46 protein-coding genes and 2 tRNA genes (2 of these 48 running past the window's edge) are annotated in these 56803 nt (G+C 67.7%); 31 read left to right on the plus strand and 17 right to left on the minus strand.

The genetic code is table 11. The annotated features are described in order from the left end of the window. The 3 genes from AB3X08_RS09125 to AB3X08_RS09135 all read left to right on the plus strand — a co-directional run. A protein-coding gene (locus tag AB3X08_RS09125; RefSeq protein WP_369937765.1) for a DUF4189 domain-containing protein crosses the window boundary here: on the plus strand, positions 1 to 269 show its end. Its footprint begins 283 nt before the window's first position; only the last 269 of its 552 coding nucleotides appear in the window; its start codon lies beyond the left edge, outside the window; its stop codon occupies positions 267 to 269. 446 nt (positions 270 to 715) lie between these two features. Further along, positions 716 to 1024 (plus strand): hypothetical protein, encoded by a 309-nt coding sequence (locus AB3X08_RS09130; RefSeq protein ID WP_369937766.1) that lies wholly within the window; start codon positions 716 to 718, stop codon positions 1022 to 1024. A gap of 293 nt (positions 1025 to 1317) precedes the next feature. Further along, complete coding sequence (locus tag AB3X08_RS09135) at positions 1318 to 2928, plus strand: alpha-glucosidase family protein (protein ID WP_369937767.1); 1611 nt, start codon at positions 1318 to 1320, stop codon at positions 2926 to 2928. 562 nt (positions 2929 to 3490) lie between these two features. Here AB3X08_RS09135 and AB3X08_RS09140 read toward each other — a convergent pair. Together AB3X08_RS09140 and AB3X08_RS09145 are read right to left on the minus strand one after the other, a co-directional pair. Then, complete coding sequence (locus tag AB3X08_RS09140) at positions 3491 to 6250, minus strand: TonB-dependent receptor (protein WP_369937768.1); 2760 nt, start codon at positions 6248 to 6250, stop codon at positions 3491 to 3493. Between the two features lie 588 nt (positions 6251 to 6838). Continuing rightward, a complete protein-coding gene (locus AB3X08_RS09145; RefSeq protein WP_369938495.1) occupies positions 6839 to 8896 on the minus strand; it encodes a glycoside hydrolase family 97 protein in 2058 nt (685 codons plus the stop codon). A gap of 289 nt (positions 8897 to 9185) precedes the next feature. On the opposite strand from AB3X08_RS09145, the gene AB3X08_RS09150 reads away from it, so the two are divergent. The 3 genes from AB3X08_RS09150 to AB3X08_RS09160 are packed head-to-tail and all read left to right on the plus strand — an operon-like array spanning position 9186 to position 14553. Further along, a complete protein-coding gene (locus AB3X08_RS09150) occupies positions 9186 to 11387 on the plus strand; it encodes a Six-hairpin glycosidase-like protein (RefSeq protein ID WP_369937770.1) in 2202 nt (733 codons plus the stop codon). After that, entirely contained in the window at positions 11384 to 12877 is a 1494-nt protein-coding gene (locus tag AB3X08_RS09155) for an MFS transporter (RefSeq protein WP_369937771.1), read from the plus strand. The genes AB3X08_RS09150 and AB3X08_RS09155 overlap by 4 nt, the downstream gene beginning before the upstream one ends. Further along, a complete protein-coding gene (locus AB3X08_RS09160; protein ID WP_369937772.1) occupies positions 12874 to 14553 on the plus strand; it encodes an alpha-amylase family glycosyl hydrolase in 1680 nt (559 codons plus the stop codon). The genes AB3X08_RS09155 and AB3X08_RS09160 overlap by 4 nt, the downstream gene beginning before the upstream one ends. A gap of 220 nt (positions 14554 to 14773) precedes the next feature. Here the strand turns inward: AB3X08_RS09160 and AB3X08_RS09165 are convergent, their stop codons facing one another. The 4 genes from AB3X08_RS09165 to AB3X08_RS09180 all read right to left on the minus strand — a co-directional run bounded on the left by AB3X08_RS09165 (position 14774) and on the right by AB3X08_RS09180 (position 18200). Then, complete coding sequence (locus AB3X08_RS09165) at positions 14774 to 16345, minus strand: PepSY-associated TM helix domain-containing protein (protein WP_369937773.1); 1572 nt, start codon at positions 16343 to 16345, stop codon at positions 14774 to 14776. A gap of 10 nt (positions 16346 to 16355) precedes the next feature. Then, complete coding sequence (locus AB3X08_RS09170; protein WP_369937774.1) at positions 16356 to 16622, minus strand: hypothetical protein; 267 nt, start codon at positions 16620 to 16622, stop codon at positions 16356 to 16358. Beyond that, on the minus strand, positions 16619 to 16918 hold the full coding sequence (locus AB3X08_RS09175; RefSeq protein ID WP_369937775.1) for a hypothetical protein: 300 nt from the start codon (positions 16916 to 16918) through the stop codon (positions 16619 to 16621). Before AB3X08_RS09175 ends, AB3X08_RS09170 begins: the two co-directional genes overlap by 4 nt. Before the next feature lie 256 nt (positions 16919 to 17174). Beyond that, positions 17175 to 18200: a LacI family DNA-binding transcriptional regulator gene (locus tag AB3X08_RS09180; protein ID WP_369938496.1), complete on the minus strand. Its 1026-nt coding sequence runs from the start codon at positions 18198 to 18200 to the stop codon at positions 17175 to 17177. 403 nt (positions 18201 to 18603) lie between these two features. Between AB3X08_RS09180 and thrS the strand changes: the two genes are divergently transcribed. From thrS to AB3X08_RS09290, 22 genes are all read left to right on the plus strand, one after another. After that, positions 18604 to 20508 carry a threonine--tRNA ligase gene (thrS, locus tag AB3X08_RS09185; protein ID WP_369937776.1) on the plus strand — a complete coding sequence of 635 codons (1905 nt, stop codon included), beginning with the start codon at positions 18604 to 18606 and terminating at the stop codon, positions 20506 to 20508. Between the two features lie 48 nt (positions 20509 to 20556). Further along, positions 20557 to 21096 carry a translation initiation factor IF-3 gene (gene infC / locus AB3X08_RS09190; RefSeq protein ID WP_080601535.1) on the plus strand — a complete coding sequence of 180 codons (540 nt, stop codon included), beginning with the start codon at positions 20557 to 20559 and terminating at the stop codon, positions 21094 to 21096. A gap of 505 nt (positions 21097 to 21601) precedes the next feature. Beyond that, positions 21602 to 21799 (plus strand): 50S ribosomal protein L35, encoded by a 198-nt coding sequence (rpmI, locus tag AB3X08_RS09195; protein ID WP_010342861.1) that lies wholly within the window; start codon positions 21602 to 21604, stop codon positions 21797 to 21799. A 10-nt stretch (positions 21800 to 21809) separates the two neighbouring features. Further along, a complete protein-coding gene (rplT, locus tag AB3X08_RS09200) occupies positions 21810 to 22169 on the plus strand; it encodes a 50S ribosomal protein L20 (protein WP_010342859.1) in 360 nt (119 codons plus the stop codon). Between the two features lie 199 nt (positions 22170 to 22368). Next, entirely contained in the window at positions 22369 to 23364 is a 996-nt protein-coding gene (pheS, locus tag AB3X08_RS09205) for a phenylalanine--tRNA ligase subunit alpha (RefSeq protein ID WP_369937777.1), read from the plus strand. 120 nt (positions 23365 to 23484) lie between these two features. Beyond that, on the plus strand, positions 23485 to 25863 hold the full coding sequence (pheT, locus tag AB3X08_RS09210; RefSeq protein WP_369937778.1) for a phenylalanine--tRNA ligase subunit beta: 2379 nt from the start codon (positions 23485 to 23487) through the stop codon (positions 25861 to 25863). Between the two features lie 21 nt (positions 25864 to 25884). Continuing rightward, the gene (locus AB3X08_RS09215; RefSeq protein WP_003466661.1) at positions 25885 to 26184 is read left to right on the plus strand and encodes an integration host factor subunit alpha; all 300 of its coding nucleotides are present in this window, start codon (positions 25885 to 25887) and stop codon (positions 26182 to 26184) included. Then, positions 26165 to 26521 carry a MerR family transcriptional regulator gene (locus tag AB3X08_RS09220; protein WP_009597860.1) on the plus strand — a complete coding sequence of 119 codons (357 nt, stop codon included), beginning with the start codon at positions 26165 to 26167 and terminating at the stop codon, positions 26519 to 26521. Before AB3X08_RS09215 ends, AB3X08_RS09220 begins: the two co-directional genes overlap by 20 nt. A 97-nt stretch (positions 26522 to 26618) precedes the next feature. Then, a tRNA-Pro gene (locus AB3X08_RS09225) sits at positions 26619 to 26695 on the plus strand. A 601-nt stretch (positions 26696 to 27296) separates the two neighbouring features. Next, complete coding sequence (locus tag AB3X08_RS09230; protein WP_369937779.1) at positions 27297 to 27995, plus strand: polysaccharide biosynthesis/export family protein; 699 nt, start codon at positions 27297 to 27299, stop codon at positions 27993 to 27995. After that, complete coding sequence (locus AB3X08_RS09235) at positions 27977 to 29404, plus strand: GumC family protein (protein WP_369938498.1); 1428 nt, start codon at positions 27977 to 27979, stop codon at positions 29402 to 29404. The genes AB3X08_RS09230 and AB3X08_RS09235 overlap by 19 nt, the downstream gene beginning before the upstream one ends. Positions 29405 to 29721: 317 nt before the next feature. After that, positions 29722 to 31182 (plus strand): undecaprenyl-phosphate glucose phosphotransferase, encoded by a 1461-nt coding sequence (locus AB3X08_RS09240; protein WP_369937780.1) that lies wholly within the window; start codon positions 29722 to 29724, stop codon positions 31180 to 31182. A gap of 193 nt (positions 31183 to 31375) precedes the next feature. Continuing rightward, positions 31376 to 32662, plus strand: coding sequence for a polysaccharide biosynthesis protein GumE (locus AB3X08_RS09245; protein ID WP_369937781.1), 1287 nt, complete (start codon positions 31376 to 31378; stop codon positions 32660 to 32662). After that, complete coding sequence (locus AB3X08_RS09250) at positions 32659 to 33756, plus strand: acyltransferase family protein (protein WP_369937782.1); 1098 nt, start codon at positions 32659 to 32661, stop codon at positions 33754 to 33756. Before AB3X08_RS09245 ends, AB3X08_RS09250 begins: the two co-directional genes overlap by 4 nt. A gap of 43 nt (positions 33757 to 33799) precedes the next feature. Further along, a complete protein-coding gene (locus AB3X08_RS09255; protein WP_369937784.1) occupies positions 33800 to 34933 on the plus strand; it encodes a glycosyltransferase family 4 protein in 1134 nt (377 codons plus the stop codon). Then, positions 34930 to 35979, plus strand: coding sequence for a GDP-mannose--glycolipid 4-beta-D-mannosyltransferase (locus AB3X08_RS09260; RefSeq protein ID WP_369937786.1), 1050 nt, complete (start codon positions 34930 to 34932; stop codon positions 35977 to 35979). Before AB3X08_RS09255 ends, AB3X08_RS09260 begins: the two co-directional genes overlap by 4 nt. Then, positions 35976 to 37481: a lipopolysaccharide biosynthesis protein gene (locus AB3X08_RS09265; protein WP_369937787.1), complete on the plus strand. Its 1506-nt coding sequence runs from the start codon at positions 35976 to 35978 to the stop codon at positions 37479 to 37481. The genes AB3X08_RS09260 and AB3X08_RS09265 overlap by 4 nt, the downstream gene beginning before the upstream one ends. A 53-nt stretch (positions 37482 to 37534) precedes the next feature. Continuing rightward, complete coding sequence (locus AB3X08_RS09270; RefSeq protein WP_369937788.1) at positions 37535 to 38722, plus strand: glycosyltransferase family 1 protein; 1188 nt, start codon at positions 37535 to 37537, stop codon at positions 38720 to 38722. A 53-nt stretch (positions 38723 to 38775) separates the two neighbouring features. Further along, complete coding sequence (locus AB3X08_RS09275; RefSeq protein WP_369937789.1) at positions 38776 to 39585, plus strand: polysaccharide pyruvyl transferase family protein; 810 nt, start codon at positions 38776 to 38778, stop codon at positions 39583 to 39585. Then, the gene (locus AB3X08_RS09280; RefSeq protein ID WP_369937791.1) at positions 39572 to 40333 is read left to right on the plus strand and encodes a WecB/TagA/CpsF family glycosyltransferase; all 762 of its coding nucleotides are present in this window, start codon (positions 39572 to 39574) and stop codon (positions 40331 to 40333) included. Before AB3X08_RS09275 ends, AB3X08_RS09280 begins: the two co-directional genes overlap by 14 nt. 194 nt (positions 40334 to 40527) lie before the next feature. Next, positions 40528 to 40998, plus strand: coding sequence for a cupin domain-containing protein (locus AB3X08_RS09285; RefSeq protein WP_369937793.1), 471 nt, complete (start codon positions 40528 to 40530; stop codon positions 40996 to 40998). Positions 40999 to 41055: 57 nt separating this feature from the next. Continuing rightward, complete coding sequence (locus AB3X08_RS09290) at positions 41056 to 42078, plus strand: TraB/GumN family protein (RefSeq protein WP_369937795.1); 1023 nt, start codon at positions 41056 to 41058, stop codon at positions 42076 to 42078. A 398-nt stretch (positions 42079 to 42476) separates the two neighbouring features. On the opposite strand, the gene dxs is transcribed toward AB3X08_RS09290, so the two are convergent. The 8 genes from dxs to AB3X08_RS09330 form a co-directional block, all read right to left on the minus strand. After that, on the minus strand, positions 42477 to 44390 hold the full coding sequence (dxs, locus tag AB3X08_RS09295) for a 1-deoxy-D-xylulose-5-phosphate synthase (protein ID WP_369937797.1): 1914 nt from the start codon (positions 44388 to 44390) through the stop codon (positions 42477 to 42479). Positions 44391 to 44540: 150 nt separating this feature from the next. Continuing rightward, positions 44541 to 45206 carry an HNH endonuclease gene (locus AB3X08_RS09300; protein ID WP_369937798.1) on the minus strand — a complete coding sequence of 222 codons (666 nt, stop codon included), beginning with the start codon at positions 45204 to 45206 and terminating at the stop codon, positions 44541 to 44543. A 119-nt stretch (positions 45207 to 45325) separates the two neighbouring features. Next, positions 45326 to 47110 carry an acyl-CoA dehydrogenase C-terminal domain-containing protein gene (locus AB3X08_RS09305; protein WP_369937800.1) on the minus strand — a complete coding sequence of 595 codons (1785 nt, stop codon included), beginning with the start codon at positions 47108 to 47110 and terminating at the stop codon, positions 45326 to 45328. Between the two features lie 174 nt (positions 47111 to 47284). Then, positions 47285 to 48280, minus strand: a complete 996-nt coding sequence (locus AB3X08_RS09310; RefSeq protein ID WP_369937803.1) for a biotin/lipoyl-binding protein — start codon at positions 48278 to 48280, stop codon at positions 47285 to 47287. An 8-nt stretch (positions 48281 to 48288) separates the two neighbouring features. Then, a complete protein-coding gene (locus AB3X08_RS09315; protein WP_184410272.1) occupies positions 48289 to 48495 on the minus strand; it encodes a DUF1656 domain-containing protein in 207 nt (68 codons plus the stop codon). Beyond that, a complete protein-coding gene (locus AB3X08_RS09320; protein ID WP_369937805.1) occupies positions 48479 to 50659 on the minus strand; it encodes an FUSC family protein in 2181 nt (726 codons plus the stop codon). Before AB3X08_RS09320 ends, AB3X08_RS09315 begins: the two co-directional genes overlap by 17 nt. Next, positions 50656 to 51153 (minus strand): MarR family winged helix-turn-helix transcriptional regulator, encoded by a 498-nt coding sequence (locus AB3X08_RS09325; protein WP_369937806.1) that lies wholly within the window; start codon positions 51151 to 51153, stop codon positions 50656 to 50658. The genes AB3X08_RS09320 and AB3X08_RS09325 overlap by 4 nt, the downstream gene beginning before the upstream one ends. Positions 51154 to 51428: 275 nt before the next feature. Beyond that, positions 51429 to 51905, minus strand: coding sequence for an LEA type 2 family protein (locus AB3X08_RS09330; RefSeq protein ID WP_369937807.1), 477 nt, complete (start codon positions 51903 to 51905; stop codon positions 51429 to 51431). A gap of 824 nt (positions 51906 to 52729) precedes the next feature. Here AB3X08_RS09330 and AB3X08_RS09335 point away from each other — a divergent pair. From AB3X08_RS09335 to AB3X08_RS09345, 3 genes are all read left to right on the plus strand, one after another. Further along, a tRNA-Phe gene (locus AB3X08_RS09335) sits at positions 52730 to 52805 on the plus strand. Between the two features lie 327 nt (positions 52806 to 53132). After that, the gene (locus AB3X08_RS09340) at positions 53133 to 53435 is read left to right on the plus strand and encodes a hypothetical protein (protein ID WP_369937808.1); all 303 of its coding nucleotides are present in this window, start codon (positions 53133 to 53135) and stop codon (positions 53433 to 53435) included. Positions 53436 to 53731: 296 nt separating this feature from the next. Next, positions 53732 to 54274 carry a lipocalin family protein gene (locus AB3X08_RS09345; RefSeq protein ID WP_369937809.1) on the plus strand — a complete coding sequence of 181 codons (543 nt, stop codon included), beginning with the start codon at positions 53732 to 53734 and terminating at the stop codon, positions 54272 to 54274. Between the two features lie 34 nt (positions 54275 to 54308). On the opposite strand, the gene AB3X08_RS09350 is transcribed toward AB3X08_RS09345, so the two are convergent. The 3 genes in view from AB3X08_RS09350 to queG are tightly spaced (at most 46 nt apart) and all read right to left on the minus strand, a layout consistent with a single transcriptional unit that may run on beyond the window. After that, positions 54309 to 54704 carry a hypothetical protein gene (locus tag AB3X08_RS09350; RefSeq protein WP_369937811.1) on the minus strand — a complete coding sequence of 132 codons (396 nt, stop codon included), beginning with the start codon at positions 54702 to 54704 and terminating at the stop codon, positions 54309 to 54311. A 46-nt stretch (positions 54705 to 54750) separates the two neighbouring features. Further along, the gene (gene xseA, locus AB3X08_RS09355; RefSeq protein WP_369937812.1) at positions 54751 to 56082 is read right to left on the minus strand and encodes an exodeoxyribonuclease VII large subunit; all 1332 of its coding nucleotides are present in this window, start codon (positions 56080 to 56082) and stop codon (positions 54751 to 54753) included. 26 nt (positions 56083 to 56108) lie between these two features. Further along, positions 56109 to 56803 carry the 3' portion of a tRNA epoxyqueuosine(34) reductase QueG gene (gene queG / locus AB3X08_RS09360; RefSeq protein WP_369937813.1) on the minus strand. 433 nt of this gene lie beyond the right edge of the window, so the window shows 695 of its 1128 coding nt (coding positions 434-1128); its start codon lies beyond the right edge, outside the window; it ends in the stop codon at positions 56109 to 56111.

Below are 56803 nucleotides of genomic sequence, written 5' to 3' on the forward strand. Positions count from 1 at the left end.
GAAAATTATCAAAAAAGGACGCCGAAATTGATGCGCTAAATAAGTGTGGTAGCTGGGGCGCGCGCGACTGTAACATTAAATTTACATACAAGAACCAATGTGTCGTATCGGTCGATCCAGTCACAGGTGGGCCTGGCGGTTCAATTGTTAGCGCTGGTTCTGTGCCTGCTGCAGCGGAGCTGGCAAAGAGAAATTGCGAAAAATGGTCTGGAAAAGCGTGTGAGCAGAGCTTTAGTCAATGCTCAGATCCATTTTTTAAACAATACTAATTTAATAAATGTTGGAGCGTTCTTTCCAGCGTCCCATCCAGAGGCCACTGGACGACTGCAAGCCAAGTCTCTTTGCGTAGTGTGTTGCTCTTGCTTGGCCAATACAGATGGTGGAAATATATTGTGAGTGGTGGCCCCAACAAGGATGCCGCTGCTCCAGACGCTTCCTCAGTATGGGGGAAGATCGTCTCTGCTGGTTGTAGAGTTTTTGATTCTGAATGCTCCGGGCCTATTTTCATAAAATACTAGCTGCGATCTTTCTAATGTCGGTATTGGCAGTCGTAACTTGTTGTGCTGGATTGGTGTCAAAGTTGCGGTTGCACTTGGGGCAGTGCCAAGCCAGGTGATGGCCTAAGCGCGGCCATAGGGTAGTATTGCCGGGTCGGCTGGGCAGCTGGCCGGCAACGCACTGTTTTTTACTATCTGTCCCTTCTAGGAGTTGCATCATGAAGATGCTCGCAGTGACGTGTTTGGTGGTTTCGTCCTTGGTCGCGGCGCCTGCTTACGCTGGCGATCCCTGCGCCACATTGATGTGCATGTCGGGCAAGTTGGTCGGCGCTGGCCTCGACCAGAGTTGCGCTGGGCCGATGACCGATTACTTCAAAATCGTTCGCTTCGATCGGCATGGCTACAATCCCAACAAGACGAGCGACGCCCGGCAGAGCTATCTGAATTCCTGCACTTCTGCTGGCGATAGCGGTGGATATGCGCAGAAGGTCAACGAGAAGTTCGGCAAGATGCGTCTCGGGTTTTGATGCCTTAGCGGCGTAGTGCCAGCGGCGGTCGTGTGACTGTCGCTGGCAAGGCGTGCTGTCCATGTGGCGGTAGCGAACCTGCTAACCACGCAATGTGGTGTGAGGTTTGCGGCGATGCGGGCCACTGCGTCTTTCTCAACATAGCTCAGTCGCGTTCGGTGTGGCGCCATCCTCATGCGCCACCGCGTGAATACGTATGCAGGCGCCTCTGCAACTCGTGCATCAACGTTACCCTAACGCAGCTTTCCGCGTGCCCATTGCGCACGCGATCTCTGCCCGAAGGGGGGCGTTGCATGACTCAGGCTCCATGGTGGCGCGGTGCCGTCATCTATCAGATCTATCCGCGTAGCTTTCTCGATGCGAACGGCGATGGCGTTGGCGATCTGCCCGGCATCGTGCAGAAGCTGGATTACATCGCGTCGCTCGGCGTGGACGCGATCTGGATCTCGCCGTTCTTCAAGTCGCCGATGGCCGACTTCGGCTACGACATCGCCGACTATCGCGAGGTCGATCCGCTGTTTGGCACGATGGACGATTTCGATCGCTTACTGGCCAAGGCGCATGCGCTGGGCCTGAAGGTGATGATCGACCAGGTGCTCAGCCACACGTCGGTGGAGCATGCATGGTTCAAGGAGAGTCGCCAGAGCCGCGACAATCCCAAGGCCGATTGGTACGTCTGGGCGGACGCGCGCGAGGACGGCACGCCGCCGAACAACTGGATGTCGATCTTCGGCGGGGTCGCCTGGCAGTGGGAGCCGCGGCGCGGCCAGTACTACCTGCACAACTTCCTGGCGTCGCAGCCTGACCTCAACTTCCACAATCCCGAGGTGCAACAGGCCACGTTGGACAATGTCGAGTTCTGGCTTGCGCGCGGGGTGGATGGGTTCCGGCTGGATGCGATCAATTTCTGCTTCCACGATCCGTCGCTGCGGGACAATCCGCCAAAGCCGCTGGAAAAGCGGGTAGGGCGGGGCTTCAGTCCCGACAATCCGTATGCGTTCCAATACCACTACTACAACAACACGCAGGCGGAGAACCTGCCGTTCCTGCAGAAGCTGCGCGGCCTGCTCGATCGCTATCCGGGAACGGTGAGCCTGGGCGAGATCTCGTCCGAGGACTCGCTCGCCACCACCGCCGAGTACACGCGGGCCGGGCATCTGCACATGGGTTACAGCTTCGAGCTGTTGACCGACGATTTCAGCGCACGCTACATCCGCGAGACCGTGTCGAGCCTCGAAACGGCGATGACCGAGGGGTGGCCGTGCTGGGCGATTTCCAATCACGATGTGCAGCGTGCGGTGACGCGCTGGGGGCGCGGTGCGCAGACGCCTGCATTCGCGCGGTTGCTGATCGCGCTGCTGTGCTCGTTGCGCGGTTCGGTCTGCGTCTACCAGGGCGAGGAGCTGGGTCTGAGCGAGGCCGAAGTGCCGTTCGAGGCGTTGCAGGATCCGTATGGCATCGCGTTCTGGCCGAGTTTCAAGGGTCGCGATGGATGCCGTACGCCGATGCCGTGGGACGACAGTGCGCAAGCCGGCTTCACTACCGGGAAGCCGTGGCTGCCGGTGGCGCCGGCGCATCGTGCGCAATCGGTGGCGGCGCAGCTGGCCGATCCGCATTCGGTATTGACCGCGTTCCAGCAGTTCCAGGCGTGGCGCAAGCAGCATGTGGCATTGCGCCAGGGCGATATCTCGTTCGTCGAGACCGCGGAGCCGGTGCTGATGTTCCAGCGCCGGCATGCGCAGCAGACGCTGCTGCTGGCGTTCAATCTGTCGGCGCAGGCCAGCGAGGTGACGCTGCCCGAGGGGCAATGGCGACAGCTGGCAGTACCTGGCGTCGACCCAGGCGAGGCCGAAGGCGGCTTGCAGCTGCCCGGTTACGCGATGGCGTGTCTGGAACGCGTGTAGCCGCCGCGTAATCCTTTAGTTCGGCTGCCTGCCTGACAGGCAGCCTAGAGCGGCATGGACGCCGCGTCGGGCGCTGGAGCGCGGCTTTCCTCCTAGCCACAGGACGTTCGCCTGTTTCCTGCATGTCCGTGCCGCATTTACGCGAACTGCTCGCTACTCCGGATCCCGTATCCAACACCCGCATGTTGCCGCCATGGCAGCAGCTAGGACGCGACCAGGTTGCGAACCATCGGCTTGCGCTGCCTACAGTGCATAGAAGCCGTTGCTCCGATTGAACTCGTGCTTCTCTAGCACCCCGAGCGAAAGCGCTCTCACGATGCTGCCGCCATTTCGTCGCGGGTGACATCGACGTTGGCGCCGGCGCGGCCTCGGCCTTGCATGTGGCAGACACAACGAACGGGCGGCACTTAACTACGTCATTCATCGATCCTGCGCCGGCGTTATCGTCTGAGCGGCTGGACTAATGCGTCGATGCTTTTGGCTCATCGTGCAAAGCGCACTTCAAAAAAAAAAGCCCGCCGGCATCACGCCGACGGGCTTGCTACAGGCACGGAGGGTTGGCCTAGAACTTGTAGTTCACGCCGAGCACGTAGGTGCGGCCCCACTCGATGTATTCCAGCGGGCGGTCCTTGCTCTCGGCATAGGTGCGGTACGGCGAGTTGCTCAGGTTGCTCCCCTGCAGCAGCAGGCTCAGGCCTTTCAGGCTGCTGAGGTCGCTGAAGGTGTAGCTGATCTGCGCATCGGTGATGTTCTCGCCAACCACGTAGCGCAGGGTGCGGTTGCCGTTGAAGTTGCCGATCTCGCCGATGAAGTCCGAGCGCCGGCGCTGACTGACGCGCGCTTCGAAGCCGTTGCGCTCGTAGTAGGCGGTGAGGTTGTAGACGCGCTTGGACAGGCCGGGCAGGCTGATCTCGCCGTCGCCCACGCTGGATGCGCTTTCCGGGTCGCGAATCTTGACGTCGCTGTCGTTGAAGGTCGCGCTGGCCTGGATGCCGAAGCCTTCGAGCGGGGCGAACAGCATGTCCAGCGGCAGCGAGGCGGTCAGTTCCAGGCCGCGCAGGGTGCCGCCCTTGCCGTTGAACGGGGCGCTGAAGGTGCCGGTGGTCTGCACCGGCGCCGCGCCCGGCGGCGGCACGTAGCCGGCGACCAGGGCGGAGAAGTCGTAGTTGTCGCGGGTCTGGGTGTAGATGTAGCTCTTCAGGTCCTTGTAGAAGAACGCGGCCGCGACATAGGCCTTGGCGCCGAAGTACTTCTCGTACGAGATGTCCAGGGCGTTGGCGCGCCACGGATCGAGCGTCGGGTTGCCGCCGCTGGCGCCGGGCTTGCCGGTGGCGTTGTCCACGCCGAATTCCAGCGAGGCGCGCAGTTGGTCCACGCGCGGACGCGCGACCTGCTTAGCCAGCGCGAAGCGCAAGGTCTGCTCGTACGGGAACTGGAACGCCAGATTCAGGCTCGGCAGCCAGTCGTTGTAGGTCTTGCCTTCGTCGATCGGCCGCACTTCGCTGCCGGCCGGTTGCGAGGCATCCCAGTAGTTCGCCTGCGACGACTGGTCGGCGTGCTGCAGTTGCACGCCGATGTTGCCGCGCACGCCCACCGCGCCCCATTCGGTGTCGATGTTGGCGCGCATCCAGGCGGTGGTGATCTTCTCCTGCACGGTCCAGGCCTTGGAGACCAGGTAGGAGGCGTCCTCGCTGGGGTCGAACACCATGTAGCGCGACACCGCGCCGGGCACGTTCCAGGCGGGGATGTAGCCGATGCCGGCGAAGCCCAGGTTCACCGGCGCGTACTGCAGGTCGGAGGCGATGGTGGTGTCGCCTTGCGCGCCCAGGGTGATGTTGCCTTCGGGCTGGTGCTTTTCCTTTTCGCGGTCGGCGTAGTTCACGCCCACGTCCAGATCGGAGAACCAGCGCAGCGCTTCGGGCATCGGGAAGCTGGCCTGCAGGCGCGCGCCCTTCAGCACGTCTTCCACGCGCGGCGCCTTGCCGTAGCCGGAGCCGTAGATAGTGTTGGTGATGTACAGCGCATCGGGGTTGGAATAGTCCAGGCCGGGCGAGATCTGCGAGAAGCCGTTGTTGCGGTAAGCCAGGCCGACCGTATCTAGCTGCGGCATCGGCGTCAGCTGCAGGTTGTTCTCGAGATTGAGCTCCTTGCGCGTGGCCTTGGAATAGTTCACGTCGGTGATGATGCGCACCGCGCCGGCGTTGATCTCGTTGTTCCAGCCGAACGCGTCGATCTTGTCTTCGCGCTTGTTGTACATGCCGCGCACCAGCGGGTAGACGCCGCTCGCGGTGCCGCCGGTAAAGGTGCCGTTGCCGTTGACCTGGGGGTTGCTGATGGCCAGACCGGGGGTGTAGCCGCCGTTGTAGTTGCTGAGGTTGAGCTCGAACTGGTTGGCGGTATCGATCTGCTCGGCTTCGGTGTGGAAGGCGTCGAGCGTGCTGGTCCAGGCGTTGGACGGGCGGTACTGCAGGGTCGCCATCACGCCGTCGCGCTTGGAGTCGCCGGTGCGGCGCAGCGCCTTGATGCCGTCGGAGAAATAGGTGCCGGCGGCCACGCCCGGGCGCGCGCCGGTGTCGGTGTTCTGGGTGCTCCACGGTTCGTACAGGCCGACCTGGTCCTCCTGGATCGGCGTGTCGGTATGCGCATAGCCGATCGCCAGGCCAATGGTGCGGTCGGCGAACTGGTCGATGTAGCTGGCGCTGAAGCGGTTGCCGTAAGGATCGGTATCGGCGGCCTTGCCCAGCGAATTGCGCTGGTAGCGCCCGCCGATCGCGATCACCCGCTCGCCGAAGCTGAGTGGGCGCGCGGTCTGCATGTCCACCGTGCCCGATAGCCCCTGGCCGACCAGGCCGGCATCGGGAGTCTTGTAGACGGTGACGCCGTTGACCAGTTCGGACGGGTACTGGTCGAATTCGACGCTGCGGTTGTCGCCGGTGCTGACCACCTCGCGGCCGTTCAGCAGGGTGGTCGAGAAGTCCGGCGACAGGCCGCGCACGCTGATGACCTGGGCGCGGCCGGCCACGCGCTGCGCGGCCAGGCCGGGCAGGCGCGCCAGCGATTCGGCGATGCTGACATCGGGCAGCTTGCCGATGTCCTCGGCCGAGATCGCCTCGACGATGGACGTGGAATCCTTCTTGATCGCGATCGCGCTCTCGATGCCGCGGCGGATGCCGGTCACCTGGACCTTGTCCAGGTCGGTGACCGGATTGTCGGTCGCCGGGGCAGCGGTGCCGGATTGCGTCTCGGACTGTGCGGCGGCCAGCATCGGCGTCATGGCGATGGCCAACGCCAGCGTCAGCGCATTGCGCTTGTGGTTCAACATTTTCCCCTCCCAGGCAATGTTGTCGTGCAAATTTTCTGATCCGGAAGATTGGCCGGATGTAGGTATCGCGCCGCCGATGTTCGGTGACGCGACTGCGACGTATGGTAGACACCGCAATCCGCTGCGAACGCGGCCTGCATACGTATTCACTGGGTTTCATCGCATTGGAATCGATTCCACGGTGACGATGTCGTAGGGCGGCAACGCGTGCCAGTGTCGTGATCGTGAAGGCGGCGTGCGGGAACTTGCTGGCCGGCGCGCTGCGAAGTGCTCGAATGCGCGGTATGCCATGGCGGCAGTCGACGCATGCGCAGAGCGGATGTCCGGGAGAAAGATGCGGATGTGGGCGTGGCGAGCGTTAAGGGGCAAGGCGGCAAGCGTTCGCGCGCGGCATGTTCGGTTGACGGAAAGGTGGCAGTGCACGGATCCGTCACGCATTTGCGCGAGGCAGAACCCTGCCGATCGCCTGGGCGATAGCAGGGTTGGGGGAGGCCCCGTTCTTGCGGGCTCTATCGGTAAAGCCCGTCGCGGCTGAAGCCGCTCCTACAGGTAACGTGATCCAGCGACTCGGTTCGGAGCCGAAGGGGGCTAGCGGCGCGCCGCTGGATCGCCCTTGGCAGCGGCCGCGGCGTCCAGCGGCGTGAAGCGGATCGCTTGGCCGCCGCCCGGTGCCAGCTTCAGCTCCAGAGAATCGGCGCTGCCGACCTCGCGCTGCTCGCGCACGAAGTCGAATGGATTGCTGCGGTAGTCGGCGGCGTCGCCGTCGCGGTAGATCTCGGCGCGATAGCGCACGCCCGGTTCCAGGAACGACAGCGACACCGGCAGCACCCGGCCGTGTTCGTCGGTGATGCTGCCTAGGTACCAGTCGCGGCTGTGGCGATCCTTGCGCACGATGGTCACGTAGTCGCCGACTTCGCCATCGAGGACGCGGCTGTCGTCCCAGTCCACCGCCACGTCCTCGATGAAGCGGAACGCGTCGCGGTGCTGCAGGTAATGCTCGGGCAGGTCGGCGGCCATCTGGATCGGGCTGTAGATCGCCACGTACAGCGCCAGCTGCCGCGCCAGCGTGCTGGGGATCGGCTGCCCGCCGCGACCTTTCAGGCTGAGGATACCGGGGGTGTAGTCCATCGGCCCGGCCAGCATACGGGTGAAGACCAGGTTGACCTCGTGCTCGGGCGGGTTCGGCGGTTGTCCCCAGGCGTTGTATTCCATGCCGCGCGCACCTTCGCGCGACAGCCAGTTGGGATAGGTGCGGCGCAGGCCGGTGTCCTTGATCGGCTCGTGCGCGTTGACCGACAGGTGTCGCGCCGCGGCGTCGCGCACCACCCTCAGGTGATGCTGCGCCATGAACTGGCCGTCGTGCCATTCGCGCCACAGCGGTCCGCCGGCCGGATTGCGCCGGTCCACCTGGCCGTCGTCGCAGACGTAGCCGGTCTTGAACGTGTCCACGCCCAGGCGCGCATACAGGTCCAGGGCGGCGTCCAGCTGGTCTTCGTAGTGCTGCACCGCGCAGCCGGTCTCGTGATGGCCGATCAGGTGCACGCCGCGCTGGGCGGCATAGGCGCTGAGCGCTTCGATGTCGAAATCCGCGGTAGGTCGGGTGAAATCGAAGCTGCCGCCGTTGCCGAACCATTCGCCGTTCCAGCCAGGATTCCAGCCTTCCACCAGCACGCCGCGGAAGCCGTGCGCGGCGGCGAAGTCGATGTAGCGGCGGGTGTTGGCGGTGGTCGCGCCATGCTTCGGTCCGGTCGCCCAGGTTTCCTGGTTCAAATGCATCGACCACCACACGCCCACGTACTTGGCTGGATGCACCCAGCTCACGTCGCCCAGCGCATTGGGCTCGTTGAGGTTGAGGATCAGGTTGGAATCGACCAGGCCGCCGGCGTGGTCGGCGATCTGCACGGTGCGCCACGGCGTGTCGAACGGCAGGCTGCGCTTGACCTTCCAGCCCTCGGCCGATGGCGACAACTGCGCATGCAGGCGCTGGCCGTCGCCGCGGCGCAGCCACATCCCGGCGTAATCGACCAGAGCGGCCTCGTGCAGGGCAATGTGCAAGCCGTCGCGGCTGCGCAAGGTGATCGGCGTATGCGCCAGCGCGACCTGGTTCAACGGCGTCTGCCGGTACAGGTATTCGTAGTGGATCGGCTCGCCGGCCGGGATCCACCAGGCGGTCGCTTCCGGCACGATGTCGAATTCGGTCAGTTCCTCGTCGATGATCGCCTCGCGCAGGCCGGCTTGCTGCGGGAAGCTGTAGCGGAAGCCCAGGCCGTCGTCGTAGACCCGGAACACGACCGCGAAGCGCCGCCGCAGTCCGCTGCGCTCGCCCAGTTCCACGCGCAATTCGTTGTAATGGTTGCGCACGTAGCGGCGCTCGCCCCACGGCTGTTCCCAGGTCTCGTCAACGCTGCGGGTGGCCTGCGCCAGTACCGCCAGGTCGCGATCCAGGCGCCCGTCGCGCAACTGGAAGCCCAGCCTGGATTCGCCGATCACGCTGTCGCCCAGGCGCTGCACGCGGTAGCTGGGCTTGCCGTCGTCCAGTTGCAGCGCGACCTGCAGCACCTTGCCCGGCGAGTCCACGCTGGCCACGGTGCGGGGTTCTGCGCGCAGCAGCGGTGCGATGCACAACAGTGCGGCCGCGAGCAACATCCGCAGGGGCGACGAGGGCCGCACGCATGGCATGGCATGAAACTGCGGCATATCCCCTCCCAAGGCGGCCATTGCAGGTGCGGCGACTATAGCGAGGCGCTGCCAGCCCGCCGCGGCCAAGGCGATGAATACGTATGCAGATTCGCGCGGTGCGCTGCGGCGCGTCTACCATGTCCGCAGCGCTTCTCGAAGAGGCGGCGAGCGCGGTACCGGCATGCCGGTGCGGCGAACCCACACTACAGGCAAAGAGGGAGGGAGGCCGACAGGCGCGAGCCGGTCCGCCGCTTCGATGCTGAAGATGATTTGCTTGGCCGCCACCTTGGGTGCAGCGGTGTCGGCGTCTGCGTGGCAGACGTCGTTGCAATGGCGCGGCCAGACCGCACAGGCCGCGGCCACTGCCGATGGCGGCTTCGTGCTGAGTTCGGCGCAGGGCACGCGCACGCTGGCGGCGCAGCCGTTGCGCAGCGAGACCGCCAGTGTGCTGTTCGATGCGCTGTTCGCGCTGGCGCAGCAGGAGTTGCGCGACGACCAGGTCGATGCGATCCGCGATCCGGCCTTCGACCACGGCAAGCCGCTGCCATGCGACTGCTACCAGACCGGCGAGCGCTGGCCCTACGTGTGGACCCGCGACGTCAGCTATGCCGCCGATCTGGCGCTGGCGCGGCTGGATCCGCAGCGCACGCGGCGCTCGCTGCGCTTCAAGCTGTCGGCGATGCGCGGCGCGGATGCGCTGCCGGGCGTGTTCGTGGCCCAGGACACCGGCTCCGGCGGCAGCTGGCCGGTGAGCAGCGACCGCGTGGTCTGGTTCCTGGCCGCGCGGCATCTGCTCGACGATGCGCAGTTCGCCGCCGACACCCGCGCCGCGCTCGATGCGACCCTGGCGCAGGACCGCGAATTCGCCTTCGACCCGCGCATCGGCCTGTACCGCGGCGAGACCTCGTTCCTGGATTGGCGCGAGCAGACCTATCCGGCCTGGACCCGCAACGACGTGCGCTTCATCGCCGAGTCGTTCGCCCTGTCCACCAATGTGCTGCATTACCAGGCGCTGCGGCTGGGCGAGCGGCTGGCGCGCGGGCACGGCGACAGCGCCGCCGCGGCACGCTATGCCGGCTGGGCGGACGCGCTGCGGCAGGCGATCGCGCAGCGCTTCTGGCGCGAGGACCGCGGCACCTACGTCAGCTACCTCGGCAGCGCCGCGCATCCGGTGGCCTACGAAAGCTACGACCTGCTCGGCCTGTCGCTGGCGGTGCTGGCCGACGTGCTGCCGCGCGAACGCGCGCGCCAGGCGCTGGCGCGCTACCCGGCGGTCGAGGCCGGCAGTCCGGTGGTCTGGCCGCAACAGCGGGATGTGCCGATCTACCACAACCGCGCGATCTGGCCGTTCGTCAGCGCCTACGCGCTACGCGCGGCGCGGCATACCGACGACAGTGCGCGCATCGCCTTCGAAGTGCAGTCGTTGCTGCGCGGCGCGGCGCTGGCCGGCTCGAACATGGAGAACTACGAATTCCTGAGCCAGGCCGCGCATGTGGACGATGGCCCGCTCAGCGGGCCGGTGGTCAATTCGCCGCGGCAGTTGTGGTCGGTCGCCGGCTATCTGGCGATGGTGATCGAAGGCGTATTCGGCGTCGAAGACGACGGCAGCGTGGCGCCGAAGCTGCCGGTGAGCCTGGTGCCGATGCTGTTCGGCGAGCGCGACGAGATCGCGCTGCAGCTGCGCGATCGGCGCATCGTGCTGCGGAGGCCTGCGCAGCTGCATGGCGACCTGCTGGTGGCCGGCGACACGCGCACCCATGACGGCGTCACCACCGTGCAGCTGGTGGCGCGCGGCACGGCGAGTACGCCAGTGCCGCTGCTCGCCGCTGCCGAGGCGTTCGCCCCGCTCGCACCGCCAGCGCCGCGCGTGGACCGCGATGCGCAGGGCTGGCGCGTCGCGGCCGCCGCCGACACGGTGCTGTACGTCGATGGACAGCGCCGCCCAGGCGCCGCCGACGGCGCGCGCTTGCCGCTGCGCGAGCAGGTGCAGTGCCTGAGCCTGACCCGGCGCGATGCGCATTGGGAATCGCTGCACAGCCCCAGCGTCTGCGTCGGCGACGTGGTCCGCCTCAGCGGCGGCGACGACTGGCGCTGGACCGCGCCGCGCGATGGCGAATATCGGCTGAGCCTGCGCTACGTCAACGCGCATGGCCCGATCAATACCGGCGTCACCGCCGCGGTGAAACAGCTGCACCTGCAATGCGGCGATGCCGCGCCGCAGCGCATGCCGGTGGTGATGCCGCACAGCGTCGGCGAACAGGATTCCACCGCCGCGGTGTTCGCGCTCAAGGCCGGACAGGCCTGCCGCATCCGCCTCGCGCCTGCGGCGAACATGAGCGCGTTGCAGCACTTCGCGCGCTACACCGGCGGCCAGGGTGGCGCCGACGGCGTGGTCAATGCGGCCGACGTCGCCGCACTGCTGATCGCGCCGGCCGGCGCCGCACAGGTGCGCCGATGAGCGCGCTGCCGCGTGCCAAGCCGGCGCTGTCGTTCTGGCAGATCTGGAACATGTGCTTCGGCTTCCTCGGTATCCAGTTCGGCTTCGCGCTGCAGAACGCCAACGCCAGCCGCATCTTCCAGACCCTGGGCGCGGACATGGAGCAGGTGCCGGGGCTGTGGATCGCCGCGCCGCTGACCGGGCTGATCGTGCAGCCGATCGTCGGCTATCTGTCCGATCGCACCTGGAACCGGTTCGGCCGGCGCCGTCCGTATTTCATGGTCGGCGCGCTGTTCACCACGCTGGCGCTGCTGGTGATGCCGAACGCGCCGGCGCTGTGGGTGGCGGCCGGCACGCTGTGGATCCTGGATGCGTCGATCAATATCTCGATGGAACCGTTCCGCGCCTTCGTCGGCGACCAGCTGCCGCAACGCCAGCGCGCCAGCGGCTATGCGATGCAGAGTTTCTTCATCGGCGTGGGCGCGGTGGTGGCGAGCATGCTGCCGTGGCTGCTGGCGCAGTGGGGCGTGAGCAATACCGCGGCGCCGCGGCATGTGCCGGACACGGTGCGCTATGCGTTCTATCTGGGCGGCGCGGTGCTGTTCCTTTCGATCGGCTGGACCGTGCTGCGGACACGCGAGTATCCGCCCGAGGCCCTGCACAGCTTCGACGACGCGCCGTCGTCGCACACTGCCGCATCCGCGTCGGCGCTGCCACGCGCCGATGCCGCCGCGGCGACGTGGCTGGTACTCGGCCTGGCCGGCGCGGCGGCGATCGCCTGGAGCGGCGGCGACCGCATGCTGTATGTGCTGGCCGGCCTGTTCGCCGCCTATGGATTGCTGCGCTGGCTGGCGCCGCGGCTGCGGCCCGGGCACATGCTGGCCACGATCATGCACGACGTGCAGACGATGCCGCAGGCGATGCGGCGCCTGGCCTGGGTGCAGTTCTTCTCGTGGTTCGCGTTGTTCGCGATGTGGATCTACACCACCGCGGCGGTGACGCAGACGCATTACGGCGCCACCGATACCGCCTCCGCGGCCTACAACGACGGCGCGAACTGGGTGGGGGTGCTGTTCGGCGCGTACAACGGCTTCGCCGCGCTGGCGGCGATCGCCATTCCGCTGCTGGTACGCGCGGTCGGCCTGCGCGTCAGCCATCTGATCAACCTGTGCCTGGGCGCGGCCGGCTTGCTGTCGTTCCTGTGGATCCGCGATCCGCAGTGGCTGCTGCTGTCGATGCTGGGCGTCGGCTTCGCCTGGGCGTCGATCCTGTCGCTGCCGTACGCCTTGCTGTCCGACAGCGTGCCGGCGGCGAAGATGGGCGTGTACATGGGCATCTTCAATTTCTTCATCGTGATCCCGCAGCTGGTCGCGGTCAGCGTGCTGGGCTTCGTGCTCACGCACTGGCTCGGCGGCCGCCCGCTGTACGCGCTGGGCATCGGCGGCGCCAGCCTGCTGGTGGCGGCGCTGTGCGTGCTGCGGGTTCCCGCCGAACACGGAGCAAGGCAATGACGTATCGGATTTCGCTGCTGGCGCTGGCCTTGCTGGGCGCCGTCGTGCCGCCGGCGCGTGCGCAGGCCGCGGCGGAGTACTACGGCACGCTGGAGCCGTTCGCCAGCGAGGCGGTGTACTTCGTGGTCACCGACCGCTTCGTTAACGGCGATCCGGGCAACGATCACCGCGACCAGGGCGGCGCGCACCGCACCTTCGACATTCCGTTGCCGGCGCCGCCGGGCGAGAGCGACAACATCGGCTACCTGGGCGGCGACTTCAAGGGTGTGGTCGACAACGCCGGCTATATCCGCGGCCTGGGTTTCGGTGCGGTGTGGATCACGCCGATCGTCGACAATCCCGACGAAGCGTTCACCGGCGGCAAGCCGATCAGTTGGGGCAGCAACCTGAGCGACCGCGGCAAGACCGGCTACCACGGCTATTGGGGCGTCAATTTCTACAAGCTGGACGAACACCTGCCCAGCCCGGGACTGGACTTCGCCGGTTTCACCCAGGCGATGCATGCGCAACAGCTGAAGGTGGTGCTGGACATCGTCGGCAACCATGGCTCGCCGGCGTACACGATGCCCAAGCGGCAGCCGATGTTCGGCCAGGTGTTCGATCGCGACGGCAAGCTCGTCGCCGATCACCAGAACCTGCCGCCGGCCAAGCTGGATCCGGTGCACAACCCGCTGCACGCGTTCTACAACACCGGCGGCAATCTGGCCGAACTGTCCGATTTCAACGAGCGCAATCCGGCGGTGATGGAGTACCTGGTCGGCGCCTATTCGCAATGGCTGGGGCAGGGTGCCGACGCCTTCCGCATCGACACCATCGGCTGGATGCCGGACAGCTTCTGGCACGAGTTCGTGCGCCGCATCCGCGCGCAGCGGCCGGGCATGTTCATGTTCGGCGAAGCCTTCGACTACGACGCGCGCAAGATCGCCGGGCACACCTGGGCGCGCAATGCCGGGGTCAGCGTGCTGGATTTCCCGCTGAAGCAGGCGCTGGCCACGGTGTTCGGGCATGCGCGCGGCGGCTTCGAGCAATTGCAGGCGCCGCTCTACCTGGAGCGCGGCCCGTATGCGAATCCGTACGAGCTGATGACCTTCTACGACAACCACGACATGGCGCGGCTGGACGCCAGCGATGCCGGCTTCATCGATGCGCACAACTGGCTGTTCACGGCGCGCGGCATTCCGGTGATCTACTACGGCTCGGAAACCGGCTTCATGCGCGGCCGCGCCGAGCACGCGGGCAATCGCAATTATTTCGGCCAGGAACGGGTGGATGCGGCGCCGCAGAGCGCGATCTTCGCGCCGTTGCAGCGCATCGCGCTGCTGCGGCAACGCACGCCGGCGCTGCAGCGCGGACTGCAGCTCAACCTGCGCCTGTCCGGCGACGAGGCGGTGTTCTATCGCGTGTACCAACACGCCGGCACGACCCAGACCGCGCTGGTCCTGCTCAACAAGGGCGATACGGCGAAGACGCTGGAGGTGCGCCGCTACCTGCAACCCGGCACCTGGCGCGATGGCTTCGACGGCAGCGCGGTCGAGGTCGCGGACGTGTTGCGGGCCGAAGTGCCGGCGCATGGGGTGCGCGTGTTCGTCTCCGATGCGCCGATCGTGCGCCAGGACCTGCGTGCGCGGCTGGGGTGGCTGATGGCGGCCAAGAATGGCGTGGAATCGCCGCAATAGCGTCTGCTTCTAACGCTTTTTTTGTAGGAGCGGCTTCAGCCGCGACCGCGCTTTACCGATAACGCACGGTCGCGGCTGAAGCCGCTCCTACACCGGCCTATGGCGCGCAGGCTGGGTGCGCTGTGGGAGGGACTTCAGTCCCGACGGCGTGCGAAATCGGATGATGGGACGGCTCCGTTGATCGCGGCTGAAGCCGCTCCTACAGAAAGCGGGCGCTGTTTTATGCCGCTGCCGGCTGCGGTTCGGCCCAAACGCTGTTCGGTTCGCCATGCCGTGCGCGGCGCGCGGTCGCGCGCGCCAGCGCGGCGAAGCCCAGCGCCATCGCCAGGGCCATGCCGTCGACCCAGAACAACGGCCATTGTCCGGCGGCGGCGCTGGTCCACATCCACCAGCCGCTGGCCAGGCCGTGCGCCAGCGGGATCGCCGCGGTCACTGCGGCCGCGGTCCACAGCAGCTCGCGCGCGGCCTGCGCCGGCGCGCGCAGCGCCGCCCACAGCGCGCACAGCGCCCAGCTGCCGAAGCAGGTCCAGCGCATGCCGGTATCCACCGCGCCCGGCGCGGCCCGCTCCAGCACCTGTACCGCGACGAACGCCGCCGAGATCGCCACGCACAGGCCGATGCACACGCCGACCGTAGCCCGCGCCATGTTGATCTGCGCGCGGCCTTGCTGCGCCTGGCGGCGCTTGCGCCGCGACTCGATCCACAGCAGGTTGCCCGAATAGAACAGGAATGCGCCGCCGATGCCGAGCAGGAAATACAGCCATGGCACCAGCGCATTGCCGTACTCGCCGAAATGCAGCGCGTAGGCCGAGGTCAGCGTGGCGTGGTTGGCGTCGCGGCGGCCAGGCAGCTGGGTGGCGATCACCTTGCCGCTGGCCGCGTCCAGCGCCACCGTTCCGGTCGGCCCCAGCGTGCCGGACGATTCGCCGCTGATTTCCACCGTGGCGTTGCTGTCGCCAGCGTGCTGCAGCTTCATGTACACCGGCTCGAAATCGTGCAGGCCTTGCCGCTGGGCCTCGGCGACTGCGCGTGCGCGCCAGTCGGCCAGCGTGCCCAACGCTGCACGCGTGCCGCTGGCGCTGCGCACCGGCGCGGTGTCCATCGCCACCGGCACCGCGTCCTGCACCTTGCCGTCGAAGACCAGCGGATTCAGCGCCGCCATCAGCACCAGCGACAGGCACAGCACCGCGCCGGTCACCGCGAACATCAGGTGCAGCGGCAGGCTCAGCACCCCGACCACGTTGTGCGCGTCCAGCCAGAACTGCTTGAGATTGCGGCCCGGGCGCAGCGCGAACAGGTCCTTGAGCAGCTTCGGCAGATGGATGATGACCCCGGACACGATCGCCACCGCGTACAGCAGGCTGACGACGCCCATCAGATAGACGCCGGCCACCGGCAGGCCCAGCGTGTAGTGCAGTTCGTTGACCAGGGTGGCCAGGCCCGCCTGCGGCAGGTCCGGCCCGCCCTCCAGGTCGTCGAGCGTGGCCATCTGCCACACGCCTTCGGCATCGGGCCAGTAGATCAGCGCCTTGGGAAATTCGCTGCTGGGGAACAGCATGCCGAGCATCGGCTTGGCCTGAGGATGCCGCGCCAAGGTCGCATCGAGCAGGCGCTGCGCATCGTCCACGCTCTGCACCGGCACCACTTGCTGCGATTGCCAGCGGGGCAGGTCGTGGTGGAACACGGTGATCGCGCCGGCATAGAAGGCGACGAACAAGGCGAAGCCGGCGACCAGGCCCATCCAGGTATGCAACGCGGTGAAGGTGCGCAGCGTGGTGGCGTGCAGTTTCATGCGGATGTCCTCATTGCGCCCAGCCCAAGGTCTTCAGCGCCCACAGCAGGGCGAAGCCGGCCAGCGCCAGCGCGCTCAGCCAGCTCCAGGCGCGGTGCCCGCTGGCCAGGCAATAGGCGCCGATCGCCACGCCCACCCACAGCGGCACGAACGCGATCAGTGCGGGGACCAGCGCCTGCTGCCACGGCCCCGGCGGCAGCCAGCAGACCAGGCCGGTCAGCGCGGTGGCCAGGAAGAAGCCGGGAATCAGCGCGGCCAGTCCGCGGCTCCACATCATCGCGGCCGGCTCCGCACGCCGTGGTCGGACTCGCCGCGCAATGCGCCGAAGGTCGGGACCAGCATCAGCGCCAGCATCCAGGTGGCGAGCATCGCGCACAGCCCGGCACCGATGCCCAAGTGTGCGATCCATATCGCCAGCGAGGCACCGGCCAGCGCCAGGCCCAGCCAGGTGCCGAACCGGCGCAGGCGCCGCAGAGTGGCCAGGCGGCAGTTCGGCGAGCCGGCGTACAGGGCCAGCGCGGACAGCGCCGCACACACGGCGGCCAGGACGAACCCGGCAATGGTCGCGCTCATCGGGCGCCGAGCCACGCTGCCGATCGCGCCGCACTGCAGCCGGTGGCGGCTGCGCGCGGGAGGGCGGAGGTCGAGTGTGAAGCGGGGCAGGCAGGGGGCATCGGCATTCCAGGCGGCGCGCGGCCGCGGCGATCCGCGGCGCTCTCTCGCGGATGATAATCATTCTTCTTTCTTAAGGAAAACGCGGCGGGTGCGCGTGAGCGTGGCGACGGTAAATGAATGGGCGTCTGCGGCCGCGTCCGCGGACCGGCCGGGATCAGCTGCGCAGCGAAGAGCCGCGTAGCGCCAGCGTCACCGGCAGGGTGCGGCTGGCGACCGGTTGCCCGGCGATCTGCGCCAGCAGCGTCTCGACCAGCACCGCGCCGGCCAGCTTGGTGTCCTGCTGCACGGTCGACAGCGCCGGCGCCACGCAGGCGGCGATCGGAATGTCGTCGAAGCCGGCCAGGGCCACGTCTTCGGGCACGCGCAGGCCGTGTTCGCGCAAGGCCTTCAGCGCGCCGATCGCGATCAGGTCGCTGGCGGCGAACACCGCGTCGAAGCGTTCGCCGCCGCGCAGCAGCGCCAGCGCCGCTTCGTAGCCGGATTGCTCGGTGGTGATCGCATCCAGCTGCAGGCCGGGAACGAGGTCCGATCCGGCTGCGCGCAGCGCCTGGGCATGGCCGCGATAGCGCTCGAGGAATTCGGGGTAGTGGTTGGAGGCGTCGCCGAGGAAGGCGACGCGCCGGCAGCCTTGCGCCAGCAGGTGCGCGGTGATGTCGTGGCCGCCCTGGAAGTTGTCGCTGCCGATCGACACCCCCGGCTGCCCGGGCAGCACCGCGCCCCAGCGCACGAAATGGGTGCCTTGCTCGACCAGGTGCTGCAGCCGCTGCTGCGCCTGCAGATAGTCGCCATAGCCGAGCAGGATCAGGCCGTCGGCCTTCTGGCTGTCGCCGTAATCGGCGCGCCAGTTGTCCGACAACTGCTGGAACGACACCAGCAGGTCGTAGCCGTGGCGCGCGCAGGCGCGGGTGATCGAGCCCAGCATCGAGTGGAAGAACGGGTTGATCAGCGAGTCGTCGGTGGTCGGGTCTTCGAAGAACAGCAGCGCCAGCGTGCCGGCGTTGCGCAGGCGCAGGCTGGAGGCGTGCTTGTCGACCTTGTAGTTCAGCTCGTTGGCGATCGCCAGGATCTTGCGCCGGGTCTGCTCGTTGACCGCCGGGCTGCCGCGCAGTGCACGCGACACGGTGGGCTGCGATACGCCCGCCAGGTAGGCGATATCGAGCGATGTGGCCTTGCCTTTGATGACGGGCGCTCGCAGTGCAGGGAAACAGGCCGAAGCATGCCATGGCGTACGGGATAGCACTTGCTGCGGTGCAGCGTAGGCTCGGGATTCGGGATTCGGGATTCGGGATTCGGGATTCGGGATTCGGGATGGCTGCGGACGTTGCCGTTGGGCAAATCCACAAGCCGGCCGAATTGGTTTACCATTCCACGACTATTCAATGCGGAACTACGGGTGGCCCGCGGCAACGCCGGCCGAGCGTGCGACATGAGCACTACCATCGCCCCAGCATGACCCCCCGTCCAAGGCTGTCCTAGCAGGCGCCCTTGTGGCGCCTTCTTTGTATCCCGCGTCCTGCGCCGCCGACGTCCGGCGCGCGGCGGGAAACGCCCGATCCGCCTCGCCTTCCTTCTTGCCGACTCCCATGATCACGATCACGCTCCCCGACGGCAGCCGCCGCGAATTCGAACACCCCGTCAGCCCCATGGACGTGGCCCAGTCCATCGGCCCGGGCCTGGCCAAGGCGACCATCGCCGGCCAGGTCGACGGCCGCCTGGTCGATGCCAGCGATCTCATCGACCACGACGCCAGCCTGCGCCTGATCACCGCCAAGGACGAAGAGGGCGTGGAGATCATCCGCCACTCCTGCGCGCACCTGGTCGGGCATGCGGTCAAGCAGCTGTACCCCGAGGTCAAGATGGTGATCGGTCCGGTCATCGCCGAGGGCTTCTACTACGACATCTACAGCGAGCGCCCGTTCATCCCCGAGGACATGGCGGCGATCGAAAAGCGCATGCAGGAGCTGATCGCGCAGGACTACGACGTGGTCAAGAAGGTGACCCCGCGCGCCGAGGTGATCGAGCTGTTCCGCCAGCGCGGCGAGGACTACAAGCTGCGCCTGATCGAAGACATGGCCGACGACGTCACCGCGATGGGCCTGTACTACCACCAGGAATACGTGGACATGTGCCGCGGCCCGCACGTGCCGAACACGCGCTTTCTCAAGGCGTTCAAGCTGACCCGCATCTCCGGCGCCTACTGGCGCGGCGATGCCAAGAACGAGCAGCTGCAGCGCATCTACGGCACCGCCTGGGCCGACAAGAAGCAGCTGGACGCCTACATCCTGCGCATGGAGGAAGCGGACAAGCGCGACCACCGCAAGATCGGCAAGCAGCAGGGCCTGTTCCATCTGCAGGAAGAGGGTCCGGGCCTGGTGTTCTGGCATCCGAAGGGCTGGTCGATCTGGCAGGTGGTCGAGCAGTACATGCGCAAGGTGTACCGCGACAGCGGCTACGGCGAGGTGCGCTGCCCGCAGATCCTGGACGTATCGCTGTGGCAGAAATCCGGCCACTGGGACAACTACCAGGACAATATGTTCTTCACCGAGTCGGAGAAGCGCACCTACGCGGTCAAGCCGATGAACTGCCCGGGCCACGTGCAGGTGTTCAACCAGGGCCTGCACAGCTACCGCGACCTGCCGATCCGCTACGGCGAGTTCGGCGCCTGCCACCGCAACGAGCCGTCCGGCGCGCTGCACGGCATCCTGCGCGTGCGCGGTTTCACCCAGGACGACGGCCACATCTTCTGTACCGAGCAGCAGATCGAGGCCGAGGTCACCGCGTTCCACCAGCAGGCGCTGAAGGTGTATGCCGACTTCGGGTTCGACGACATCCAGATCAAGATCGCGCTGCGCCCGGAAAAACGCCTGGGCGACGACGCGACCTGGGACAAGGCCGAGGCCGCGCTGCGCGCCGCGCTCGGCGCCTGCGGCGTGGAGTGGCAGGAACTGCCGGGCGAGGGCGCCTTCTACGGCCCCAAGATCGAGTACCACCTGAAGGACGCCATCGGCCGCACCTGGCAGCTGGGCACGATGCAGGTCGACTTCATGATGCCCGGCCGCCTCGGCGCCGAGTACGTGGACGAGAACAGCCAGAAGCAGCACCCGGTCATGCTGCACCGGGCCATCGTCGGCTCGATGGAGCGGTTTATCGGCATCCTGATCGAACACCATGCCGGCGCGTTCCCGGCCTGGCTGTCGCCGGTGCAGGCAATGGTGATGAACATCACCGATGCCCAGGCCGACTACGTAGACAGCGTGCGGAAACTCCTTGCAAATCAAGGCTTCCGCATTGAGGCCGATTTGCGGAACGAAAAAATCGGCTATAAGATTCGCGAACACACGCTGCAGCGGGTGCCTTACCTGCTGGTAGCGGGCGACCGCGAGAAGGAAAACGGCGCCATTGCAGTCCGCACGCGATCGGGGGAGGATTTGGGAACCATGTCGGTTGCCGCCTTCGCCGAACGGCTGCGTGGCGAGCAACTGGCGTAAGACAACCCCGATGCGGGCGGAGCCTCCGCCCGCGTCGGTCCGATTCCCCTGGGAGATTGCAACATCAGTACCCCTGACAACAAACAGAACCGTAAGAACCAAGAGATCCGTGTCCCGCGCGTTCGCGTGATCGGCAAGGACGGCGAGATGGTCGGCGTCCTGACCCGCGACGAAGCGCTGGCGCTGGCCGAAGAGGATGGGCTCGACCTGGTCGAGATCCAGCCGCAGGCCGATCCGCCCGTCTGCAAGATCATGGATTTCGGCAAGTTCAAGTTCGAGCAGCAGAAGAAGGCGAACGAAGCCAAGAAGAAGACCAAGCAGGTCGAGATCAAGGAAATCAAGTTCCGTCCGGTCACGGACGAGGGCGATTACCAGATCAAGCTGCGCAACATGCGCCGCTTCCTCGAAGAGGGCGACAAGGTCAAGGTCAACATCCGTTTCCGTGGCCGCGAAATGAGCCACCAGGAACTCGGGCGCGAAATGGCGTCGCGGATCGAGGCCGATCTCGGCGAAGACATCGTCATCGAATCGCGCCCACGCCTGGAAGGCCGGCAGATGGTGATGATGATCGCGCCGAAGAAGCGCTGACCAGCAGCTCAGGATCGCGCTCCGCCCAGTGCGGGAGCGCGGCCGCCGCCGGGCGCCTGTTGGCGCCCTTCGTGTTTCCGATCGTCGTTTTCTGCCGCCGCCTGATGACGCAGGCGCGTAGCTGCCCGCTGCCTGGGTGGAAGCCATGTGCTGCGCCCATCGGTTGCCGTACGCGGTGGCCAGAAAACCGCTATCCGGTCGGGGCCGCAACGCCCTGCGAACGGTGCCCGGTCTGCTGGTGCGACAAGCCAGCCGATGCCGCACCTTTTCCGATTCCCCATTCCCCATTCCCCATTCCCGGCACCCGGGAAATCCATGATTTGCAAGGCATTCCAAGCCCTGGCATAATGCGCGGCCCAGTTCATCGGGTTTGCCGTTCGCGCGGCAACAGGACCCGCCCCGATTCTTTGAGGATCAAGGGCTTACAAGCCGGTACGGGCACGGACGGAAAGTGTGGCGCAGCCACCGCCCTGACCAGTGACAAAACACCATCAAGGACATTGCAATGCCCAAGATTAAGACCAACCGGGCGGCGGCCAAGCGTTTCCGCAAGACCGCCTCCGGCAAGTACAAGGCCGGCCACGCCAACCGTAGCCACATCCTCACCAAGAAAGCGACCAAGCGGAAGCGCAACCTGCGGCAGACGAACCACGTTCGTGCCGAGGATGCAGGCCGTCTTGACCGTATGCTTCCCTACCTCTGAGGACTGAACCATGGCTCGAGTCAAGCGTGGCGTCCAGGCGCGCCGTCGTCACAAGAAAGTTCTGAACCTCGCCAAGGGCTATTACAACGCCCGTCGCAAGGTCTTCCGCGTCGCCAAGCAGGCGGTGATCAAGGCGCAGCAGTACGCCTACATCGGCCGCAAGCAGAAGAAGCGCAATTTCCGTTCGCTGTGGATCACCCGCATCAATGCGGCGGCCCGCATCAACGGCATGAGCTACAGCCGTTTCATGAATGGCCTGCTCAAGGCCGGCATCACCCTGGACCGCAAGGTGCTGGCGGACATCGCCGTGCACGACGCACAGGGCTTTGCCGCCTTGGCGGAGAAGGCAAAGGGCGCGCTGGCGGCATAAGTGCGAGACCCTCGCAGGAGCCTGCACATCCATGTGCGGGTTTCCAACGAGGCGCCATCGCCAACATGCAGGGGAAGGGCGCGAGTCCTTCCCCTTTTTGCGTTTTGTGCATCCCGAGATCGGGATCGATGCCGTACCGGGTGGTCTTCCGATGGCGGAATCCCGGGCGGGTGGTCGGCTGAAGTGAGGCGCGAGTGCAATGAGTGAGATCCAATCCCTGAGTGGGCAGGCGCTGGCGGACATCGCCGCTGCGGCCAGTCCCGAAGCGCTGGAGCAGTTGCGGGTCGCGCTGCTCGGCAAGAGCGGCAGCATCACCGCGCAGCTGAAGCAGCTCGGCGCGTTGCCGCCGGAGCAGCGCAAGCTGGCCGGCGAGGCGATCAACCAGGCGCGCGACGCGGTCTCCGCGGCGCTGGCCGAACGCCGCGCGCTGCTGGAAGGCGCAGCAATGGATGCGCGCCTGGCGGCCGAGCGCATCGACGTGACCCTGCCGGGCCGGCGCGGCGAGCGCGGCGGGCTGCATCCGGTCACGCGCACGCTGGAGCGCATCACCGAGATCTTCGCGCGGCTGGGCTACGAACTGTCCGACGGCCCGGAGATCGAGGACGACTGGCACAACTTCGAGGCGCTGAACTTTCCGCCGCACCATCCGGCGCGGGCGATGCACGACACCTTCTATTTCGGCGACGGGCGCCTGCTGCGCACGCATACCTCCGGCGTGCAGGTGCGCTACATGGGCGAGCATGCGCCACCGCTGCGCATGATCGCCGCCGGCAAGGTCTACCGTAGCGACAGCGACCAGACCCATTCGCCGATGTTCCATCAGGTCGAAGGTCTGCTGGTCGACGAGCATTCCACCTTCGCCGACCTCAAGGGCACCTTGTCCGAGTTCGTGCGCGCGTTCTTCGAGCGCGACTTCGAGATGCGCTTCCGCCCCAGCTATTTCCCGTTCGTCGAACCCGGCGCGGAAGTGGACATCGCCTGGCAGCAGCCCGACGGCAGCACCCGCTGGCTGGAAGTGCTCGGCTGCGGCATGGTCCATCCGAACGTGCTGCGCAGCGTCGGCATCGATCCGGAACGCTACACCGGCTTCGCCTTCGGCATGGGCGTGGAGCGCTTCGCGATGCTGCGCTACGGCGTCAACGACCTGCGCGCGTTCTTCGAGAACGACGTGCGGTTCCTCAGGCAGTTCGCTTGACGGCTGGGAGTTGGGATTGGGGATTGGGGATTCGCGAAAGCGGGTCCATCCTGATTCCCGATCCCGCATGAAGCCGCTGTTACGAATCTCCAATCCCGAATCCCCAATCCCGGCCCCTCAATGAAATTCAGCGAAAACTGGCTGCGCAGCCACGTTCCCACCCAGGCCACGCGCGATGAACTGGCCGCGACCCTGACCGCCATCGGCCTGGAGGTCGAGGAGGTCACGCCGCTTGGCGAGTCGCTGCAGCAGGTGGTGGTGGCGCGCATCGTCGAAGCGGTGCGGCACCCGGAAGCCGATCGGCTGCAGGTGTGCCAGGTCGATGCCGGGCAGGGCGGCTTGCTGCAGATCGTCTGTGGCGCGCCGAACGCGCGCGCCGGGCTGGTCGCGCCTCTGGCGCTGGTCGGCGCACAGGTCGGCGGCATCGCGATCAAGGCGGCCAAGCTGCGCGGCGTGGAGTCCAACGGCATGCTGTGTTCGGCCAAGGAACTGGGCCTGGACAGCGATGCCTCGGGCCTGTTCGAACTGCCCGACGACGCGCCGATCGGCCAGGCGCTGAGCGACTACCTCGGGCTGCCCGACGCCAGCATCGAGATCAAGCTGACCCCGAACCGCGCCGATTGCTTCGGCGTGCGCGGCATCGCCTACGACGTGGCCGCAGCCTGCGCCAGCGAAGTACTGCCGTTCGCGGCCGAGCCGGTCGCGGTGACCAGCGAGCGCAAGCTCGAGGTGCGCCTGCAGGCCGGCGGCGATGCGCCGCGCTATTGCGGCCGCGTCGTGGAGGATCTCGACCCGACGGCAAAAACGCCGCTGTGGATGGCCGAGCGCCTGCGCCGCAGCGGCGTGCGTCCGGTGTCGCTGCTGGTGGATATCACCCAGTACGTGATGCTGGAACTGGGCCAGCCGATGCATGCCTTCGACCTGGAGACGCTGCATGGTCCGGTCGGCGTGCGTCGCGCGCGCGCCGGCGAGACGCTGAAACTGCTCGATGGCCGCGACGCGACGCTCGACGACGGCTTCCTGGCCGTCACCGACGGCGACCGCGTGGTGGCCCTGGCCGGCTTGATGGGCGGCCACGACACCCGCGTCACCGATGCGACCCGGCATGTGTTCCTGGAAGCGGCGCACTTCGCGCCGGCAGCGATCATGGGCCGCGGGCGCAAGCTCGGCCTGCACACCGATGCCGGCCACCGTTTCGAGCGCGGCGTGGACCCGGCGCTGCCGCGGCCGGCGCTGGAGCTGGCGACACGGCTGGTGCTGGAACTGGCCGGCGGCCGCGCCGGCCCGGTGGTGGAGGCCGAACTGCGCGAGCACCTGCCGACGCCGGCGCCGATCACGCTGCGCCGCGCGCGCATCGTGCGCGTGCTCGGCATCGAGATCGCCGGCGCCGACATCGAGCGCATCCTGCGCGCGTTGGGCATGGAGGTCGTGGCAGCCGGCAATGGCTGGCAGGTCACCGCGCCGAGCCGCCGCTTCGATATCGCCCTGGAAGAGGACCTGATCGAGGAACTGGCGCGCATCCACGGTTACGACCGCTTGCCGACCACGCTGCCGGGCGGAGCCTCGCGCATCGCCATGGGCAGCGAGACGCAGCTGGACGAACTGAGCGTGCGCCGCCAACTGGTGGCGCGCGAGATGCTGGAAACCATCAACTACGCCTTCGTCGATGCGGCGTTGCTCGACCAGTGGGGCCGGCAGGACGGACGCGTGGCGCTGGCCAACCCACTCAGCGCCGAACTGGCGGTGATGCGTCCGTCGCTGCTGCCCGGTCTGGTCGCGGCGCTGGGCCGCAACGTCGCGCGGCAGGCCGGGCGGGTGCGCCTGTTCGAGCTGGGCAAGGTGTTCGAGGCCGCGGCGACGGCCGGCGCCGCGCCGGCGGAGACGCAGCGCGTGGCGGCCGCGGTGTGCGGCGATGCCGACGCGCTGCAGTGGGGCGTGCCGGCGCGCAAGGTCGACTTCCACGACCTGAAGGGCGACCTGGACGCGCTGGCCAGCGCCGCCGGCGCGCGCCTGGACTACCGTCCGTCGGCGCTGCCGTTCGCGCATCCGACCCGGTCCGCCGACGTCTACCGCGATGGCGCGCGGATCGGCTGGATCGGCCAACTGCACCCACGCCTGCTGCAGGCGATGCAGATCGACGTGGAGGTGCTCGGCTTCGAGCTCGACCTGGCGCCGCTGGCGGCGCGCGCGTTGCCGCGTGCCGCCGAGTTGTCGCGGTTCCCGTCGGTGCGTCGCGACCTGGCCTTCCTGGTGCCGGAGGCGGTGGCCTGGTCGGCGCTGGCGAGCAGCGTGCGCGGCGCGGTCGGGCCGTTGCTGCGCGACGTGGTGCTGTTCGACCGCTACGTCGGGCCGGGGGTCGAGGCGGGTTTCAAGAGTCTCGCTATGGGCTTGATTTTGCAGGACAACTCGCGCACTCTGACGGATCGCGATGTGGATGCCGTGGTCGCCGATGCGGTGGCGGCGCTGGCGCGCGAACACGATGCGCGGATTCGCGGCTGAGACGTAGGGGATAGCAGGGCAATGGCGTTGACCAAAGCGGAAATGGCCGAACGGTTGTTCGACGAAGTCGGGCTGAACAAGCGCGAGGCCAAGGAATTCGTCGATGCTTTCTTCGATGTGCTGCGCGATGCGCTGGAGCAGGGACGGCAGGTGAAGCTGTCCGGTTTCGGCAACTTCGATCTGCGCCGCAAGAACCAACGGCCCGGTCGCAATCCCAAGACCGGCGAAGAAATTCCGATCTCGGCGCGGACGGTGGTGACCTTCCGCCCGGGACAGAAGCTCAAGGAGCGAGTGGAGGCTTATGCTGGACCCGGGCAGTAACCGCGAACTTCCGCCGATTCCGGCCAAGCGCTACTTCACCATCGGTGAGGTCAGCGAGCTGTGCGACGTCAAACCGCATGTGCTGCGCTACTGGGAAACCGAATTCCCCAGCCTGGAACCGGTCAAGCGCCGCGGCAACCGCCGCTATTACCAGCGCCACGACGTGCTGATGGTGCGGCAGATTCGCAGCCTGCTGTACGAACAGGGCTATACGATCGGCGGCGCGCGTCTGCGCCTGGAAGGCGAGGGCGCGCGGCAGGAGTCGGCGCTGAGCAACCAGATCATCAAGCAGGTGCGGCAGGAACTGGAAGAAGTGCTGCAGTTGCTGCGGCGCTGAGCGGCAACGGCGCAACCGGCTAGGAATGCCCGCGCCAATCCCGCTATAATCGCCAGCTCGCCGCGAGGCGGAGCCGCCGCAACGGCGGAGTTTTTACCGGGGTATAGCGCAGCCTGGTAGCGCACTAGTCTGGGGGACTAGTGGTCGTCGGTTCGAATCCGGCTACCCCGACCATCTTCGAAGGCCCATGTCAGCGACATGGGCCTTTTTCGTTTTGCGGCGTCTGGGCCGCCTGGCGGCGGCAATCCGCGGCCTGCGGCGGCGGCGGCAAGTGGTTATCGCGATCGCCCGCGTGGAGGTGCGTTGCCTCGGGTCGCTGCCGCTCGGACCCCGGCGAGCCGTAAACCCCGGTTCGGACGAAGGTGTAGACAAACGCGCCCGCGGCGATGCGGTGCCTGCCGAAGCCGCTGCAGCGCCTTTGAAGGCCGGGACGGAAAACCGACGCCGAACTGCGGAAGAGGGCCGTCAACCGCTTGACATGCGTCACGTTAACGTCGTGTATTTTGCGACGCGGCTTCGTTGGCTATGCTGAATATTCGGACATGTACTTGAATCCACGCGGTATAGCGTCAAAAAAATGCCGCATGATGTCTTGGTGAGGGCCGGTAGCTGTGCCATAGTGCACTGCAACACGAGACTTCGCTGTTGGCCTGGGCAGTCGTCCCAGGCAGGAAATGACGCTGCAATCGTCTTACCCGACCGGTGATGGAGCGCTGGCCGGATGGAGGAGTGCGGCGTTCCCAAAACCACTCGACAGAGGGCGTCTGCATCGCGCATGGGTAAACTCTCCGGTACGTTCAACTGGGCATTGTGTTTGGCCCTTTCTTGTCTGGTCTTTCTGTCCGGCTGCAGCGCCGGATCGAAGATGCGGACGGAATTGCCGCCAGGCGATCCACTGGCCGCTTCCATGGGCAAGCCGGAGTACCTGCTCGGCCCCGGCGATCTGCTGACGGTCAAGGTGTTCCAGGTGGACGACCTGGAGCGGCAGGTGCGGGTCGACAACGAAGGCCGCATCTCGCTGCCGCTGGTCGGCGACATCAAGGCCGCCGGTCTCAGCGTCAATGCCTTGCAGAAGGACATCACCGAGCGCTACCGCAACGGTTATCTGCAGAACCCGCAGGTGTCGGTGCTGGTCGACGAGTTCACCGGCAACCGGGTCACCGTGACCGGCGCGGTCAGCGAGCCGGGCATCTACCCCATCGTCGGCCCGGCGCTGACCCTGCAGCAGGCGCTGTCGCTGGGCAAGGGCGTCAGCGATGTGGCCAGCCGCGGCAACGTGATCGTGTTCCGCAACGTCGGCGGGCAGAAGATGCTGGCCCGTTTCGATCTGCGCGATATCCAGAAGGGCGTCTCGCCGGATCCGGAAATCTATGGCGGCGACATCGTCGTGGTGTACCGCTCCGATGCGCTGGTGCTGCTGCGCACCATGGTGCAGTTGACCCCGTTCGTCATGGTCTGGCGGGCATACCGATGAGTTCCTCGAGCATGCACACCCGTCCCGCTTCCGCCCCGCTGAGCCCGGCCGACATCAGCCTGCTGGACTATTGGAACGCCCTGTACCGGCAGCGTTGGCTGATCGTCGGCATCACCGTGGCGGTGGTCGCGCTGGCGCTGCTGGTAACGTTATTGATGACGCCCAAGTACCGCGCCACCAGCGTGCTGCAGATCGAGCGCGAGTCCTTGAACGTCACCAACGTGGCCAACCTGATGCCGGTGGAGTCGCCGCAGGACCGCGATTTCTACCAGACCCAGTACGAACTGCTCGGCAGCCGCTCGCTGGCGCGGGTGGTGATCCGCGAGGCGCGTCTGACCCAGGATCCGACGTTCAAGCCACTGGTGGACGAGGCGCTGGAGAAGCTGCAGGGCAATGGCGACGGCCGTGCCCCGTCGCCGGAAGCGCGTGCCGCCGCCGCCGAGAGCGCGCTGGTCGGCCCGGTGCTGGACGCGTTGACGATCGAGCCGGTGCGCGATTCGCGGCTGGTGCGTATCAACTTCGATTCGCCCGACCGGGTGCTGGCCGCGCGCGTGGCCAACACCTACGCCAAGATGTTCATCGCCTCCACCCAGGAGCGGCGCCTGCAGGCGTCCTCGTTCGCCGCCAAGTACCTGTCCGAGCGGCTGGAGCAGTTGCGCGACAAGGTGGAAGAGTCGGAGAAGAACACGGTCGACTATTCCAGCCAGGAGCAGATCGTGTCGCTGGGCGATGACAAGCCGTCGCTGCCGACGCAGAACATGAGCGAGTTGAATGTGCGCCTGGCCGCCGCGCAGGATGCGCGGATCAAGGCCGAGGCGGCCTGGCGCCAGGCCGGAATCGGCGATGGCATGGGCCTGCCGCAGGTGATCACCAGCCCGCTGATCCAGAGCCTGCGCGCCGAGCAGGCCAAGCTGACCGCCGATTACCAGCAGAAGCTGGCCACGTTCCAGCCCGGCTATCCGGAAATGCAGCGGCTGCAGAACCAGATCGCCGAGAACAAGCGCCAGATCGGCAACGAGATCGCCAACATCCGCAGCGCGCTGAAGAACGACTACGAAGCGGCGCGGCAGCAGGAGACCTTGCTGTCCGAACGCATCTCCAGCCTGAAGAACGACGAGTTGGACCTGCAGACGCGCAGCATCCGCTACAACATGCTGCGCCGCGAAGCCGACACCAACCGCCAGCTCTACGACGCGCTGCTGCAGCGCTACAAGGAGATCGGCGTGGCCGGCAACGTCGGCACCAACAACGTGTCGATCGTCGACCGCGCCGATGTGCCGGGCAAGCCGAGTTCGCCGAAGACCTTGCTGAACCTGGCGCTGGCCTTCGTGTTCGGCCTGTTCTCGGCGATCGCCATCGCCCTGATCCGCTATTTCCTGCGCGAAGCGCAGGCGGCGGCCGCGGCATGAGGCGCGCGGCGCGACGCCTGTCGCGTTGCGCCGTGATCGCGGTCGCGGTCGATGCGACGACGCAGGCACATCGTCATGGTTATTACGCAAATTCTTCAGTGAGGTGATACGTGGTTCAGCTAACTACAGAGGTGTTCCATTATTTTCCTGACCGGTTGTACGCAGTCGCGGTGCTGTTGAAATAAACACGGGCTGCCGTGGACCTGGGGTCGGTGAGGAAGGCACCGCAGCGGTCCACTGGCAGATGAGATCGAGGCTCGCATACGTCGCATGTTCCCCCGCATGCCACCGACCGAGTTTGGATGGGAATCCCGACCATGCTTCTGGCAGACCTGAGTAGCGCCACCTATACAACGTCGTCCCCGCGCCTGCTGAGCAAATATGCAGCCGCCGCGGACATCCTGCTGCGCGTGTCGGACCTGACGGTCATCGTCGCCGGTGCGCTGCTGACCCACCGGCTGCTGTTCGGCAACTGGATGCCGGAGGCGTCCTACCGCGTCGCGATCGGCACCACGTTGCTGTACGCGGTGATCTGTTTCGCGCTGTTCCCGCTGTACCGCAGCTGGCGCGGACGCGGCCTGATGCGCGAAATGATGGTGCTGAGCCTGGCCTGCGGCGGCGTGTTCGCGCTGTTCGCGATGCATGCCTTCGTGGTGCAGTTCGGGCAGCAGGTCTCGCGGCTGTGGATCGGCCTGTGGTTCGCCACCAGCCTGGCCACGTTGCTGGTCTCGCGCACCGTGGTGCGCGGCGTGCTCAACCACCTGCGTTCGGAAGGCGTGGACGTGCAGCGCGTGGTGGTGGTCGGGCTGCGCCATCCGGTGGTCAAGATCCACAACTACTTGAGCCGCAATCCGTGGGTGGGCATGCAGCTGGTCGGCTATTTCAGCAGCGACTACGACCTGTCGGTGGCCGATCATCCGCAGAAGCTGCAGTGCCTGGGCGCCGGTACGCCGGAATCGCTGATCGACTACCTCAACAACAACGAGGTGGAGCAGGTATGGATCTCGCTGCCGCTGGGCGAGCGCGACCACATCAAGCAGCTGCTGCAGCAGATGGACCGCTATCCGATCCAGGTCAGGCTGATCCCGGACCTGTTCGATTTCGGCATGCTCAACCAGTCCGGCGACCAGATCGGCAACGTGCCGGTGATCAACCTGCGCCAGGGCGGGGTGGACCGCAACACCTACTTCGTGGTGGCCAAGGCGCTGCAGGACAAGCTGGTCGCACTGGTCGCGCTGGCGATGCTGTGGCCGCTGATGCTGGCGATCGCGGTGGGGGTGAAGCTGAGTTCGCCGGGCCCGGTGTTCTTCCGCCAGCGCCGCCACGGGTTGGGCGGGCGCGAGTTCTACATGTACAAGTTCCGCTCGATGCGCGTGCAGCAGGAACCCAGCGACGTGGTGGTGCAGGCCAAGCGTGGCGACAGCCGTGTCACGCCGTTCGGCGCGTTCCTGCGCCGCAGCAGCCTGGACGAACTGCCGCAGCTGTTCAACGTGCTGGGCGGCAGCATGTCGGTGGTGGGGCCGCGTCCGCATGCGGCGCAGCACAACACGCACTACGAAAAGCTGATCAACCATTACATGCAGCGGCACTACGTCAAGCCGGGCATCACCGGCTGGGCCCAGGTCAACGGGTTCCGTGGCGAGACGCCGGAGCTGCGGACGATGAAGAAGCGCATCCAGTACGATCTGGACTACATCCGGCGCTGGTCGCTGTGGCTGGATACGCGGATCATCGTGCTCACCGCAGTGAAGGTGCTCGGGCAGAAGACCGCCTACTGATGCGCCCGATGTACCGTTATCGCGCCGACCGTCCCCACTGCCGGCGCCGCCCCGTCGTCGTCGCCGGTGGCGGGGACGGCGGCGGCTGGGCCGTGTGCCGCAACCCCATCGAGGTCGCTTGCCGCGGTGTCGTGCGCGCGGGCCGTGCCACTGTCTGTGCGTGGCGCTCGGCGTCGCCGCAGCGAGGTGTCGCGTGCTGAACGCCGCCATCGATGCGCCACCGCTGTCGCTGCGCGAGCAGCGCCGCAATCTTTTGATCGAGCTGGTGCTGCTGTTCGCCATCGGCTACAACTTCCTGCTCGCGGTGGTGAACGCCAAGGTGTTCCGGGTCAGCCCGGCCATGACTTATGTGGCGGAACTGGCGATCTATGGCGCCTGTTTCCTGATCGGCCTGTGGTCGCTGGATCGCAAGCGCACGGCGATGGTGTTCACCGGCATCGGCCTGCTGGCGCTGCTGATGCTGGTGCGGCTGTTCCTGGTCTGGTCGATCGATCCCAAGTTCTTCCGCGACGCGCTGATCCCGTTCGCGTTCCTGGTGCTGGGCGCGGCCTATACCGGCTCGCTGCCCAAGCTGTTCCTGCGCATGGCGCTGATCGTGTCGCTGGTGGCGGCGTTCGAGCTGGCCTTGCCCAAGGTGTACGGCGACGTGGTCAACCCGAAGAGCTACTTCGTCAATGCGCGCGGCGCCAGCGCATCGAGCTTCTGGAACCAGGACAGCAACCTGTTCGTCAGCGCGACCCGGCCGGGCGCGCGCAACTTCCTGCCGTCCTCCAACCTGCCGCGCGCGTCCTCGGTGTTCATCGAGCCGGTGACGATGGGCAACTTCATCATCTTCTTCACCGCGATCCTGCTGACCTTCTGGCGCTGGATGCGGCCGGTCGGCATCGCCGCGTCGGTGGCGATGATCGGCTTCCTGATCGTGGCCTCGGACGGACGCCTGGCCGCCGGCACCTGCGTGATGATGGTCGCGCTGAGCCCGCTGCTGCTGCGCATGGACCAGCGCCTGGGCTTTCTGATCTTCTTCGGCGTGTTGTTGGGCGCGTGGCTGATGGTGTGGGCGTCCGGCATCCAGAGCTACGAGGACACCACCCTGGGGCGGGTGTTCTTCACCGTGTACTCGATCCGCAACATGACCGCCGAATCGTGGCTGGGCCTGGATTTCGACACGCCGTACAAATATTTCGACAGCGGCATCGCCTATTTCATCTCCTCGCAGTCGGTGGTGCTGGTGCTGGCGTTCCTGCTCGCCTATTCGTTCGCGATGCTGATGCGCACGATCGAGGGCCAGCTGTTCAAGAACCTGCTGATCTTCGCGTTCGCGTTGAGCCTGCTGGTTTCCAACGGCTACTTCTCGATCAAGACCGCGGCGCTGTGGTGGTTCGTCTGCGGCTGCCTGTGGCAGATGGTGCCGCGGTGCGCAGTACCGGCCGCGTTGCCGCCGGCCACCGGCCCCACGCCGCGTGCGGCGGTGGCGACATGAGCGCCGCCACGCAGACGCTGCAGACGGTGCTGGCCGAGCAGCCGACCCGTACTGGCGTGCGCGGCACGCGCGATGCGCGCATCGATGCGGCCAAGGCGCTGGCGATCCTGCTGGTGGTGTTCGGTCACGCGAAGGGCATCCCGCACGCCTATGTGATCCTGGCCTACAGCTTCCATGTGCCGATGTTCTTCGTGCTGTCCGGCTGGGTCGGCGAGGCGTTCGGCAAGCGCCCGCTGGGCATGGCGATCTGGACCAAGCTGGCGCGCAGCCTGTTGCTGCCGTATCTGGCATTCTTCATGGTGGCGTACGCGTACTGGATGCTGACCCGCAATATCGGGTCCAAGGCGCAGCTGTGGGGCGACCGGCCGTGGTGGGAGCCGCTGCTGGGCCTGGTCAGCGGCATCGGACCCAAGCTCTACGTGATGCCGGCGCTATGGTTCCTGCCGGCGTTGTTCGTGACCACGCTGAGCTATCTGTACCTGCGCCGGCGGCTGTCGCTGGACGTGTTGGCGGTGTTGTCGCTGCTGCTGGCCTGGGGTTGGGCGACCTGGTTCCCGACCCAGGATTACCGGCTTCCGTTTGCGCTGGATGTACTACCGGTGTCGCTGTGCTTCTTCGCGATCGGCGCGGCCGCGGCCAAGCGCAGCGGCCTGCTTCCGACCAGTCGCACGGGCAACGCGCTGGCGGCGTTGCTGCTAGGTGTGGCGTGGTTCGCGATCGCCTGGAACAACGGCCGGGTGGACGTCAACATGATGAAGTTCGGCCATTCGCCGCTCGGTTTCCTCGCCGCCAGCCTGCTCGGCAGCGCGATGACACTGTGCGTGGCGCGACTGGTGCAGGAGTGGGCATGGCTGCAGTGGATCGGACGCAACACCCTGCTGATCCTGTGCACGCATACGCTGTTTTTTTCGGTCATGGCCGGCGTGGCCAGCCGCACCGGCCTGGTCCGCGGCGATGCCTGGGGGCCGGCCTGGGCGGTATCGGTAAGCGTGCTGGCGGTGCTCGCCAGCGTTCCGATGCGCGCGGTGATCGTGCGCGTGGCGCCGTGGATGATCGGGCTGCGGCGCGAGCCGGCAAGACAGGAGGCGAATTGATGGCGCTATCGCAATGCGGCATGTGGTCCTGCGGGAGCGCGCAATGAAGGTGGTTCACGTCGTGCGCCAGTTCCATCCGTCCGTGGGCGGCATGGAAGAGGTCGTGCTGAACATCGCGCGGCGGCATCTGCAGCAGGGCCGCGATCAGGTCGAGGTGGTCACCCTGGACCGGGTCTTCACCCGGCCGCAGGAGCGCCTTGCGCAGCGCGACGCGTATCAGGGCGTGCCGATCGTGCGGCTGCCGTTCCGCGGTTCCTCGCGCTATCCGCTGGCGCCGAAGGTGCTCGCCGCGCTGCGCGACGCCGATCTGGTGCACGTGCACGGCATCGATTTCTTCTACGACTTCCTGGCCTTGACACGGATCCTGCACGGCACGCCGATGATCGTCTCCACCCATGGCGGCTTCTTCCATACCACCTATGCCTCGCGGCTGAAGATGCTGTGGTTCAAGACGCTGACCCGGGCCTCGGCCCGGGCCTATGCGCGGGTCGTGGCGACCAGCGAGAACGATGGCCAGGTGTTCTCGGCGGTGGTCGCACCGCAGCGCCTGCGGGTGATCGAGAACGGCGTGGATGTGAGCAAGTTCGCAGGGCAGGGCAACGCCACGCCGGGGCGCACGCTGATCTATTTCGGGCGCTGGTCGGTCAACAAGGGCCTGCTGGAAACGCTGGATCTGCTGCGTGCGCTGGCGGCGCAGGATCCGGCCTGGCAGCTGATCGTGGCCGGGCGCGAATACGACTTCAGCCATGCCGATCTGCTGCAGGCGATCGCCGAACGCGGCCTGCAGGAGCGCGTGCAGCTGCGCGTGGCGCCCTCGCAGGAGGAACTGGCGCAGCTGCTCGGCAGCGCGCAGTACTTCGTGTGCCTGTCGCGTCACGAGGGCTTCGGCCTGGCCGCGGTCGAAGCGATGAGCGCCGGCCTGCTGCCGGTGCTGAGCGATATTCCGCCGTTCGCGCGCCTGGTGCGCGAATCGGCGCAAGGCGTGCTGCTGGATCCGGCCGATCCGCAGCGCGGCGCTGCTGCGGTGCAGGCCTATGCCGCCGCCACCGACGCGACGTTCCCCGCGCAGCGGCAGGCGGCCATGGCCTATGCGCAGCGCTACGACTGGGACCACGTGGTCGGCGCCTACCTGGACGAATACCGCGCGGCGCTGGGCACGACGGAGGGCGCGCGATGAGCGGCGAACCGCGTTGCAGCGGCGATGCGCGCGTGCCGGGGCCGCCGGTCACCGTGCTGCTGTCGACCGAGCGGCCCGGCGCGACCACCAATCCGTACCTGACCCAGCTGTACGCGGCCTTGCCGCAACAGGTGCAGTTGCGGTTCTTCTCGATGCGCGCGGCGCTGCTGTCGCGCTACGACGTGCTGCACGTGCACTGGCCGGAATACATGATGCGGCACCGCACCGCCGTGGGCACGCTGGCCAAACAGGCGTGCATGGCGCTGCTGTTGCTGCGGCTCAAGCTCGCCGGCGTGCCGCTGGTGCGCACGCTGCACAACGTCGCCCCGCACGAGGACAAGGGCTGGCGCGAGCGGCTGCTGCTGCGCTGGACCGATCGCCTGACCGCGCGCTGGATCCGCATCAACGCGACCACGCCGGAGCGTGCGCCGGCCACCGACACGATTCTGCACGGCCATTACCGCGACTGGTACGCGGCGATGCCGCGGCCGCCGCGGGTGCCGGGACGGCTGCTGCATTTCGGCCTGCTGCGTCCGTACAAAGGCGTGGAAACCCTGATCGCGACGCTGCAGGCCTTGCCCGATCCGGCGTTGAGCCTGCGCATCGCCGGCAATCCGATCAATGCGCAGATCCGCACCGTGGTCGAACAGGCCTGCGCCGCCGATCCGCGGATCAGCGCGCGCCTGCAGTACGTGGAAGACGAGGTACTCGCGCACGAAGTCGGCGAGGCCGAACTGGTGGTGTTGCCGTACCGGCAGATGCACAACTCCGGCACGCTGCTGCTGGCCTTGTCGCTGGCGCGGCCGGTGCTGGCGCCGTGGAACGAGGCCACTGCGGCGATCGCCGAAGAGGTCGGTCCGCAGTGGGTGCTGCTGTATCGGGGCGAGCTCGATGCCGCGCAGCTGGCCGACGCCCTGGCGCAGGCGCGGCGCCTGCCGGCCGACGCGATGCCCGACCTGTCGCGCCGCGACTGGAGCGCGATCGGCGTGCAGCACTACCGCAGCTATCTGGATGCGCGCGGCGTGCGCGGCGAGGCACGGGCATGAGCGCGGCCGAAACGCCGCGTCCATCGGCGCCGCCGGAGCGCAGCCTGGGGTCGCGTGCGGCCGGCGGCGCCGCGGTCACCATGGCCGGGCAACTGGCGAAGATGGTGGTGCAGTTCGGCGGCATCGTGCTGCTGGCGCGCCTGCTGACGCCGTACGACTACGGCCTGATGGCGATGGTCACCGCGATCGTCGGCATGGCCGAGATCCTGCGCGACTTCGGCCTGTCCTCGGCCGCGATCCAGGCCAAGCACGTCAGCCGCGAGCAGCGCGACAACCTGTTCTGGATCAACAGCGGCATCGGCCTGGTGCTGGCGGTCGTGGTGTTCCTGTCCTCGTCGTGGATCGCGCATTTCTATCGCGAGCCGGCGCTGCTGGGCATCTCGCAAGCGCTGGCGGTGACCTTCCTGCTCAACGGCATGACCACCCAGTATCGCGCGCATCTCAGTCGCGGGCTGCGTTTCGGCCAGGTATCGCTGAGCGATGTCGGCGCGCAGGTGATGGGCCTGCTCGCCGGTGTCGGCGTGGCCCTGGCCGGTTACGGCTACTGGGCGCTGGTGTGGCAGCAGGTGGTGCAGGCCCTGGTCAACCTGGCGATCGCCGGCGCCTGCGCGCGCTGGCTGCCGCGCGGCTATAGCCGCGCCGCGCCGATGCGCGCGTTCCTGAGCTTCGGCTGGAACCTGATGGCGGCGCAACTGCTCGGCTACGCCAGCCGCAACGTCGGCCAGGTGATCATCGGCCACCGCATCGGCGCCGAGGCGCTGGGCCTGTACAACCGCGCGTTCCAGTTGCTGATGATGCCGCTGAACCAGATCAATGCGCCGGCCACCTCGGTGGCGCTGCCGGTGCTGTCGCAGTTGCAGGACGATGCGCCGCGCTTCGGCAACTTCCTGCTGCGCGGGCAGACGGTGATGGTGCACCTGATCGTGGCGCTGTTTTCCTGCGCCTGCGCGCTGGCGCTGCCGCTGATCGTGCTGGTGCTGGGCGAACAGTGGCGGCCGGCGGTGCCGCTGTTCCAGGTCCTGACCCTCGGCGGCATCTTCCAGACCGCGTCCTACGCCACCTACTGGGTGTTCCTGGCGCATGGCCTGATGCGCGAACAGCTGGTGTATTCGGTGGTCGGGCGGGTGCTGCTGATCGCCTGCATCTTCGCCGGCTCGGCCTGGGGTGTGATGGGCGTGACCGTGGGCTACACGCTGGGCCTGCTGGTGATGTGGCCGCTGTCGGTGATCTGGGTCGCCAAGGTGGCGCCGCAGGTGCCGGCGCTGGAATTATTCAACAACGGCCTGCGCGCGATCGTCGGCTACGGCGTGGCCGGCGCGGCGGCGTACTTCGCCGCGCAGCAGTGGGGCGGCGGTTCGCTGTGGCAGCAGCTGGCGGTGGGCGGCGTTGCGATGGCGCTGGGCTGCGTGCTGGTGTTCGCGCTGTGGCCGGCGTTCCGCCGCGACGTGATGGCGATCCTCAACATGCGCACCTTGCTGCGCGATGCCAGGGCCAAACGATGACCCGCGATCCGGCGATTTTCTCCGACACCCCTCTACCGCAAAGGAGCGATGGCATGAGCGATTCTTCCGCATCGGCGACGCTCGCCGCGGCACCGGCCGCGGCCCTCGCCGGCCGCCCGCCGTGCTATCTGGTGCTGTCGGCGCACGACTACCGCACGCCGCGCCGCGCCAACATCCACTTCATCGCCGACGAGCTGGCCAAGCGCGGCACCACACGCTTCTTCTCGCTGCGCTACAGCCTGCTGTCGCGGCTCAAGGGCGACCTGCGGCTGCCGCTGGACGCCACCGCCAACACCGTGGTCAAGCACAACGGCGTGGATTGCTACCTGTGGCGCGCGCCGCTGCATCCGTTCAACACCCGGCGGCGCTGGCTGCGGCCGCTGGAAGACCTGATGTTCAAGCTGTACGCGGCCAAGCCGCCGGCGACGCTGCTGCGCTGGATGCAGGAAGCGGATGTGATCGTGTTCGAAAGCGGCATCGCGGTGGCCTTCATCGAGCTGGCGGCACGCATCAACCCGACCGCGCGCAAGGTCTACCGCGCCTCCGACGGCCTGAGCACGATCAACGTCGCCGATTACATCGAGCGCGAGTTCGACCGCGTGGCGCCGAGCCTGGACGTGATCGCGCTGGTGTCGCCGGCGATGGCCGATGAGATCTCCAGCCGCCACAACGTGTTCCATGTCGGCCACGGCGTGGACCACAACCTGGACACGCTCGGCGACCCTTCGCCGTATGGCGAGGGCATCCACGCGGTGGCGGTCGGCTCGATGCTGTTCGATCCGGAGTTCTTCGTCGCCGCCAGCCGCGCCTTCCCGCAGGTCACCTTCCACGTGATCGGCTCCGGCATGGGCCGCGCGCCGGGCTACGGCGACAACGTGGTGGTGTACGGCGAAATGAAGCACGCCGAGACCATCCGCTACATCAAGCACGCGCGCTTCGGCATCGCGCCGTATGCCTCGGAGCAGGTGCCGGTGTATCTGGCCGACAGTTCGATGAAGCTGCTGCAATACGATTTCTTCGGCCTGCCGGCGGTGTGTCCGAACGCGGTGGTCGGCAGCTACCAGTCGCGCTTCGGCTATACCCCGGGCGACGAGGCGTCGATCGTCGCGGCGATCGAGAAGGCGCTGCACGCGCCGCACGTACGCCACCGCCAATGCCTGAGCTGGTCCGAAACCACCGACCGCGTCCTGGATCCGTCGGCCTATCCGGAGACCCGGCTGTTCGCGGCGGATCCGGCCTGATCCCGCACTCTCGCCCATCGACCGCCGTACGCGCGGCAACAGGAGTCCTGCGCATGTCTGCACTGCAAAAATGGTCCGCCCTGCAACGCTGGATCGACTACGAGGAGCGCCGCGCGCTGTTCTGGTGGAAGCCCAAGAACGGGGAGATCAACGTCGGCGATCACCTGTCGAAGATCATCGTATCCAACGTGCTGGGGCAGCGTGACCGCACCTTGCTGGACAAGCGCGACAAGCGCAAGCGCCTGATCGCGATCGGCTCGGTGCTGCATTTCGCCAGCGATGGCGACACGGTGTGGGGCAGCGGCGTCAACGGCAAGATCCCGGCCGATCGGCATCGCTTCCGCAGCCTGGACGTGCGCGCCGTGCGCGGCCCCAAGACCCGCGCGTTCCTGCGCGAACGCGGGATCGACGTGCCGGAGATCTACGGCGACCCCGGCCTGCTGATGCCGCTGTTCTTCCCGCGCGAAGCGCTGTCGCCGCCGGCGGAGCGGCAGCCATTCCTGATCGTGCCGCACTTCAACGAGCCGTCGGAGAAATACGCCGGCTACAAGGACAGGCTGGTGCTGCCCAACCGGCAACCGGCCGGCTTCGTGCGGCAATTGCTGGGGGCGGAGCTGGTGGTGTCCAGTTCCTTGCATGGCCTGATCCTGGCCGAGGCCTACGGCGTTCCGTCGGTCTACCTGGACTGGGGCAACGGCGAGGACCGTTTCAAGTACGACGACTACTATCACGGCACCGGGCGCATGCAGTGGCATTCCGGCGGCAACGTCGAGGAATGCCTGGCCCTGGGCGGCAATGCGCCGTTCGATCTGCATGGCGTGCAGCGCGGTCTTCTGGACAGCTTTCCCCATGACCTCTGGTGATCTGCCGCCGGAGCGTGCGGAAGTGTTGGCGCTGGGCGGCTATCCGATCCTGCGCACCACCGAAGCGGCGTTCGCGCACTCGCTGTTCCAGGCGCAGGCGCGCGGCGAGCAGCGCCAGGTGTTCTTCGCCAACACCAATTTCGTGGTGCAGTGCCAGGCGCTGCGCCAGCGCCTGCGTGCGCCGGACGTGCGCATCGTCAACGACGGCATCGGCATGGACCTGGGCGCGCTGCTGGTGCATCGCCGCCGCTTCGCCGGCAACCTCAACGGCACCGACCTGATTCCCTACCTGTGCCGGCACAGCCGGCGGCCGCTGCGCTTCTTCCTGCTCGGCGGGCGGCCCGGCGTGGCCCAGGCCGCCGCGCAGACGCTGCGGCAGACGCTGGGCCAGCACGTGGTCGGCACCTGCGACGGCTACGCCGAGTTCACGGCCGCGGGCACGGCCCTGACCGAGCGCATCAACGCCAGCGGCGCGGACGTGGTGCTGGCGGCGTTCGGCAATCCGCTGCAGGAAACCTGGATCCTCGACCATGCCGCGCAGCTGGAGGCGCGCTTGCTGTTCGGGGTCGGCGCGCTGCTGGATTTCCTGTCGGGCAACGCCCAGCGTGCGCCGGCCTGGGTGCGCCGGCTGCACATGGAGTGGATGTACCGCCTGTTGCGCGAGCCACGGCGCCTGCTCAAGCGCTACAGCTGGGACCTGCTGGTGTTCTTCGGCGTGTGCCTGCGCAACGGCCGGCGCCTGGGCTAGGCCGACGCGGCCTGCGCACCACCCTTCGCAGGCGGCGCGGCAGCCGCCATGGACGTGGCTGCGATCGACTGCGATTACACGCTCAGTCGATCCGCCCGGTCGCGCCCCGCGGCCGTTCAGGAATCTCCGACAGACGGTATGGCGCAGCCGCCGTTGGTCTAGCCCAAGTTCCCCCACCAGCCCTACACTGGGTCATGTCTACGAAATCGTCCACTCGCATCGCCAGCTTGGTGCGCGACTTGTCGCTGCTGCCGCACCCGGAAGGCGGGCGTTATGCGCGCGTACACACCTCCGCGCTGCAGGTCCAGTACGAAGGCGTCACGCGTCCGGCCTGCACCGCGATCCGCTTCCTGCTGGTGCGCGGCGAGTGCAGCGACTGGCACCGGATCGATGCCGATGAAACCTGGCAATGGGAGGAGGGCGGCGCGCTGGAACTGCTGAGCTTCGATCCGCAGCATGGCCTGCAGCGCTACCGGATGGACGCCAGCGAACGCGGCGGCCTGCCGTCGGTGGTGATCCCGGCCGGCAGCTGGCAGGCGGCGCGGCCGCTGGACGACTACAGCCTGGTGCGCTGCGCGGTGGCGCCGGGCTTTCTGTGGGAGCGCTTCGAACTGCTGCCGGCCACCGATCCGCTGGCCGCGTACCTGCCCAAGCTATTGGACTGATATCGTCGCGACGCGCCGGATCGCCGGCGCCGGTCCGACTTCCTGGAGAGTGGCGCGATGCCCTGGACGAGTGCGCTGAGAGGCGTGTGTGCGGCACTGCTGCTGGCGTTCGCGGGCCTGGCCGCCGCGCATCCGGCCGCACCGCCGGCGCCGCCCGCCGCCGCGCCGGTGGTCGATCTGCAGGCGGTACTGGTGACCGGCCAGCAGCCGGGTCCCGGGCTGTGGCAGGTGCGCCGCGGCGACCATGTGCTGTGGATCCTGGGCACCGTGTCGCCGTTGCCCAAGCGCATGCAGTGGGCATCGGGCGAGGTGGAGCGGGTGATCGGCCAGTCGCAGCAGGTCATCGCCGCGCCGACCCTGTCGCTGTCCTCGAACCTGGGCGTGTTCCGCAGCATGCTGTTGCTGCCGGCGCTGCTGAAGGCGCGGCGCAATCCGGACGACCAGACCCTGCAGCAGGTACTGCCGGCCGAGCTGTACGCGCAATGGCTGCCGTTGAAGGCGCGCTACCTGGGCCGCGATGCCAGCGTGGAAAAATGGCGGCCGGTGTTCGCCGCGCAGGAGCTGTACGAAGCGGCGATGCGCAAATCCGGATTGAGCATGGCCAGCGTCGTGCAGCCGGTGATCGAGCGCGCGGCCAAGCGCGCCAAGGTGCCGATCGTGCCGGTAGTGGTGGAAGTGAAAGTACCCGACGCCAAGCGCGCGCTGCAGGAATTCCGCGCGACCGCGCTGAACGACCGCACCTGCTTCGCGCGCACCCTGCAGGTCATCCAGAGCGACCTGGACACGATGCGGCAGCGCGCCAATGCCTGGTCCGAGGGCGATCTCGACGCGCTCGGCAAGCTGCCGGGCAACGATCAGTACCGGGTGTGCATGGATGCGGTCGGCGAGGCCGCGATCGCGCGCAAGCTGGGCCTGGGCGATGTACGCCAACGTGCGCTGGGCAAATGGCTGGAGACGGCCGAGCGGGCGCTGGCGCAGAACCGCTCCAGCTTCGCGGTGTTGTCGATGCAGGCGTTGCAGGAAGCAGACGGTCCGCTGGACCGGCTGCGCGCACGCGGCTACGAGGTGATCGCGCCTTGAGGGCACTTCCAATAACCCCAAAAAAGGCATGGCGATGCACTTGCGAGACGCCCACACGCACAGCCCGCAGGTTCGGGCATCGATATGTTCGAGATGCCATGGAGTGGCAAAGGCGCCCTGGCGATAGACGCGGTGGCGTTGTGGGTGCGTTTTTCATGGACGCCTTGCATCACGGCCACTTCATCCTCCTGTCGCGGCTGAAGCCGCTCCTACAAGAGCACGGCGCGCATGTGTAGGAGCGGCTTCAGCCGCGACAGAAAAAAGAAACACGCCATCGCCACACGCAGCGTGCAGCTTCCGGAATGGGAGTTATTAGAGGTGCCCTTGCGCCGGCGCCGTGCGGCGCGCCGCTGGCCTGGCGACGCCGCACATGCAGTGACTGGCGAACCCCGGCGCGCTCAGCCGGCAGCGCTACGCGCTGCGTTGGCGCCGGTCGCCAGTTGCGGCCAACGCGCCAGGACCGCCGTGCGGATGCCGGCGGCGTCGATACCGGCTTCGGCCAGCAATTGCTCGCGGCTGGCGTGGTGCTGGAACGCGTCGGGCAGGCCCAGGTGCAGCACCGGGCGCAGCACGCCTTCGGCATTGAGCAGTTCGGCCACGCCGGACCCGGCGCCGCCGGCCACCACGTTGTCCTCGATGGTCACGAAGCCGTCGTGGCTGCGGGCAAGCTCGAGCAGCAGCGCGCGGTCCAGCGGTTTGACGAAGCGCATGTTGACCACGCTCAGGCCCAGCTCGCGCCCGACCTGTTCGGCCGCGGCCACGGTCGCGCCGAACGCCAGCAGGGCCAGCGTGGCGCCGGTCGCGCGGACCTGCGCCTTGCCGATCGGCAGCGTGTCCAGCGTGGTGCCGGGCGCCACGCCGGGACCGGTGCCGCGCGGATAGCGCACCGCGGCCGGGCCGGCATGGCGCAGGCCGGTGCTGAGCATCTGCCGGCATTCGGCCTCGTCGGCCGGGGCCATCACCACCAGATGCGGCACGCAGCGCAGGAAGCTCAGGTCCAGGTTGCCGGCATGGGTGGCGCCGTCCGGGCCGACCACGCCGCCGCGATCGATCGCGAACAGCACGTCGAGCTGCTGCACCGCCACGTCGTGCACCAGTTGATCGTAGCCGCGCTGCAGGAAGGTCGAGTAGATCGCCACCACCGGCTTGGCGCCCTGCGTGGCCATGCCGGCGGCCAGCGTCACCGCATGCTGCTCGGCGATCGCCACGTCGAAATAGCGCTGCGGGTATTCCTTGCTGAAGCGCACCAGGCCCGAACCCTCGCGCATCGCCGGGGTGATCGCCAGCAGCGCCGGTTCGGCCGCGGCCATGTCGCAGATCCAGTCGCCGAACACGTCGGTATAGGTCGGCGCCTTGGCGCCCGGCTTGGACACCAGGCCCTTGCTGGGATCGAACGGGCCGACCGCGTGGTAGCCGATCTGGTCGCCCTCTGCCAGTTCGTAGCCCTTGCCCTTGGTGGTGATCACGTGCAGCAGCTGCGGACCCTTCAGCGTCTGCAGCGTCTTCAGCGCGCCGATCAGCGCCGGCAGGTCGTGGCCGTCGATCGGCCCGGTGTAGTGGAAGCCCATCTCCTCGAACAGCGTGGAGGGCACGAACATGCCTTTCCAATGCTCTTCCCAGCGGCGCACGAAACGCGCGGTAGGATTGCTCTTCTTGTCGCCGAGGATCTTCTTGCCGCTCTCGCGGATCGCATTGAGGGTCTTGCTGCCGCTCATCCGGCCGAGCATCTTGGTGACCCCGCCGACCGCCTCGGAGATCGACATGCGGTTGTCGTTGAGGATCACCAGCAGGTTCGGTTCCGGGTCCATGCCGCCGGCGTGGTTCAGGGCCTCGTAGGCCATGCCGGCGGTCATCGCGCCGTCGCCGATCACCGCCACCACCTTGCGCTCGTCGCCGGCGCGCTGCAGGGCGATGGCCATGCCCAGCGCCGCGGAGATCGAAGTGGAGGAATGGCCGACGCCGAAGGTGTCGTACTCGCTCTCCTCGCGCTTGGGGAACGGCGCCACGCCGTCGGCCTGCTTGACCGTGTGGATCCGGTCGCGGCGTCCGGTGAGGATCTTGTGCGGATAGGTCTGGTGGCCGACGTCCCACACCAGCTGGTCGACCGGGGTGTCGTACAGGTAGTGCAGGGCCACGGTGAGTTCGATCACGCCCAGCCCGGCGCCGAAATGGCCGCCGCTCTTGCCGACGCACTCGATCAGGAAGGCACGCAGTTCCTCCGCGATCGCCGGCAGCTCGGCTTCATCGAAGCGGCGCAGGTCGGCGGGGGTCTGGATGCGCGAGAGGCGCGGATAGCGGGTGGGGTCGATCATCGGGATTCGGGTTCAGCGGACCGTCCATTTTCCTCCCCATTCCGGGCACGGGCAAGCAACCCGTTCAGTTGCATACGGGCACAGGCCGCGCTGCAAGGCAGGTGCGGCAATCGGTCGCAGTGCGCGGCGCGTCGCGCGCCGGCCTGCAGCTCAGACCGAAAGCTTGGAACGCTTGGGCAATTGCGCCTTCAGGAACGACATCTGATCGGCGAGGATGTTGCGGTTGGACAGGATCAGGTGCTCGATCCAGCTCGGCCGGTACGGGACCGCCAGCAGCGGCATCGACGCCTGCTGTGGGGTGCGGTTGCCCTTGCGCGAATTGCAGTGGAAACACGCGGTGACCACGTTCTCCCAGGTGTCGCGGCCGCCCTTGGAGACCGGCAGTACGTGGTCGCGGGTCAGTTGCGGACGGCTGAACTGCTGGCCGCAGTACAGGCACAGCTGCGCGTCGCGGGCGAACAGCGCGGTATTGGTCAAGGTGGGCGTGGGATCGAGCGCGCGCGAGCGCGCATGGCCGCGCGCGGCGATGATCGGATGCAGGTGCAGCACGCTGCGCTCGCCGCTGGCGCGCGACATGCCGCCGTGGATCTGCATGCACGGCTCGCCCAGGGTCCAGGCCACCGCGCCGCGCGCATACAGGCAGGCCGCCGCTTGCCAGTTGATCCAGTCCAGCACCCGGCCATGCGCATCCAGCGACAGCAGTCGCACCGAAGGCAGGTGGGCGTGAGCGGAAGGTGGCGGCAGCGACGCGTCGCCGGCCGAAGCGGCGAAGGCTCCGGTATCGATCAGACCAAGCGTTGTTGTGTCTGTCTCCATCGGGAAAACAGCTTATACCCGATTGTTGACGATTTGTGTATCGAAGCGGGACGGATCTGCCAGCGGGACTGATCTGCGCGACCGGCGCATTGCGCCGCCGGTCGCGCAGTGCGCGCCGCTCAGAAGTGCGCGTCGGCCATCGCCATCAGCGGTTCGGCACCGGCCTCGATCACCGCGGCGTGGGTCAGCGTGCGCGGCAGCAGCTTGGCGTAGTAGAAGCGTGCGGTCTCGCGCTTGGACTGCTTGAGCGCGTCGCTCTGCGCCGATGCGTCCGCGGCGGCGACGCTGCGCGCCCACCAGTAGGCCAGCACCACGTAGCCGGAATAGAACACGTAGTCGTAGCTGGCCGCGCCCAGTTCGTCGGCGTTGCCGGCGGCGCGCTGCAGGATGCGCTTGGTCAGCGCCGCCCATTCGCCGGCCTTCTCGCGCAGCGGGCCGACGAACTCGGCCACGGCCGGATTGTCGGCGTGCTCGGCGAGGAAGGCCTCGATCTGCGCCAGGAACAGCTTCAGCCCCGCGCCCTGGCTGGACGCGGTCTTGCGCCCGATCAGGTCCAGCGCCTGGATGCCGGTGGTGCCTTCGTACAGGGTGGTGATGCGTGCGTCGCGGGCCAGTTGCTCCATGCCGTGTTCGTGGATGTAGCCGTGGCCGCCGAAGCACTGCAGCGCGTGATAGGTGTTCTCCACCCCCCATTCGGTCTGGCAGGCCTTGGAGATCGGGGTCAGGAAACTGACCAGCACGTCGGCCTGCTCGCGCTCGGCCGGGTCCTGCGCATGGTGGGCGACATCGATCAGGGTCGCGGCATGCAGCGCCAGCAGGCGGCTGCCTTCGGTCAGTGCCTTCACCGTCAGCAGCATGCGGCGCACGTCGGGGTGCACCAGGATCGGGTCGGCCGGCTTGTCCGGCAGCTTGGCGCCGGTCAGCGAACGCGACTGCAGGCGCTCGCGCGCATAGCGCAAGGCATTCTGATAAGCACGCTCGGACAGGCCGATGCCTTGCAGGCCAACGCCCAGCCGCGCCGTGTTCATCATCGTAAACATGGCCTGCAGGCCCTTGTGCGGCTGGCCGACCAAGTAGCCTTCGGCGCCGTCGAAGTTCATCACGCAGGTCGCCGAGCCGTGGATGCCCATCTTGTGCTCCAGCGAGCCGCAGCGCACCGCGTTGCGCGCGCCGACGCTGCCGTCGCGGGCGACCTTGAACTTGGGCACCACCAGCAGCGAAATGCCCTTGGCCCCGGCCGGCGCATCCGGCAGCCGCGCCAGCACCAGGTGCACGATGTTGTCGGTGAAGTCGTGCTCGCCGGCGGTGATGAAGATCTTGGTGCCGCTGACCGACCAGCTGCCGTCGGCATTGGGTTCGGCGCGGGTCTTGAGCAGGCCCAGGTCGGTGCCGCAGTGCGGCTCGGTCAGACACATGGTGCCGGTCCAGCGCCCATCCACCAGCGGCTTCAGGAACACCTCCTGCTGCCAGGCTTCGCCGTGCTGCTTGAGCGCCTCGACCGCGCCGTGCGACAGCAGCGGGAAGTTGCCCCAGGCCAGGTTGGCGGCGTTGACCATTTCGTTGAGCGGCACGCCCAGCGTGTGCGGCAGGCCCTGGCCGCCGAACTCGGTGGCCGCGGTCAGGCCGGTCCAGCCGCCGTCGGCGAACTGCCGGTAGGCCTCGCGGAAACCGGGCGCGGTGGTGACCGCGCCGGTGGCCGCGTCCAGCGTGCAGCCGTGCTCGTCGCCGACCCGGTTCAGCGGCGCCAGCACGCTGCCGGTGAAGCGCGCGGCTTCTTCCAGTACGGCGTCGACCACGTCGGTGGTGGCCTCGGCGTAGCCGAGGCGGGCGAACAGCGCCTCCACCTGCAGCACGTCGTGCAACGCGAAGCGCAGGTCGGTCAGCGGGGCTTGGTAGGTGCTCATGCGGTCGCTCGAACAGAGGCCGCGGCGCGGCCGAGGTGCGCAGGATACTACGGCGTATGGATGTGGGGCGGGGATTCGGGATTGGGGATTCGGGATTCGTAACGGCTGTCGCGCGGTCTGGATGGATCGGGGCCCGTGCTTAGCTTTTACGAATCCCCAATCCCGAATCCCGAATCACGGCTCCCCATGCACCGTGACCGTGGCGGTCATGCCGGCGGCCAGGATGGTGCCGCGCGGCACGCTGGCCGGATCGATGCGCACCCGCACCGGCACCCGCTGCGCCAGGCGGATCCAGTTGAAGGTGGGGCTGACGTCGGCCAGCAGCGACGTGCTGGTCGGGTTGTCGCTGTCGGCGATGCCGCGGGCGATGCCTTCGACCTTGCCGCGCAGCATCACCCCGCCGCTCATCAGGCGGATATCGGCGCGATCGCCGACGTGCACGCGCGGCAGCTTGGTTTCCTCGAAATAGCCGTAGACCCACATCGCGTCGTCGCGCACCAGCGCCAACCGCGCGCTGCCGGCCTGGGCGTAGTCGCCGACGCGCACGTCCAGGTTGGTGATGTAGCCGTCGGCGGTGGCGCGCACCTGGGTGCGTTGCAGATCCAGTTCGGCCAGGTCGACCGCGGCCTGCGCCTGCGCCACCGCCGCCAGCGCCTGCGCCTGGGCGGCGCTGGCCTGGCCGCGCACGGCGGCGGTGCGGTGCACGTCGGCCTGCGCCGAGCGCGCGGTGGCCTCGGCATCGGAACGGGCTTCGGCCGAGATCACCGACGCGGCGCGCGCGCGGCGTTCGGCCTGCGCGCGGCGCATCTGGAATTCGGCCTCGCTGGCCGCCTGGCTGGCGGCCGCGGCGGAGATGCTGGCGCCGGCCGAGCGCGCCTGTGCCTGCGCCGCGGCCAGGTCGGCGCGCGCCTGCGCCAGGGCCAGCTCGAAACGCCGGCGATCGACGCTGAACAGCACCTCGCCGCGCTTGACGTGCTGGTTGTCGGCCACCGCGACCGCATCGACCAGGCCGGACACGTCCGGGGCGATGCGCACCACCTCGGCACGCACGCGGCCGTCGCGGGTCCACGGCGACAGCATGTAATGCCGCCACAGCGCGTGCGCGAGCAGGGCGGCGATCAGCACGATCGCGGCGGTCAGGGCGAAACGGATCAGGGCGGGTGTCTTCATGGCGGGACTCACGGCAGGAGGAGCAGGCCGAGCGCGGCGAACACGCCGACGTACAGGGCCAGACGGAACAGCGGCGGATGCCAGGCGTAGCGGTACAGCCCGGCGCGGCCGGCGAGCGCATCCACCGCCCAGGCGGCGAACAGCAGCGCCACCGCCAGCACCAGCAGGCCGGGCACGTAGACGCCGGCGATCGAGATTTCAGCGGGCAGCGTCATCGGCGGCTCCTGGCGAGGTCGGGGCGGGCGCAGGCCCGGCGGCGAGGGCGGCGAGCACCGAATCGGCATCGAGCAGCGCGCCACGCAGTACATGCAGATGTTCGCGGGTGCGCTTCCAGCGCAGCGGTACCGCGTCGTCGCGACGGCTCGCCGTCAGCGCCGCATCGATGCGCTGCAGGGCCAGCCGATGGCGTTCGGGCGACGGCGCCAGGTACAGCCCGGCCAGCGCCTGCACCGCGGCGTCCACCTCGCTGGCCAGCGCGGCGGGCAACTCGCCATCGGCGGCATCGCCGCGCAACTCGACCAGGGTACGCCCGGTCTCGTGGACCGACAGCGCCCAGCCCAGCAGTTCGCGCAACTCGTCGCTGCCCGGCGGAGTATGCGCGACGATCTGCTGGAACAGATCGCGGTTGACGCTCTCCAGGCGCAGGTGCAGACCGGGCAGCGGCGCGCGCGCGGCCAGCGTGGTCTGCCGGCGCAACTGCTCCAGCAGGCGCTGGCGATGCCAGCGCGTGCCGATCACCGGCGGCACGAACACGAACGCCACGCTCACCGCCAGCGTCCCCAGCAGCAGCGGCACCACGCTGTTGAACGTGGTGACCGCATTGAAGTTCGGCGTCGGCTGCACCGCCAGGATCGAGATGAAGGCCAGATTGGTGCCGGTGGCGAAGCCGAACAACGCCGGCCTGGAGGCCAGGTACAGGGTCAGCAGCAGGAACGGCAAGGTGCCGGCGATGAACAGGATGTAGCCGTCCATCTGCGGCAGCACCAGCAACTGGCAGACCGCGCCCAGCGCGGCGCCGAACACGAAGCCCTTGAACAGCGAGCGCGCCGCCGCCGGCGCGTTGGCGCTGGAGGACAGGATCGCGCTCAACGCCACCGCCTGGAACACCGCGGTGGCGCCGCTGATCCAGCCGGCCTGGATCCACAGCCAGCACATCGCCGCCACCAGCAACGCGCTGCGCAGCGCGGTCAGCGCGGCGGCCGCGTAATCGTTGCCGCGCAGGAACACGGCGGTATCGCCGCCGGCCTGCGGCGTGCGCCATTGCTGCGGGGCGACCAGCGCGGCCTCGGCGGCGACATAGTCGTGCAACTCGCCGAAGAAGCGCTGCAGCAGCGATACGCCGACGTCGAAATCCTCGTGGCGCGCGTTCGGCAAGGTCTCGCGCACCGCGGCAGCGCGCGTCGCCAGCGCGTCGCGGCATGCGGCCAACCGGTCCGCGGTCTCGGCGGTGCGCTCGCGGCCGCCGCGTTCGCTGAGCGCCGCCTTCAGCGGCCGGTAAAGGCCGATCAGCGCCTCGGCGACATCGCCTTCGGCTTGGCGCAGCAGGCGGTTGATGTAGTGGTGCAGCGACTGGAAGCTGGTGGACACCGCCATGAAGCGCTGGTTGAGCAGGCGCAGGCGGCCGCTGCGCACGCGCGCCTCCGGATCCTCGAACACCACCGAACTGCGCAGGTCCTCGATCTGCACCGCGTCGCGGACGAAGCGCAGGTGCGCCTGTTCCATCGACGCGCGCGACAACTGGCCGCCCGTGGCATCGCGGACGAAGTCCAGGAAACCGTCGTAGGCGCGGCGCACGGTATCGCGCAAGGTCTGGCGCAGGCGGCTGGGAAACACCACGTCGCTGACCACGCCGGTCACCAGCAGGCCGAGCAACACCTCGGTGACCCGCGCGGTGACTAGGGCGAACACGTTCTGCGGCTGGTTCACCGCCGGCAGCGCGATCAGCGCCACCGTATAGCCGGACAGCACGAACGCGTACGCCTTGAAGTTGCGGTACAGCAGCGCGCCGCCGGTGCACAGGCCGATCCAGATCGCCAGCACCAGCACGAACAACACCGGTTCCTGCGGGAACAGCGCCACCATCGCCAGCGCGGCGACGCTGCCGATCAGCGTGCCGAGCACACGGTAGAAGCCCTTGGCGAACACCATGCCGGTCTGCCGGTGCATCACCACCACCACGGTGATCATTGCGGTCATCGGCGAAGCCAGGTCCAGGCGCAGCGCGATCCAGCCGGCCAGGTAGATCGACAGCAGCGTGCGCAGCACGAATAGCCACGCCTCGCCTTCGCCGCGCAGGGCATCGGCCAGCACCGCGCGCAACCGCGGCGCGGTTACTGCGGCGGGCGCGGTGGCTGCGACATCGGTGCCGGGCGCGCTCACGCGTCGCCTTCCACGCTGCGCAGCAGTTGCTTCAGCAAGGCTTCCAGCTGCGCCAGCTCGGCGCTTTGCAGATGCTGCGTGTAACCGCGAAGTTGCGCGAACACGTCGGGCATGAACGCGGCGATCAGGCGTTCGCCCTCGGCGGTCAGGCGCAGCAGCAACATGCGCCGGTCTTCGGCGCTGGGGGTGCGCTGGATCAGGCCCTTGTCGACCAGATGGCTGGTCAGGCGGGTGACGTTGGCCGACTTCTCGCTGGCCGCGTCGCTCAGCTGCGACGGGTTCAAGGTCCCGTCCGGGCTGGCGTCGATCATCATCAGCACGTTGTACTCGGAGTAGTTCAGGCCGTATGCGCGCAGCATGTCGTTGCCCTGATCCAGGATCAGCTTGTGCAACAGCTTTATCAGGCGCACCACCAAGGCCGCGTCACGGGGAAACCCCGGATGCTTCTGGGCGGTGACGTCCAGGCGCTGCTCGGTGGCGGCGAAGCGGCTCATGACTGGCAGGGCATTTCGTACATATGTATATATTACATTTCTGTATTAAATGCGCGGTAATGGCAGCTGAATGCGTGCTCGGCGAAGCAGCGCTCTCGCGTCGGGGATGTGCGGTTACACGGTGGTCACCGAGCGGCGCCCGGCAATGGAAGCCGTAAGACAGGGGATTTGGCAGGTGCAACGTCGAGCGACGGGCGCGGCACCGCTACCCGAGGTCACCGCGGGTGCGCGACCGAGGGGGAGGGGCCGCGCCGCGTCGGCGCGGTCGGATGCGGCTAGCGCAGGACGCCGTCCAGCCCGGGGGCGGGCGTGAGCATGTTGCGCGTATCGATCTCGAACGTGCGCTGCTTCTTCTCTTCCGGGGTGGCGTCGATGCTGCCCTTGAGGGTGTAGTCGAGGCTGCGGCGGCCGGCCAGGGCGTCGGCGACGGCGATGCGCGCGGCCGAACTCGGGCGCAGCGCGACGCTGACCACGTCCGCGGTTTCCGGTCCGATCGAGATTGCCGGCGCGAGCTGCAGGGTCCCGGCGGCTTCGCCGCCCACGCCCAGGTCCAGGCGGACGCGGTCGTAACGCATCGGGATGCTGCTGTAGTTCTGCAGGCGCAACTCCACCTTCCAGCTGCCGTCCATGTTGACGGTGAGCTGCTGCAGGCTGGCCGCGGGGTCGGACACGCGCCGCACCATGCCATCGCCGCAGGCGGCCAGCAGGGCAGTGCACAACACGAGCAAGCCGAAGCGAAGCCGCTGACGCATGACCGGATTCCAGGATGTGAAGACCGGCGAAGAATACTACGGCGCTCAGGGACCAGGTGTGGCGAGCGCTGGGCCGCGGCCGCGCGCCAGCAGCCAGCCGCCGCGCCGGGAAATCACGAATCGTAAACCGGCAGTCCTCAGTCCCCAGTCCCCAGCGCCAGTCGCGAACCACGAACCACGAACCAATAGCCGCCCGCTGCCAGCTGCCAGCAGCCACAGCCAGCAGCCACAGCCACAGCCACAGCTAGCAGCTAGCAGCCAGCAGCCAGCCGCGGGTGCCTGTCAGCGTGGCCTCCAGGAGTTCACGCCGTCCTCCTGCCAGCGTTGTGGCGGTCGCGCTGGTTGCCCGGCTGCTTCGCTGCCAGCGCTCGGCACACTCCAGCGCATCGACACGCCCCGGGTAAGGCGGCGCTGCAGTACGGCCGCGGCATGTCACGCATTGCTCCGCCGAGCCAGGACCACAGAGCGGCGGCCCAGCCGGCTTCCGGTCGAGAGCGCTCGCGGCCAGCCTTGCAGCGAGGCGCGTGGCCAGTCACCTGAAACCGGAGCCCTGCGACAGTGGCATGGACCACTGACGAGCACGCCGGACCGGACATTGTGTGGCGGTGTCCTCGGCGCCTGGCCTATGACCATCACCAGCGGCATCCGAGCTCGCGCATACGCCAGGTGCCGAGGACGCCATCAGCATGCGCGGCTGCAGAATTCGGCGCAGTCGGCGCGGGCCGCGCTAGCCGGTAGGAAAATTCCGAACTGCCACACTTGCCCAATCCCGAACGCATCGCTATGATGCGCGTCCCCGCACCGGTCCTGCCGCGTTGCGCAGTGGCCGAGTAGCTCAGTTGGTAGAGCAGGGGATTGAAAATCCCCGTGTCGGCGGTTCGATTCCGTCCTCGGCCACCATTCCATGAAAGGCCTGCAGAAATGCAGGCCTTTTTCTTTGCGTCGCCATTTCCATGGCGCGATGACGTGCGTACCGTCGGGGAGGTCGCGCCTAACGGTAGCCCTCATTTACGCGCTACCAGGCGCCCGCCGCAGTCCGGGCAAGCGCGCGCAGTGTGTGCCGACTTCCGCATTTAAGCTGGCGTATTCATGCTATCGCCAGTACGGCGGAGTACGTTTACCCACGTAGACAAGAGCGGTAATTCTCAGGTTTGCCGTGATGTGGCGCTCAACTATGCGGGACCGATGTCGTAATCATTGGCACATGGTTGATCTGGGAGCGGGCCAATGCACAAGGGATTGACACGGCGTTGTGTGCTGGCCTTGGCGCTGGCGGTGGCCGGCAGCGCCGGCGCCGCGCCGGCATCCGACAAGCTGGATGCCTCCTATCAGCGCGGCCACGGTCCAGGTGCGCCGTACATCGAGCAGGTCGGCTCCGAGTGCGTGATGGTCAACGTGTACCTCGAGCAGCGCGACGGTGTCGCCCAGCAAGTCGTCTTGCGCGAGCCGGTGGAGTGCAGCGGTGGCGATCAGGGCCAGGACCTCGCCGTGGCCGACCTTTCGCCTCAGCGCGTCGGCACGGTGCGCTAGAGGCTTGCCTTCCAGGCAGTGTCCTTGCATCGGTTGCTGCCTGTTTCGCCAGGTGCAGCGCACCGGGGGCGCCGTGTTGAACGCTGCGCGCGCTTCGCGCGGCCCGCGTCATTGGTGAATTATCGGGCCTTGCCCAAACGCTGGCTTTCGCCGCGACGCGGGCCATTGGCGGTGGTGTGGCCGTGATCCCGCCGCAATGGCGGTTCGGCACAGGCCTGCGCGAACGCTGCGCTTTACATCGCCGCACCGCTCCTGCATAAGGCTGGTCTTCTCTCTTTTTTTGCAGGGCGGCTTGCATGCGTCTTCCGTCGATCGCGATGCTGTTCGCATGCCTGCTGTGCCTGGCGTCGCCGACATGGGCCGCGCGACCGGTGACGTCGGTCGCCGAGTTCGATCTCGGCCGCTATGCCGGGCAGTGGCACGAAATCGCGCACCTGCCGGTGTCGTTCCAGAAGAAATGCGTCGCCGACATCACGGCCGCCTACGTATTGCGCGACGATGGGCTGATTGGCGTGCGCAACGCCTGCCGTACCGGCAAGGGCGACGTGCTGGCCGCCGAGGGCGTGGCGCGGCGGGTGCCGGGCCATCCCGGACGGCTGCAGGTCCGGTTCGCGCCGGATTGGCTGGCCTGGGTGCCGCTGGTCTGGGCCGACTATTGGGTGATCGCGCTGGATCCGGACTATCAGTGGGTGCTGATCGGCGAGCCGGATCGCAAGTATCTGTGGGTGCTGTCGCGTTCGCCGCAGATGCCGCGCGCGCTGTTCGAGCAGATCAAGGCCAAGGCAGTGGCGATGGGCTACGACCTGGATCCGTTGTTGGTCGTCGCGCCGCTGGATTGAGCGGCCTGCCGGTCGGCGCGCAAGAGCGGCGCCGCTAGCCGGCGAAGCAGGCGCGGGCCGCATCCAGCAGCCGCGCGCTGTCGCCGTCCCGCAGCACCTGCAGGGGCGTGCGTCCACCGAGCTGTGCATGGCTGCCGTTGAGCCACTGCGTCAGCGCGGCGCGGTCGCCACCGCAGCCGTTGTAGGCGATGCAGATCGTCTCGCCGACATCGAGCAGGTGCTCGTTGCGTAACGTCGCCAAGATGGCCGCATCGCGCGCCAGCCAGTCGAGCACGCGTTGCGCGTCCTCTGCGGAGCCGTAGCTGGCGCCGTCGATCAGGGAGAGCGTGTCGGCCGAGCGCGATAGCCGGCTGGCCTTGTCGCTTTCGGCGCGACGCATGCCTTGCAGTACCGCCTTGATGCGTTGTTCGTTTGAGGCTGGCTGCGACATGAAATGCACTGACGATGAGTAGCGGTCGCCACCAGGTGTACCGCAGTCATTCTGTACGCAGCGTCACTTCGCCGTCGGCAAGCCGCGCGCGCAGGCGGTCGCCCGGCGCGATCTGCGCGGCCGAACGCACCAGTGTGCCGTCGTCGACCCGGGTCAGGATCGCGTAACCGCGCGTCACCGTGGCCAATGGGCTGACCGTCTCCAGCGCGCGGGCGAGTGCGCGCAGGCGTTGCGCGTCCGCCTGCAGCTGCCGCGCCATCGCCGCCTGCGGGCGCCGGCCGAGCGCGAGCAGGCGCTCGCGCAGGGCGGCCAGGCGCCGTTGCGGCTGGGACGCGCGCAAGACCGCGGCGGCGTGGCGCAGGCGCGCGCCGCGGCGCTCTTGCTGCTGCCGCCACAGCGCCAGCAGGCGGCGCGCGACATCCTGCTGGCGGCGCTTCAACAGTTGCAGCTGCGCCTGCGGACTTTGCGCCTGCAGCCGCAGCAAGGCGCGATCGGCGCGCTGCATCGCCTGGCGCAGGCGGTGCTGCTGCCACTGCAGCAGCCGCGCATGCTGACCGCGCAGGCGTGCGGCGAGGTCGCGCTGGTCGGGGGCGAGCAGTTCCGCGGCGACCGACGGCGTCGGCGCGCGCAGGTCGGCGGCGAAGTCGGCCAGGGTCACGTCGGTCTCGTGGCCGACCGCCGACACCACCGGCGTGGCCGCGGCGGCGATCGCCCGCGCCAGGCGTTCGTCGTTGAACGCCCACAGGTCTTCCAGCGAGCCGCCTCCGCGGGTCAGCAGGATCGCGTCGTAGCGGCCGCTGGCATCGGCGCGCTGCAGCAGCGAGGTCAGTTGCGCGGCGGCGCTGTCGCCCTGTACCAGGCTCGGCAGGATGTCCACCTGCAGCAGCGGCAGGCGCCGGCCGAGCACGCTCAGCACGTCGCGCACCGCCGCGCCGCTGGGCGAGGTGATCACCGCCAGGCGGCGCACGAAGGCGGGCAGGGCGCGCTTGCGCTCGCTGGCGAACAGGCCCTCGGCGGCGAGCCTGGCCTTGAGTTCCTCGAACGCGCGGCGCAGTGCGCCTTCGCCGGCTTCCTCCAGGTGATCCAATACCAGTTGGTAGTCGCCGCGCGCCTCGTACAGGGTCAGTCGGCCGCGCGCGAGCACGCGCAGCCCTTCGCGCGGAACGAACTTCAGCCATTGGCTCTTCGGCTTGAACATCGCGCAACGCACCTGCGCGCGCGCATCCTTCAAGGTGAAGTACAGATGGCCGGACGAAGGCCGGGTGACGTTGCCCAGCTCGCCTTCCACCCAGGCCAGCGGGAACGCGCTCTCCAGCAGGTCGCGCGCCAGCGTGTTGAGCTGGCTGGGGCTGAGGATCTGGTCGTCGCGATCGGGCATGCGGGTGCTGCGTGGTGGCTGGGCGCCTATCCTCGCACGTCGCCGTGAGCGGCCGGTTGCGGCGCTGCGCGCTCGTCCGCGGACGCCCGGACTGCATGCTGGGCCAGCGCCCACTGCACGTGGTCGCGTACCAGCGGCGAGGCATGCTGTTCGCGCGCGCCGAGCGCGGCCAGCACCTGCGGCGTGGTCGGCGCGTTGCCCAGCGCCACCGCCAGGTTGCGCAGCCAGCGCTCGTGGCCGCTGCGGCGGATCGCGCTGCCTTCGGTACGGCGCAGGAACTCGTCTTCGTCCCAGGCGAACAGCTGGGCGAGCGTGGCCCGGTCCAGATCGTTGCGCGCGCGGAAATCGGGTTCGTCGCTGCGCTTGGCGAACTTGTTCCAGGGGCACACAAGCTGGCAATCGTCGCAACCGAAGATGCGGTTGCCGATCGCCGGGCGCAGCTCCTCGGGAATCGCGCCGTCGTGCTCGATGGTCAGATAGGCGATGCAGCGGCGCGCATCCAGCCGGTACGGGGCGACGATGGCCTGGGTCGGGCACACGTCGATGCAGCGCGTGCAGGTGCCGCAGTGCGCGCTGGCCGGCGGATCGATCGGTAGCGGCAGGTCGACGTAGATTTCGCCGAGAAAGAACCAGGAGCCGCCGTTGCGGTCGATCAGGCAGGTGTGCTTGCCGATCCAGCCCAGGCCAGCGTCGCGCGCCAGGGCACGTTCCAGCACCGGCG

Source organism: Xanthomonas sp. DAR 34887 (assembly GCF_041245805.1).
GTDB lineage: Bacteria > Pseudomonadota > Gammaproteobacteria > Xanthomonadales > Xanthomonadaceae > Xanthomonas_A > Xanthomonas_A tesorieronis.

Excerpts from the sequence above, each read along its gene's own strand:
- AB3X08_RS09130 (WP_369937766.1), top strand. The coding sequence starts at position 716 with ATGAAGATGCTCGCAGTGACGTGTTTGGTGGTTTCGTCCTTGGTCGCG.
- AB3X08_RS09135 (WP_369937767.1), top strand. The coding sequence starts at position 1,318 with ATGACTCAGGCTCCATGGTGGCGCGGTGCCGTCATCTATCAGATCTAT.
- AB3X08_RS09140 (WP_369937768.1), bottom strand. The coding sequence starts at position 6,250 with ATGTTGAACCACAAGCGCAATGCGCTGACGCTGGCGTTGGCCATCGCC.
- AB3X08_RS09145 (WP_369938495.1), bottom strand. The coding sequence starts at position 8,896 with ATGTTGCTCGCGGCCGCACTGTTGTGCATCGCACCGCTGCTGCGCGCA.
- AB3X08_RS09150 (WP_369937770.1), top strand. The coding sequence starts at position 9,186 with ATGCTGAAGATGATTTGCTTGGCCGCCACCTTGGGTGCAGCGGTGTCG.
- AB3X08_RS09155 (WP_369937771.1), top strand. The coding sequence starts at position 11,384 with ATGAGCGCGCTGCCGCGTGCCAAGCCGGCGCTGTCGTTCTGGCAGATC.
- AB3X08_RS09160 (WP_369937772.1), top strand. The coding sequence starts at position 12,874 with ATGACGTATCGGATTTCGCTGCTGGCGCTGGCCTTGCTGGGCGCCGTC.
- AB3X08_RS09165 (WP_369937773.1), bottom strand. The coding sequence starts at position 16,345 with ATGAAACTGCACGCCACCACGCTGCGCACCTTCACCGCGTTGCATACC.
- AB3X08_RS09170 (WP_369937774.1), bottom strand. The coding sequence starts at position 16,622 with ATGATGTGGAGCCGCGGACTGGCCGCGCTGATTCCCGGCTTCTTCCTG.
- AB3X08_RS09175 (WP_369937775.1), bottom strand. The coding sequence starts at position 16,918 with ATGAGCGCGACCATTGCCGGGTTCGTCCTGGCCGCCGTGTGTGCGGCG.
- thrS (WP_369937776.1), top strand. The coding sequence starts at position 18,604 with ATGATCACGATCACGCTCCCCGACGGCAGCCGCCGCGAATTCGAACAC.
- rpmI (WP_010342861.1), top strand. The coding sequence starts at position 21,602 with ATGCCCAAGATTAAGACCAACCGGGCGGCGGCCAAGCGTTTCCGCAAG.
- rplT (WP_010342859.1), top strand. The coding sequence starts at position 21,810 with ATGGCTCGAGTCAAGCGTGGCGTCCAGGCGCGCCGTCGTCACAAGAAA.
- pheS (WP_369937777.1), top strand. The coding sequence starts at position 22,369 with ATGAGTGAGATCCAATCCCTGAGTGGGCAGGCGCTGGCGGACATCGCC.
- pheT (WP_369937778.1), top strand. The coding sequence starts at position 23,485 with ATGAAATTCAGCGAAAACTGGCTGCGCAGCCACGTTCCCACCCAGGCC.
- AB3X08_RS09215 (WP_003466661.1), top strand. The coding sequence starts at position 25,885 with ATGGCGTTGACCAAAGCGGAAATGGCCGAACGGTTGTTCGACGAAGTC.
- AB3X08_RS09220 (WP_009597860.1), top strand. The coding sequence starts at position 26,165 with ATGCTGGACCCGGGCAGTAACCGCGAACTTCCGCCGATTCCGGCCAAG.
- AB3X08_RS09230 (WP_369937779.1), top strand. The coding sequence starts at position 27,297 with ATGGGTAAACTCTCCGGTACGTTCAACTGGGCATTGTGTTTGGCCCTT.
- AB3X08_RS09240 (WP_369937780.1), top strand. The coding sequence starts at position 29,722 with ATGCTTCTGGCAGACCTGAGTAGCGCCACCTATACAACGTCGTCCCCG.
- AB3X08_RS09250 (WP_369937782.1), top strand. The coding sequence starts at position 32,659 with ATGAGCGCCGCCACGCAGACGCTGCAGACGGTGCTGGCCGAGCAGCCG.
- AB3X08_RS09255 (WP_369937784.1), top strand. The coding sequence starts at position 33,800 with ATGAAGGTGGTTCACGTCGTGCGCCAGTTCCATCCGTCCGTGGGCGGC.
- AB3X08_RS09260 (WP_369937786.1), top strand. The coding sequence starts at position 34,930 with ATGAGCGGCGAACCGCGTTGCAGCGGCGATGCGCGCGTGCCGGGGCCG.
- AB3X08_RS09265 (WP_369937787.1), top strand. The coding sequence starts at position 35,976 with ATGAGCGCGGCCGAAACGCCGCGTCCATCGGCGCCGCCGGAGCGCAGC.
- AB3X08_RS09270 (WP_369937788.1), top strand. The coding sequence starts at position 37,535 with ATGAGCGATTCTTCCGCATCGGCGACGCTCGCCGCGGCACCGGCCGCG.
- AB3X08_RS09275 (WP_369937789.1), top strand. The coding sequence starts at position 38,776 with ATGTCTGCACTGCAAAAATGGTCCGCCCTGCAACGCTGGATCGACTAC.
- AB3X08_RS09280 (WP_369937791.1), top strand. The coding sequence starts at position 39,572 with ATGACCTCTGGTGATCTGCCGCCGGAGCGTGCGGAAGTGTTGGCGCTG.
- AB3X08_RS09285 (WP_369937793.1), top strand. The coding sequence starts at position 40,528 with ATGTCTACGAAATCGTCCACTCGCATCGCCAGCTTGGTGCGCGACTTG.
- AB3X08_RS09290 (WP_369937795.1), top strand. The coding sequence starts at position 41,056 with ATGCCCTGGACGAGTGCGCTGAGAGGCGTGTGTGCGGCACTGCTGCTG.
- dxs (WP_369937797.1), bottom strand. The coding sequence starts at position 44,390 with ATGATCGACCCCACCCGCTATCCGCGCCTCTCGCGCATCCAGACCCCC.
- AB3X08_RS09300 (WP_369937798.1), bottom strand. The coding sequence starts at position 45,206 with ATGGAGACAGACACAACAACGCTTGGTCTGATCGATACCGGAGCCTTC.
- AB3X08_RS09305 (WP_369937800.1), bottom strand. The coding sequence starts at position 47,110 with ATGAGCACCTACCAAGCCCCGCTGACCGACCTGCGCTTCGCGTTGCAC.
- AB3X08_RS09310 (WP_369937803.1), bottom strand. The coding sequence starts at position 48,280 with ATGAAGACACCCGCCCTGATCCGTTTCGCCCTGACCGCCGCGATCGTG.
- AB3X08_RS09315 (WP_184410272.1), bottom strand. The coding sequence starts at position 48,495 with ATGACGCTGCCCGCTGAAATCTCGATCGCCGGCGTCTACGTGCCCGGC.
- AB3X08_RS09325 (WP_369937806.1), bottom strand. The coding sequence starts at position 51,153 with ATGAGCCGCTTCGCCGCCACCGAGCAGCGCCTGGACGTCACCGCCCAG.
- AB3X08_RS09330 (WP_369937807.1), bottom strand. The coding sequence starts at position 51,905 with ATGCGTCAGCGGCTTCGCTTCGGCTTGCTCGTGTTGTGCACTGCCCTG.
- AB3X08_RS09340 (WP_369937808.1), top strand. The coding sequence starts at position 53,133 with ATGCACAAGGGATTGACACGGCGTTGTGTGCTGGCCTTGGCGCTGGCG.
- AB3X08_RS09345 (WP_369937809.1), top strand. The coding sequence starts at position 53,732 with ATGCGTCTTCCGTCGATCGCGATGCTGTTCGCATGCCTGCTGTGCCTG.
- AB3X08_RS09350 (WP_369937811.1), bottom strand. The coding sequence starts at position 54,704 with ATGTCGCAGCCAGCCTCAAACGAACAACGCATCAAGGCGGTACTGCAA.
- xseA (WP_369937812.1), bottom strand. The coding sequence starts at position 56,082 with ATGCCCGATCGCGACGACCAGATCCTCAGCCCCAGCCAGCTCAACACG.